Here is a 57,671-nt window from a genome sequence, read left to right as displayed (position 1 = left end):
ATTAACCTAATAAAGGAATATATCGCTTTCCTTGGCTCAGAAGAAAAATTGATGAAAGAAATAAAAAATAATTTACAAGAAATAAGGAACAGATTTGCCGTACCACGAAAAACTGCAATAGAAGAATCAGATACAGACATTGAAGCTGAAGATCTAATTCCGCAAGAAGATATGGTAGTAACCGTAACTATGAATGGTTATATTAAGCGTGTAAAACTTTCTCATTACAGAACTCAGCGTCGTGGTGGAAAGGGGAAACTAGGACAGGGGTTAAAAGAAGAGGATGTAATTACAAAATTATTTGTTGGAAATACCCACACTAGTCTTTTATTCTTTTCTAGTATTGGTCGAGTTTATAGATTGAAAGTTTATAAGCTACCCCTTGCAGAACCAACTGCGCGTGGAAGAGCACTTGTTAATATATTTCCGCTTAGTGATGGTGAAACAATTACTAATATAATGCCATTGCCAAGTGAAAATGATAACAATCAGAACATAGTTTTTGCTACCGCTCATGGAAACATAAGACGTAATTCCTTAGCGGATTTTCACTATATTCCGAGTAATGGAAAAATAGCAATAAAGCTTGATGAAGGAGACAAGTTAATATCGGTTAAAGTATGCAATGAAACTGATCACGTTTTACTTTCAACAATGTTTGGAAAAAGCATCAGATTTGTTGTAAGCGATGTTCGTCAATTTAAAAGCCGTAATTCAGATGGCGTAAGAGGTATCAAACTTGCAAAAAATGACAGCGTGATATCCATGACTATGTTAAATGGTATAGGTATTGCAACAGAAAAAAAAGAACTTTACTTAAAGGTTCCACTCGCAAAAAGACTGGAAGCTGCTACTAATAACACCATTGATTCTAAGTTAGAAAAGACTTTGAATGATTTGGGAATAGATGGTGGATTATTCTTAAAACTCGCAATGAACGAGGAGTTTATATTAACTATTACCGATAATGGCTTTGGTAAAAGAACTTCTGCATATGAGTACAGGGTAACCAATAGAGGTGGTGTTGGTATTACCAATATTCTTACTACCAGCAGAAACGGCAATGTTGTTGCTAGTTTTCCAGTTGAACAGGGCGACAATATAATGCTCATTACAGATAAAGGAAAATTGATTCGCATCTCGGTCGACGGAATCAGAATTGCAGGGCGTAGCACTCAAGGAGTCACCCTATTTAAAACGGAAAGTGGAGAAAAGGTGGTATCGGTAGCAAAAATTGAAGATCCTGGTTCTACTGAAGATAGCATTTCTGAAGTTGAAGACCCTATTTCTTCTTAACTATATAGTAATGTAACAAGTGCAGCTAAAAGCAAAAAATACAAGTTTTTGTTGATTAATCTACAGTATTTAAATTAAAATATATACTTGTAGCTAAGTAAAGATCGATGGGCAAAAAACTAAATAAAGAATCGCTGATAAGCAAGAAGGCTAAAGAAACACCTTGTGTTAGAAGCCTTACTGAAAATAAGAGTAGAAGAGATTTTATAACATTAACTACATGCGCTATGGCAGGCATAGGGGCTGCAAGTGGGCTTTGGCCACTGATTAAGTCTATGAACCCTTCCGCTGAAGTCTTAGCGATGTCCACAGTCGAAGTTAATTTATCTGATATTCAAGAGGGGCAAGAAAAAAAGGTAAAATGGCAAGGTAAGCCAGTATTTATTCGAAGACGTACAAAGCAGGAAATTGAAGCTGCAAGGGCTGTGAGTGTAGAAAGCTTAAGAGACCCTGAGTCAGACGAGCAAAGAGTATGCAAAGGAAAGGATGAGTGGTTAATTATGATTGGAATATGTACCCATCTTGGATGTGTGCCAGTTGATCACGCCACAAAAGATGGCAATGGTTGGTTTTGCCCTTGTCACGGTTCATATTATGATACATCAGGTCGAGTAATTGGTGGGCCTGCACCAAAAAATATGACTATACCTGATTATTTTTTTCCAAGTGAAAATGTTGTGGTAATTGGTAAGAAAGCTTAGTTAATACATTAACAACTCTCTAGTTTCAAATAACCTGCATATCTCAACTATATCTATAGCTGATAGCTGTGTTTTTACGCATATCGTCCAGTAGCAAGTTACTTTGTATCATAATTTTTTGTTGATATATCTCCCGTTTAATTGCTTCTATATCTGCTGCATTGCTTTTGATATCGCATAACATCATCAACCTTGCGGTGCTATTTTCTCTAAATTCTACTATTTCATTTATACCTATTTTACTAAATAAAGCCTGTAAATCGGGATTTAAATTCCGCATTTTTATTTCGAGTTCTTTTGCATTTGGCAGCTTGAGATTATCTGCCAATTTGTCAAAATTTGAGCAGGTGACTTTTTGTTTCTTGAAGTTGTCTAGTAAGCCTTCTGAGTCTTTAACCACAATCTGTTTTAATTTTAAAGTACTTTCCAGTAGTGTATGATCAAGTTGTACTTTATCTATTACTTTTATAATAGAGTAACCTTCGCTAAAGCTGACTGGACCTACTATACTGCCAGTTTCTGATCTTTCTAAAATGCCCTTAAGGTTACCTTTTAGTTGACTTAAATTAACAGTTACTTTGCGCGCCTTTATTGGAGATTCTGGAATGAAGTCATTATTACTATTGCGCAGTTTTTTCAATAGATCTTCAGCCATACTATAAGCATTCTTATCTTCCTGATCGAGAATTATGAACTCTTGGAATGTAATAAGATAATATGACTTTTCTATTTGCTCTTTTGCATAGGTTACTTCCTTGTCGCTTATGCTAATAAATGGTACGATTCTTGTTTCAATAATTTTATTCCATAACAGTTGACATTTTATTTGTTTTTTTAAAATGCCAAGATCTATGTTGTGTTTTTGTATGTGTTGATCAACTTCATCATTTTTAATTTTAAAACTTTGAGTTAAAAATAATGTGACAGCATTATTCAACTCTTCATCGTTTGATTTTATATTTAACCTTTTTGCTTCGTTGATGATGATAATTTCATCTATTAACTGCCTGAGAATTTGAAACTTCAGTTCCTTCCCATTTTGGGGACCGAACAATGAATTTATCAGGTTAATACGTTTCTCGATATCTAAGTTTGAAATTGGTTCGCCATTTACATCTGCAATGATTTCAACCCCGACTGCAAACAACTTAATTGGCAATATTATCAACAGTAAAATCAGTATTTTATGCATAAGCAAGATTATTTAGTTAATAACCAATTTTATAATAAATATTGAGCTGATACTAGTAATAGGTAACCTTCAAGGGTTTTTTGTAGGAAGGATATTTTGAGTTTATTAATATAACAGTATCATTTTAATAAAGTAAATAAAGATTTTTAGTATCTTCAAATTGGATATTTTGGTTCCTTAAGTATAATATTGCTAAGAAATAAACTATTTTATATATGACAAGCATGGATAAGACTGTTTTCGCTCTATCAACAGTATTTGGTAAATCAGGAGTTGCAGTAATCAGGATTTCAGGCAATCATGCACTTAAAACTTTGAATTGCTTTCATGTTAAAAAGCATATTAAGCCAAGGTTTGCTACTTTAATTGATCTGTATGATGGTTTAGGTCAATTAATTGACAATGGAATAATCATTTATTTTCCTGCACCAAACAGCTTTACCGGCGAGGACGTTATAGAGTTACAGGTGCATGGAAGTAAAGCGGTTATAAAAATCATCTTAGAGGAGTTATCAAAAATCTTTGTTATGGCTGAACCTGGAGAATTTTCGCTTAGGGCTTTTCTGAATGGCAAGTTTGACTTAACACAGATAGAAGGGATTGCAGATTTAATTGATGCTGAGACAAAAATGCAGGCTAGACAAGCGATTAGGCAGATGTCAGGAGAATTAGAAAAGCTGTACAGTAGTTGGAGGCAGAAACTAATAACGATGCAATCCAAAATCGAAGCATATATAGACTTTCCAGAGGATATTGCAACAGAAAGAAATGAACTAGAGAAAGTCAATGGTAAAGTACAAGCTCTTGTGCAGTCAATACAAGAGCATTTGAATGATAATAGACGGGGTGAAAGGTTACGTGAGGGTTTACATATTGTAATAACTGGTGAGCCAAATGTCGGTAAATCAACACTATTTAATTTCCTTGCCAAACGTGATATTGCTATCGTTTCTGAATATGCTGGCACAACAAGGGATGTGCTTGAAGCCCATATCGATATTGGTGGATATCCAATCATTCTTTCTGATACTGCTGGAATTCGTGAAAGTTTGGATCCAATAGAATCGGAAGGCATAAGTCGAGCGAAGAAGAGGTCTTGTGAAGCTGATTTAAGAATAGAATTGTTTCCCTTTGAACAGCATTGTGACATTAATTGCAACACTGTGAATAGCGATACCATCTACGTATTGAGCAAGGCAGACACTGTTATTGATGATTATGATATAAAAATTAGCGGTATGAATTTTTTACCTATTTCTATTTTAAAAGAAGTAGGTACGGGAAGACTAATTTCGGTAATTAAGGAAAAGATAGAGGAAAAATTTGGTTACAATAACAATGCCCCTGTGATTACTCGGCAAAGACATAGAAATTACATGCAGAAAGCTATAGAACATTTACAACGTTTTAGTATAGATAACTCAATTGAATTAATGTCTGAAGATTTAAGGCTTGCTGCGTCTGAACTTGGTGTGATAACAGGAATTATTAGTGTGGAAGAAATATTGGACAGTATATTTAGCAGCTTTTGTGTAGGCAAATGAAATTTTTATAGATTGCTTGAGATCGAATGTTGTGGTAAAAAAGAGATGGACGGATGGCCGAGTGGTTTAAGGCACCAGTCTTGAAAACTGACGTACGTGATAAGCGTACCATGGGTTCGAATCCCATTCCGTCCGTATCTATTTTGGATACCCATATAAGTTAAGACTTTATTTTAAAGAAACTAAGTCCTTGAAATAATAACCTTATCGGAGATTTCACTATACACTTGATTGTCATTTTTAGTTTCGACTTCAGTAATAACATTGCACCTATCAGGTTCTTTTAGTGCTATTTCTTGAAATCCTTTTCGAACTTTATTGTAAAAATTAATGTCCATCTCTTCGTATTTATTTTTATATCTTGCTCTGCTTAGCCCAACTTGAACATCAATATCTAGGATAAATGTGATATCTGGACGTCTAATTTTTACTAACTTATGAAGGTCCCCTATTAGCCCTAAGTCGACTCCAAGCCCATATCCTTGGTATGCAATAGTTGAATCAATAAATCGATCGCAAATCACTATCTTTCCTTCTTTTAGAGCTGGCAGTATTAATTTTTTTACATGTTCATATCTCATTGAGGTGAGCAGCAAAAGTTCAGAGATGGGATCAATATTGTCTTTAAGCAATACCCTTCTTACCTTCTCTGCAAAGTCAGTACCACCTGGCTCTCGGGTCAATATCACATTATTCTTACCACGAATCTGCTTAAAATGACTTGCAAGTAACTCAGATTGAGTTGTTTTACCGGAGCCGTCTATTCCTTCGAAGGTTATGAACATAATGTCAACAAAGAATATGCAAACAGTATACACAAGAACCGTTTGACATTTAAGTAATAATATTATAGGCTGTGCCTGGTACACAATCTCTGTAAGCTATGGTTGCACTGAATACTCCTAAGGTAGATTTTGGCTTTACCGCAAAAGATTTCAATCTTTTAGGGGTGGATAACAAACACTATACATTAAGTAACTGTCGTGGAAAAAATGGTCTTATTGTAATGTTTATATGCAATCACTGTCCTTACGTTCGATCAATTATTAGCAATCTGGTGAGCGATGTTGATTTGTTAAAAAAAGATTATCAGGTAAATACTGTTGCAATAATGCCAAATAATGTAAACGAATATCCAGAAGACTCCTTTGAAAATATGATTAATTTTGCCAAGGAAAATAGGTTTAAATTTCCATATCTGATTGACAGTACGCAAGAAGTAGCTAAAGAGTATGGTGCTGTTTGTACTCCTGACTTTTTTGGTTTTAATGCTAATTTAAAACTCCGTTATCGTGGACGTTTTAACGATGCAAGAAAGGAAAAGGTTCAAAACTATAAAACAGGAAGTAGTGATTTATTTCAAGCTATGAAATTCATTGCAGAAACTAGTAATCCTCCAGTTGACCAAAAGTCAAGCATTGGTTGCTCAATTAAATGGTCTGATCCTACAGGTTGAATATCATGCACAGTAGCTCTCAGTATTTGTTTGATATTATAATTTTACTTTCCGCTGCTGTGTTTATAGTCATAGCGTTTTGGAAAATGAATATCAGCCCAGTGCTCGGTTACTTCGTTGCAGGCGCGTTGATTGGTTCTCATGGATTCAATCTGATACATTCAGCTAATGCAATGGATAATTTTGCAGAATTCGGTGTAGTTTTTCTGTTATTCATTATAGGTCTTGAATTGACCTTTGAACGCCTTATCGCTATGCGTATCCATGTATTTGGATTTGGTTCCCTTCAAGTTATAGTTACCATGGTAGCGATATGGTGCATTGCTCTTGCTTTTGGAGTGAACACTAACATGGCAGCAGTTATTGGCGGTGGGCTTGCATTGTCCTCAACGGCAATAGTGTTACAGGTTCTACAGGAAAAAGGTTCTCAAGCAAGTCAAGTTGGTAGGTTGTCGATAGCAGTGCTACTAATGCAAGACTTTGCAGTGGTACCACTAATAGTATTAGTACCCTTACTTACTGGTGATTCTACAAATAGCCTGATAAGCTCACTTGCAGGTTCATTAGTGCAAGCAGCTATTGCGTTAGTACTGATATTTATAACTGGTAGGTTGTTACTTAGGCCCTTATTTTCGGTTATTGCTAAAATGGAAAGCAACGAGGTCTTTATATCAACAACATTACTGATAATACTGGGAGCAGCATTTATTACTGAACAATTTCGTTTATCAATGGCACTGGGCGCATTCGTTGCTGGGTTATTAGTTGCAGAAACAGAACATAGACACTCGGTGGAACACGCGGTATTGCCATTTAAAGATTTGTTTCTTGGCTTATTTTTCATGACTGTCGGTATGTCTATCGATATTGACCTTTTGCTCAATAAGTTGCCCCTAATTACTTTATTGTCGATCATCCTTATCGTTTTAAAAACATCTATCATATACGTATTGTGTAGATTTTTTGGGTTTAAGAGTGCGCCTGCTATACAAGCTGGATTATTGCTTGCACAGGGTGGTGAATTTGCATTTATCCTGTTTCGCTTAGCAGATGAGTTAGATGTACTGCCAAGTGAAATTGCTCAAGTGCTTATGATGGTAACTACGGTAACTATGGCTTTTACTCCTCTTCTATCGGGTCTTGGAGAGTGGATAGCAAATTCATTTAGCACTGAGAAAGTGATACTGGACGATGAGGCAATTGAAACGGATACACAAGATCTTTACAACCATGTAATAGTTGTTGGATTTGGCAGAGTAGGGTATATGGTAACAAAAATGCTTACTGCAGAGCATCTCAGTTACGTTATTGTGGATATTCAATCAAGGATAGTTAAAGAAGGGAAAAGTGATAGTTTTCCTATATATCTTGGAGATGCTACGAGATATGAAATTTTAAAATCAGTAGGAATAGAAAGAGCCCAAGCTCTCGTAATTTCAATAAAGAACGAAGTTACTATAAAGAAGATTGTTTCTCTAGTTGCAACAAATTTTCCACATGTAAATATTATAATACGTCTACCAGATCTGAGTAATGTAGAAGCCTATAAAGATCTAGGGGCTAGTAAAATTATTCCGGAGACATCTGAGATTGGGTTGCAGCTTGGTGGAGCAGCACTGAGCCTAAGTGGAATTAGCGAAAGCGGAGTTGAGTCCTTAAAAAGTAGATTTAGGAAAGGCAATTATAGCATGATAAAGGATATTAGCAGTGATATAGATGAATGATTATTTCTTCGATTCTCCTCTCAGCTTGTACTGGATGAATCTTGATATTAGCTGTACGAGACACTGTAATATGTAGTAGTGCGTCTAAGGTTGTAAAAATTCCTGACAGATTTCAGCAACATTAAGTTGACGCCATTGTCCATTTAGCGAGATAACAAAATAGAGTGACACCATTGGAGCTGCTTGAAGACGGGAAGAGAAAGCGACAAAAAATTCTTCTAGTGGTAACGTTTATTGAAGCACGATTACATCTTGAAAAAATTAATTTTTAATGCTATCAAGTAATTTTATCTTTGTGGTAGCTTTATGGACGTTAAAAGTGAGAAAAGACACAATACTAAAGTAAAATTACCGATATTTCTTGATTATCAATCCACTACTAAAGTAGATCCTCGCATTCTAGAGGTAATGCTGCCTTATTTTGGCGAATTTTCTAATCCTCACTCTCGCAGTCACTCGTTTGGTTGGGCTGCTGAAGAAGCAGTGGAAAAAGCAAGAAAGTACATTGCTAATTTAGTAAACGCAGATAGTAAGGAAATTGTTTTTACCTCAGGTGCAACCGAGTCAAATAACATGGCAATCAAAGGTGTTGCTCACTTTTATAAAAATAAAGGAGACCATATAATAACTGTTTGTACAGAGCATAAGTGTGTTCTAGATTCTTGTCGACATCTGGAAAATGAAGGCTTCAAAGTTACATATTTACCTGTTAAGCAAAACGGAATGATAGATTTGTCAAAACTTGAGGAAGCAATAACCGATAAAACAATTCTGGTTTCAGTGATGATGGTAAATAATGAAATTGGAGTAATTCAACCTGTTAAAGAAATTGGTGCAATATGTAGGAAACATAATATATTTTTCCACACAGATGCTGCTCAAAGCTTTGGAAAAGTGCCGATCAATGTTAACGAAATGAACATTGATCTCATGAGTCTTTCTAGCCACAAGATTTATGGACCTATGGGAATAGGTGCATTGTATGTCCGCAGAAAAAATCCTCGTGTCAGATTGACACCACTCATTAGTGGTGGTGGGCAAGAGAGGGGTATGCGCTCTGGTACAGTTCCAACTCCCCTTGCAGTTGGTTTTGGTGAAGCGGCTCGTATTGCTAAAGAAGAAATGGAAACAGAAGCAACCAGATTGGAAGGACTAAGAGATATTTTGTACAGCAGGGTAAAAGAAGCATTTCCTGATGTTGTTTTAAATGGTGATTGTGAAAATAGAATTCCTGGCAACCTAAACTTAAGTTTTCCCTATGTTGAGGGTGAGTCTCTCATTATGGCGATCAAGGACTTAGCAGTAAGTTCTGGTTCTGCATGCACATCTGCATCTCTTGAACCTTCTTATGTCATACGATCACTAAATAATGGTCATGACCTTGAGCACTCATCAATTAGATTTGGTCTTGGCAGATTTACAACTAAAGACGAAATTTTATATGCAGCAGATCTTATTGCTAAAAATGTCGGACGGTTAAGGGAAATGAGCCCACTTTGGGAAATGGTGCAAGAGGGAATAGATTTAAACACTGTCAAATGGGACTCTCACTAAATTCTGTTTAGTGAAGTTGCAAGATAAAAGTAAATATCCATTTAGGCAATGGCGTCAACTTAAGAGCCTCCATTAGCAAACTCTCCTAAAGACGTGATAGTGTTTGAACTTATCTAACCTTATCGCGACTATAGAGAGAACACAAGCAATGATGCTCTTCCTTAAGCTGGCTACCTCTTCTCTTGTAAACGGTTACAGAAATTAGAACACTGACTCTTCCAAGAGCTGCTCACTCTCTTCTTCTATCGTAATAGGATTACCGAGATTTTTAAATAAATCTCTGATTTTGGTTTCTATTTCGTTGGCAACTTCCTTGTTTGTCTTGAGGTAATTCTTTACATTTTCCCTTCCTTGCCCAAGACGTATGTTGTTATATGAATAATAAGCACCAGCCTTTTCAAGCACACCGAGCTTTGCTCCTATATCTATTATTTCTCCGAGTTTTGATATACCTTCATTGTACATTATATCAAATTTTGCTTCTCTAAATGGGGGAGCAACTTTATTTTTTACAACTTTAACTCTTGTTTCATTACCTGCAATATTTTCCTTATCTTTTATTGCACCAATTTTTCTTATATCAAGCCTTATAGAAGTATAAAACTTCAATGCGTTTCCACCCGTAGTAGTTTCAGGATTTCCATACACTACTCCTATTTTCATACGAATTTGATTAATAAATATTAGTATGCAGTTTGCTTTTGAGACTGCGGAGGTAAGCTTCCTGAGCCCATGACTTAGAAGTCTCGCTTGCAGCCCCATATGTTGATCACCCATATCTCCTTCAATTTCAGCTCTTGGAGTTAATGCTGCAACAGAGTCAACAACGATCACATCAACTGCACCAGAACATACTAAATACTCAACGATATGTAATGCTTGTTCCCCAGTATCTGGTTGTGAAATTACTAAATCATCAGTGTTCACTCCAAGTTTACGAGCATATATAACATCCAATGCATGCTCTGCATCGATAAATGCACATGATCCTCCTTTTTTCTGTGCTTCAGCAATTACATGCAAAGCAAGAGTGGTTTTACCAGAACTCTCAGGACCAAATATTTCAATTATACGTCCCTTTGGTAATCCTCCAACACCAAGAGCTGAATCAAGTGCGATCGATCCTGTTGATACCGTATCTATTTTCTCTACAGGGTTTTGCTTCAGCTTCATTATTGCACCTTTGCCGAATGCTTTTTCAATCTGGCTTATTGCATTATCTAATGCTTTTTGCTTATCATTACTTCTTTCTTCTGGATTGCTTGCCATAGGTCATTTATTAATTTGTATAACTTCTATGATAATCAAACGTGAATAATCTGCCAAGGATTTTTTAATAGTTCGGGGTGTTATCATAGAAAAATTAGCTACCTAAATTATATTTAAGATAGAAAATTAGATAGACTTTGTAGTGCGATACAAAATAACGATAGAATATAATGGTAGCAGTTTTTCTGGTTGGCAGAAGCAGCAACACTCCACTAACTCAATCCAGGAAACTATAGAAAATGCCATATTTAATTTCAGTGGTGAAAAAGTCACTTTATACTGCGGTGGCAGAACTGATGCGGGAGTTCACGCTTTAGGACAAGTTGCTCATTTTGATATGGCAAGGGAATTTGAACTTTACAGGATAAGAAATGCTATAAATTATCACTTAAAATCAATTCCCATAGCCGTGCTCAGTGCAGAAGTGGTAGATAATGTATTCCACGCACGATTTTCAGCAAAAAAAAGACATTATGAATATAGAATAACTAATCGTTATGCCCCTGCAGCTTTAGAAGCTGGCTATGTATGGCAAGTGTTTAACCCACTCGATGTAAATATCATGCGTGAAGCAGCTAAATATTTACTTGGAAAACATAACCTTTCAAGTTTCCGTTCAAAAGACTGTCAAGCTGCAAATCCGGTAAGAACAATTGATAATATCGAGATAGCACAAAATGAGAGTCATATATACATCAAAATATCTGCTATTTCCTTTTTACATAACCAAGTGAGGATCATTGTCGGTACTTTGGTTGAATTTGGAAAAAATAGAACTAACCCACAGGAAATGCTAAATATATTAAGACAATGCAAAAGAAATGCTGCTGGAGTTACTGCGCCGCCTTGCGGTTTGTATTTGGTAAAGATAGATTACTAACTTAAGTTCTCATTGGCATTATTATATATAATGCGTTTGGGTCATCTTCATCAGTAATAACTATAGCACTACTACCATCTAATAGACTAAATTTACATTTGTTTTTTATGCAAGACAAAGCATCAAGCAAATAACGCGAATTAAATCCTATTTCCATAGGAGCTCCATCATAATCCACTTCTATAGATTCAGTTGCATCACTGCACTCCTGAGAATTTGAGTGTAGAGTTAATAATTTTTCTTGTAATGAAAACCTAATGGATTTTATTTTATCAGATACAACAACGGAAACCCGATCTATAACGCTAGCGAGCTTACCACTTTCAACAACCATTTGTTTATCTTGGGGTGCTGGGATGACGATCTTGTAATCTGGAAAGGTCCCATCTATTAATTTTGATATTAAAATGTAGTCACCACACGTAAATTTGATTTTCCTATCTGAAAGCTTTATATTAATCTCATTACAACCGTCCAATACTTTCAGCAACTCTGTGACAGTTTTACGTGGGATAATTACACCAAATTCGTCATTGACGCCTTCAGGTTTTGGCCTTTTTATACATGACAAACGATGGCCATCAGTTGCAACACAGTACAGAAATTGCTCATCTGTATGCAAATATATCCCATTTAAATTGTATCTTGTATCATCTAGTGATACAGCAAACTTTGTTTTAGTTAACAAATCTATCAAATCTGTATTCAGTAGCGTAAAATCATGTTTATGATCGCCTTCTTCAAGGACAGGAAAGTTATTTGAAACTACATTCGGTAAAGAAAAGTTTGCATTTCCACAGGATATCAGCAATTTCCCTTGGTCATTCATTTCGAAATTAACATCCAAATCAGGTGGTAACTTCTTGACTATATCATGCAAAGTATGTGCTGAAATTTTTACTTCTCCTTCTGTGGACACATTTGCGGAAAGTGAGGCAAATATTGAAATATCAAGATCAGTGGCTTTTAATTTTATGCTGCCGTGTTGTGCTTTGATATTTATACATGCTAAAACATCTATCGTATTGCGCCTTTCAACCACTCCACTTACTCTGGATAATGTATTTAAAAGGCTTGCGCGGCTCACGCTAAAACGTATTTGTTCACTCTGCGCTTTGATTTCTACATCTATATCTGCAACCTCTGACATACCAGTCCTCGAAAATATATTCCAAATGATATCCACATTTTACGTAAAGTAAAGCGCTATTTATAAGACTAAGCTAGCAAACAAAAATTCTGCTACTCGTGGTATAGTCATATTTAAGTACTTCATACAACCGTATAAACAGACTTCGTACATAGTTTTTAGTGTCGTGCTGAAAAATCACTTGACATCCCCCACAAGTCCACTTGTCATATCAGATGGACTTTCTGGCTTAAACATAGCATTTATTTCATTAAATGATGCATATGGATAGCGGATTATGTATCTCTTTGTGCAAGCTCGGCAAAAAACCGATAAGAAACATACCCTCTATCACAGATCATTGGATTTTACACTATCAAGCATATCAATAGCTAGAGCAACTTCATAGCTATTACCCCTACCAAATACTGATTTTATTGCAATATTATTCAATACATCGTAACATACTTCAAAAATTGCACGCGTGTAATCTCCAAACTCTTTTTTGCTCCAATTTCTTATTGGTCTTGAGCCAAATTCATTTATTACCTCACTACTTTTTGGCAGGATGAGTATAGAAGCATCAAATGCAAGCATTCTGAAACCATGATAGGTTTTAAGTTCCTTATCTTTGGTAGTATAGAGAAACTATATCATCATTTAGCCTGAAAACGCAGTATGCTTTAGTTTTTTCCTTGCTTGAGTAAATGCACTTGCCGTGATTGTATGATCTTTGTATGCAGAACAAACTCATTAAGCATTACTTGTAGTGACTTTACACTCTTTCTCAAAATTAGAATAAATACATCAATGAAAGGCAGCTTTCTTTTGCGTGAGAAATCTTTCGAAGACTCTTTAAATGGGCATTTATAAAGTTTAAACTCGTCAATTTATTTTTTATGAATTTAATTATTCTTTTTTTTACTTATATCGTTATTCCTTTTAACTTATCGATCTTGCTCGATTTTTTAATATAGTCCATCACTTTTTCCTTAACTTAATGCCAGTGATAATGTCACCCGAGTAGCGGACACTGGGATCCATTCTTTTTTCTACTGGATTCCAGCGTCACGCGTTGGAATGACACCCTTCGATGAACATAAGAAATTTCTTATTTTCGATTCTGTATAAAAATGAAAATAAGGCTTATCTATTTGCGTGGATAAAAAAATAAGAGACCTCTTATTTTCGATTTTGTGTAAAAGTGAAAATAAGGCTGGGTTCCAGTGTCAAGCACTGGAATGACACCATTTGATGAAAATAAGAAACCTCTTATTTTCGATTCTGTATAAAAATGAAAATAAGGCTTACCTTATTTGCGTGGATGAACATAAGAAACCTCTTATTTTCGATTTTGCGTAAAAATGAAAATAAAGCTTAGTAGCTAACACTGGGATCTAGTCTTTTTTTTTACTGGATTCCAGCGTTACGCGCTGGAATGACACCCTTCGATGAACATAAGAAACCTCTTATTTTCGATTCTATATAAAAATGAAAATAAGGCTTACCTTATTTGCGTGGATGAACATAAGAAATCTCTTATTTTCGATTTTGCGTAAAAGTGAAAATAAGGCTGGATTCCAGCGTCACGCGCTGGAATGACAGAGTTTAAGAAATTTACCAAATGAGAGAAAAAGGCAAAAAAAGCCCCGTTGGTGGCTAATTATTTATATTAACTTTATAAACTGGCGTTTTTTTATTCCAAACGTCTAATCTCGCTGCTTTTAAACCGCAACTGATCTAAATTTAAACGTTAAGAAATTTACCAAGCAGAAAAAAGGCAAAAGAAACCCTGTTAGCTAGTTATTCACTATCTATCTTTTAATCGGCGTTTTTTACTGTTTTAAACGCTTTAACAAGCGCATTTTAGCTTATATAGGTAAAAACCTTGAAAGTTTATTAAAGACATAAGTGCACATAGTGCAAAAAATTAAACATGAGACGCCAAATACATTGAGTTTTTTGTCATTTTATCTGCACAGACTGAAGATAAATAAATAGCTTCAGCCACATGATAAGCAGACTTTTTGAAACTGTCAAGTGCATTTATTAAAATTGCTAAAGTGTGCGTTTAATAGCACTGTCTATAAGAGAGATCGTATTATCTATCCCATAAAGCTTTATGAAAGATCCCATTCTTGGACCGGTTTCTTGGCCAAGTAGTGTTTCATATAGCAACTGAAACCAATCACGTAAGTTGCTGTAATTATGGGTTTTTCCGATGGAGAAAACCTGAGATTGAATCTCTTCAGCAGTGGTCGTAATAGGTAGGGAATGCAGGGTGTTTTTTAAATCTAGCAACGCTTCTTTCTCTCCCTCATTCGGAGCTTTATATGATTTTGTTGGTTTGATAAAGTCGTGATAATACCTAACTGCGAAATCTGAAAGCCTATCAAGCATTTTGTTATTTTCTGGTGTAACATCTGGTGCATAAGTGGATATAAACCCCCAAAGAATCTCTTTATTTTCAGCGTTACAAGCTGCTGCTAAGTTTAAAAGCAGTGAAAAGTTTATACCTGAAGTTTCAATTTGAGGAACGCTACCTTGGTGAATGTGCCATACAGGACTGTTTACATCCTTTTCTTCACTCTCATTGTAACGCTTAATAAACTCCAAATATTCATCAGTTGATTTTGGTATAACATCAAAATATAAACGTTTAGCCTTTTTTGGGCTCTGAAAAATATATAACGCCAAGCTCTCTGTTGGTGCGTAAGTAAGCCACTCTTCAATTGAAATACCATTTCCTTTTGATTTTGATATCTTCTTTCCTTCTTTATCAAGAAAAAACTCGTAGCAAAACAGAAGCGGCGGCTTTTCTCCAAGTATTTTACATATTTGGCTTGAAAGTATGGCAGATGGAGTCAAATCTTTCCCATGAGCTTCGTAATTGACTCCAAATGCGGCCCATCTCATTCCCCAATCTGGTTTCCATTGCAATTTGCATCTGCCTTTTGTTACTGGAACTTCTACTTTTTCTCCGTTTGTGTCTTCGTATGTAATTGTTCCTTTATCTATACTCCTTTCAATTACTGGCACTTGAAGAACTTGGAAAGTCTTTGGACATATTGGCAGGAATGGACTATAGGTCTGCTGTCTTTCTTCTCGGAATGATGGAAGCATTACATCCATTACTTTGTCGTAATTTTCCAGCAGGAGTAAAAGTTTTTCATCGTAAATACCAGATTTGTAACACTCTGTAGCACTTCTAAATTCATATTCAAACTCGAATAGGTCGAGAAACTTACACAACAGTGAATTCATATGATGACCATAACTTTCATGAGTGCCAAAGGGATCTGGTATCATGGTTAAAGGCTTGTTCAAATGCTCTCTTAGCATTTCCCGATTTGGCACATTATCTGGTATTTTTCGCAAGCCATCCATATCGTCAGAAACTGCAATAATTTTAGTTTTTATATTAGGAGCGATTTTCTTTAGTGCATTTGCAACAACTGTAGTACGAAAAACCTCTCCGAAAGTACCAATATGTGGCAGACCTGAAGGTCCATAGCCAGTTTCAAATATTATCTCTTTTTTGTTAGGAAATTCTTGTAATATTTTTTCTGCTTCTTGAAACGGCCAGCTTGTCATAATTAAATTTAAATTAGTTATCTTACCTAAAGTGCTACTCATTTCAATGGATTTTTAATTAATGATATAGTATTAGTGTTAGGGCTATTAATTAGAAGGTTAAAAAATATGTCTACAGGTAGCATACAAACAGATCAATTATTTAAAGGTCTTACAAGACCTGCGATGCTTTTTGGTGTGAGTTATATGTTTGCGATATTAAACGTTCTCATTTGTATGCTAATTTTTATTAATACAAATGATCTGAGAACTTTCTTGATGCTATTTGGAATACACGGACTTGGTTATATAGCTTCTGCAAAAGAACCATTGTTTATTGAATTATTTATGGTAAAACTAGGAAAGTGCTCTAAATGTTTAAATCGTTTTTATCATGGAGCTAATTCTTATGACATTACTTAATGCTATGCAATGCTGAGATTTAGACCTATTCAATCCAAGAATAAATCTATTCTAAGCAGGGAAGTTCACGCTGCTGAATTCATTCCTTATTCTTGCTATTGGAATAGTACAACTTTGGTAACAAAACAAAATTGGTTAGTTAAGTTTATAAAATTAAATGGCTTTGCGTTTGAAACAGCCGATGATGAAGATCTGGTAATACAAAACAACATCAGAAATCAGATGCTGAGAAGCATTTCATCCCCGGCATTTAGTTTATATTTCCACACCATTAGGCGTAAGAAAAACATTTTTTCTGATGAATTCGCAAGTCAAAGATTGCCAAACTTTTTTGCTAATCATGTAAATTTAAAATGGAGAGAAAAACACGCAGCAAGGCAATCATTCATTAATGATCTATACATTACAATTATTCGCAGAGCAGATACAAAAGGAGTAGAATTTCTATCACATCTACTAAAAAAATTCGGACATGTAACTTCAAAACATGCTTGGGAAAGCGATATGCGTGCCACTTATGAAGATTTGGAGGAAACAACAAATCGTGTAGTAACAAACCTTAGAAATTATTCGCCTAAAATTCTTGGGGTAAAAGAAACTCCCAATGGTCTGTTTTGTGAAATCATGGAGTTTTTATCTAGAATTGTAAATTGTGGCTTTGTGACAAACACACTTTTTCCTCTGACAACCGGGATATCGAGATACTTACCAGTACATAGATTGTTTTTTGGCCGTAAGACGGTACAGGTCGTAACTCATAATGAGAGTAAATACGCTGGAATAATTAGTATCAAAGAGTATGGAAATAATACTTCTGCAGGAATGCTCGATACATTTTTACAGCTCGACCATGAATTTATTATTACGCAGTCTTTCCAATTTACAAATAGGCAAATGGCTATTGCGAAAATGCAGATACAGCAAAATCGGATGATACAATCCGCAGATAAAGCCATTTCTCAAATAGCAGAAATCTCCCATGCGCTTGATGGTGCAATGAGTGGTAAGATAGCATTCGGTGAACATCATTTAACCATATTATGTATGGAAAAAAGTCCTAAATCATTGGATAATGCTCTGTCGTTAGCGGAATCAGAGCTTTCTAATTGCGGCGTTTACCCTGTTCGTGAGAGGGTTAACCTTGAACCGGCATTTTGGGCACAAATTCCCGGTAATTTTGACTATATAGTAAGAAAGGGTACGATAAGTAGTCTTAATTTGGCTGGCTTTGCGTCTCAACATAATTATCCTACTGGTAATAAGTTCAATAACCACTGGGGAGATGCTGTGACAGTTTTTGACACGACATCTGGCACTCCATTTTTCTTCAATTTCCATATAAGAGATGTTGGACATACTATGATAATTGGACCAACTGGTGCTGGTAAAACTGTTTTGATGAATTTCTTATGTGCTCAAGCAATGAAATTTTCTCCAAGGATATTCTTTTTTGATAAAGATCGTGGTGCGGAAATTTTCTTAAGGGCACTTGGTGGTATTTATACTTTGATAGAACCAAGAACTAAAACAAATTTTAATCCTCTGCAACTTGATGATACTCCTGATAATAGAACATTTTTAATGGAGTGGATAAAATCTTTGATCTCGGTATACAACGATAAATTCACTTCAGAAGATATTGCTCGAATTAATGATTCAATTGAAGGAAATTTTAAATTGAGGAAAGAAGATAGATTTCTAAGAAATCTTGTACCGTTTTTAGGACTTGCGGGTCCTGATACTCTCGCTGGAGCAATATCTATGTGGCATGGTGATGGCTCTCATGCTGCAATATTTGACAATAAAGAGGATTTGTTAGATTTTTCAAAAGCTAGGGTGTTTGGCTTTGAAATGGCTAGCTTGCTTAAGGATCCCGTTGCTCTTGGACCGGTCTTGATTTATTTGTTTCATAGGATTAGTATATCTCTTGATGGTACCCCATCTATTATTGTGCTTGATGAGGCATGGGCATTAATAGATAATCCAGTTTTTGCACCTAAGATAAAGGACTGGTTAAAGGTGCTAAGGAAGTTAAATGCTTTTGTGATTTTTGCGACCCAGAGTGTTGAAGATGCAAGTAAGAGTGCTATTAGTGATACACTTGTACAGCAAACAGCAACACAGATTTTTTTGCCAAATCTAAAAGCTACCAGTGTCTACCGGGATGTTTTTATGTTGAGTGAACGTGAGTACATACTGATCAAGCACACGGATCCAAGTACTAGATTTTTTTTGGTAAAACAAGGAGTGAATGCTGTGGTAGCCAGAATAGACTTAAAAGACTTAGATAATATAATCAACGTGTTATCTGGACGTGCGGAAAGTGTTCTATTGTTACATGATATCTTAAAAGAAGTCGGAGATGACCCGAAAGTATGGTTACCTATATTCTATCAGAAGGTAAAAAATGTTTAAGACTAAACTGTCACTGCTACTAATTGCAATATTTTTGTTAAATATAGATTTTTTACTATCGTACCCAGCACTTGCAGAGGAAGTAGGTAGTGCTGGTAAGACGGAATTTGTCAGTAGGTTTAATTCCACTGGCAGCTTTAGCCGTGCTTCTAATCCTGACTGTGGAGCATTTAAAACGGCTGCAGCACTTGCTGGAATAGCGATTGCTGTTGGTGCAATATTTACTGGTATTGTTTTAATCGTCTCTTCTCTTGGTTTGTTTACTGCTCTTGTTATTGTTGGAGTGATAGCCGCGATTGTTGGAGTTTGGAAGGCAATAGGAGGACTTGTTGTTTGTGAACATAGTTTCGTTAGGCATCCAGTTGCACGGGATCATGATGGAAAATACAAAGATTTTGGATTCTCGAAACCAGAAAACTCAAAATATTCAAAGTGCACTGATAAGAATTACCAAAAAGAAGAAGATTACTTTCAATGCTTCGATGAAATAAATAAGTCAACAGAAGAAGGTAAAAAAATAGGAAGGGGTATTTTGGGTTCCATATTTGATAAAGATGCAGATAGTTATTACTGGCCCAAAAATAGTGTACAATACAGTGAATATATAGAAGTATGTCATCGAAACCCTTTAACGTTCGGTAATCTTTTTAAGACGAATGACTTTAATTTCAGAGGGGAATCCGGATACATAGATTTTGATGTTAGAGAAAAAGACACTGGATATGTAGATGGGTCATGGTCACCAAAAGTTGATGGCAACCTAGAATGTAAAGTTCTTAAAGCAGGACAAAGAGAAACCATACATAGTTCGTCATTCAAAGCAGTAAGAAAAATGGGTAGGTTGTGTGTGGAGTTAGAAAGTGTTAGCGTACTTGGCATTTCAATGACTCCTTGGCCACAGGGAGTTAATATAGGTTGTACAGAATTGCCACCTGACCCAATGGCTCCTATGTGTGATGAGTCTAAGATGAAATTTAAAACTGAGTATGGTGGAGATGTTGTAGACAATGACACTCTGAAAGTTCTTCTTAACAAGAAAGGAAATGAAGGTAAAGATTACAAAACTCTGATAAGGGAAAGGGAAGAAGAAGGGAAAATTTTCGTAGGTTACGACAATAAAGGCTGTTTTAGCTCATATGTTTCTGAAGCTTGCTACAATCAAGCGGGAAGTAAATCATTAGCTCCTGTTCCTGTGACTTCTATGATAGTGCAATGCATTAAGGAGTCGCTGGACAATTTAGTGGCAGGTATTGATTCAAGTGGCAACCAACTTAAGGACGAAGGTGGACATAGCAAGGGTAGTTTCCTGTCTGTGGCACAAAAGAGGCTGAAAAACACCATAACTGCTGTTTTGGTTTTAGCTTTGATACTGTTCTCTATAAAAGCCATGTCTGGTGGAGTGCGTAGTCCACAAGAAATGTACATATTAATCATTAAATTTGCTTTAGTGGTTTACTTCACAACAGGTAATGCCATGTCTTATTATTATGGAGAATTAACGAAACTTTCAAATGGCTTGTCGGAAATAGTATTGAAAGCATCATCTGAAAGTAGAGGTATATGTGACTATAAAGCAGAGAAATACGGAAAATACAGCTACCTTGCACCTTGGGATAGGCTTGATTGTAGGCTTTTATTTTATTTGGGTGCCCCTTTGGACGGAATTGCTGGCAAAATTGGTACTGGGAGTGTAGGAGTATTGGCTGTTTTACTTGGTGCTGCTCCTATTTTGTTAGTAGCAGGTTCGATAATCGGTATCATTTTCGCTGGTGGACAGATTTTAGTAGCTCTTGTCTGTATATTCATGGCTGTCATGATGATGATGGTTGTTTTGTGGATGTGCTATGTGTTTATCTTATCTCTAGTTGCTCTCAGTGTAATTATCATCTTATCGCCTCTGTTTATTCCTATGGTTTTATTCCAACATACCAAGGGGTACTTTGATGGGTGGCTAAAGGAATTGATCACCTATAGCTTATACCCGGTTATGGTTTTTGCATTTCTATCTTTTATGTTTATAGCATGCGATAAAATCTTTTATAGAGGTCTGCATTTTGAGGAAGAGCCAGTTACAGTATTAGGCAAAAAAACATATTGGTTTAAGTTGAAAGAAGGAGAATGCGCTAGCAACCCAAATACTTTAGCATGCATGCTGCAAAACTATAAATGGGAGAAGAGCGTGCTACTTGGTCTGATTGACTTTGCATATGTTAAGTTTAGTGATTCTGTGCTTGGAGAATTACTAAAGTTAGCTTTAATATTATTCCTATTTTATCACTTCTTGGATATTCTTCCTAGTATGGCTGCAGAGCTTGCTGGTAATCCAAGAGGGGCACTCGGCTCTGGTGCTACACCTAAAAACATGATGTCCAAGGCTTTCTCTGCAGCTAAGGCTATTGCTGGAGCGATTGGCAAAGCTCAATCTGGAGATGCTGCTGGAGCTGCTAAAGATGCTGAGGAAGCTAAGAGAAACATGAATATTAATGAAGAGCCTAATAAGTCATCCTCTGACAGTGGTAGTTCTGAAGATGTTAAATCTGCTGAAGAAACTCCTGGAGGTGGTAACTCTGGAAATACTGGTGGTATTGGAAACACGTAAAGGTTAGTAATGGATGTTAAATGTTTAAGTAATCAAAGCTTAGGTAGGACATGCGTAAGCTTTTATTAATAGTAACATTCTTTTTGTTGTCCGGCTGCGAGGAGCGCTGTATCAAGCCAGAGAGTCTATCAAACTTGCGCGAAAAATTGGACGTAGTTTCAACACAACAGAAGTGGGTCGATTCTGGTGTTCAAATTTCAGATGTAGTAAAAGTAACAGAAATTAGTATAGTACCTAGCAAAGTTAATTTTTGCCCTGGGCAGCATGCAGATTTTGCAATTCGATCTGGAGAGGACCCTATTGTTGTTAAATTGCCATTTGCACTTAAAGCTGGTGACTCAATAAACTTTAGTGTTATTGGAAGTAAAGTGTGTAAAGATAAGGAAAACGAGAAAATCAGGTATGTAAGTATTGATGACAAATGCAGCGACAAAGAAAAAGAGTATTTTGCACATGTTTTAAATCAAAATGAATGTCAGGTGTTGGGAGATGGAGAAAGTCAGTACACAATATGTCCTAACAAGTGTATTGTAGGAACAGTACAGTTGTTGCATGGAAAAGAGTATTGGAGTCAGGATTTTTCAAAATCAGATCAAGATGAAAAGGGAACTGAAATTACAAATATTATCAACTCTATAAAGCAAAGAGAAAATATAGACTGCAGCAAGCTTTCAAGCAATCAGAAAAATAAGATAGATACATATATTCTAAATCTTGCGTGTAAAAACATGTGTTATGACCGTAGTCAAAATTGTGTTCAGATAGAGTCTAATACTATAGATGATGGTGACTTAGCTAACAGACTAGGTGAAGCTTGCCCTAAACAAGGGTGCCTTATTGATGGTTTAACTGTTGTTAACGACAAGGCAAGCGAAATTATTAAAGAGATTATGGAAAAAAAGATAAAAACTTATATTCCTTCTTTAAAGGTGTCAGTGGAAGAAGTGGAAGGAGAAGATCTTGAACATGTGAGAAATGATGGCATACGCACTAACTATGATCATGAACTGCAAAACAACTACGGTGAAGGCATGAAATTAGCATTTGAATTGAGGAATGGTGGCAAGGGCGGCTACAACATAAGAGTAACAAGAGTTTTTAGCCTAAAAAACAGCTCACACACCAGCATTTCTGATGAATCCCCTAAGGATGACCTAAAAAAGAGTTTATACATACGCGTTTCTGATAAACTTCCCGAGCATGACCCTGATGAAAGCCAGGGGGATATACCTGTGGACATAAGCAGAGTTCACGATACTAAGTACATGGAAGGCTTAAAAGAAAAGTTAAAGGACAAAAATGGTACCATATATTATGGGGTAAGAAATTATGGCTGTAACTATAAGGACAACGAAGGTCAGTTTAGCATTAACCTAACGACCAGAAAGCCACCTATAAAAACTTTTAGTGCGATATATAGTTTCTTTGATGAAAAAGTAAAAACCGCATTTTTTGGCTCTAGCTACAAAGACACTGACGCGATTCACTCTGATACTAGTCCTGTAAAGTCTCTCTACGAAAGTTTTATAAAATCAAACAGAACAAACACTATTAGATCTACAATAGTATCATTGCTAGTGTTATATATAGTTTTGTATACACTTTATTACTTTTTTGGTTTAACTCATGTTTCTATATATGAGTTTTTAATTGTATGCGTGAAAATAGGAGTCATTGTCCAACTATTGCAGGATAACAGCTGGGATTTCTTTTATAACAATGCATTTTCTATTTTTGTCAACACTACGAAACAGCTTATAGAAATATCAAACTTCAGAGGCACAACATCAAATGTTTTTGAGTTTCTTGATTTGCCGTTAAATAGATTTTTATCACCAAATTCGGTATTGTTAATAGTATCTTTGATATTTTCTGGTCCTTTAGGCTTTGTATCCTTTTGCTTGGTGATTTGGGGTTTAATAACAGTAGTCCTGTCCATTTGTAATGTTCTATTTTCTTTTATTACATCCATAGCAATAGTTGCGTTATTGCTTTCTTTAGCTCCTATTTTTATCATTTGCCTTTTGTTTGCATATACTAGGCAGATGTTTCATAGCTGGGTCAAAAATTTGGCAAGGTTTGCAATCCATCCAGTAGTGCTTCTAATTTTTATATCGCTGATAAGTCAAGCTATGGATTATATCGTATATTCAGTGTTTGATTTTGAAGTCTGTTCTACGTGCATACTTAGTATCAATCTAAAAATCTTTAACCCTTGTATCATTTATGGGTATGCTTCCAAGCATGCGCCTAATATTACTGCTATAATGGCTTTTGTTATCTTGGTTCACGCTATGAAAGCTTTAGTTGAGGCTTCCTCGCGAATATCTGATAACTTGTTTGGTACTTATGTGCAAAGCGAACCTGGACAACAATATCAACAAAGCTTAATGGGAACAGTAGGATTGGATCAGGACAGCACTCAAAGACGAGCAGTAGGTGCTCCTCAACAATCGGGTACGACAAGACAAGGACCTCAAGTACCTCAAAGGTCAACACCTCAGGTACCACAGCCAGGTACGCGACAATGAATAAAAGATCACTGTTATTAATAATATATCTCACAATCACTGGTTGTAACATGGATTGTGTTGAGCCTGGGTTGCAAAGCAGGAATACTAGCATTAACGTAGACGTTCCAGTTCGTAAAGATAAAGAGGCTAAGATCTATTGGGTTGATTCTGGCCAGGTAATTAGTAAAGAGGAGGAAATCAAATTCACCCTCGGTGGATCAGTAAATTTTTGCCCCCTTAAGGAAGGTAAAAATCCAAGGAAAGTGCTTGTACCTGCTGTATTTTGCGCTGATGGTTCAATTCCAAATTATAGTAAAGCTGCAAATATTAACAATGTGTCTAATAATTACGGTATTGACGAAAAAGACATAAGTGGAGACGAACTGTGCGGTGGTAGAGGATTTGGGAGCGAAGAAGCCTATAGTAGGAGACGTTATATCGATACTGGAATTAAAGTGGATCCCGGTGATAAGTTAAGCTTCAGCTTGGTTCCCAGAGAAATGATAATTGATTATGATAACCTAACAGATAAAATCAGCTTTGATGACAATTGTTACAGAACTGAAAAAGGAGATGAAAAAGTGCCAGTAAGCGAAATACTGAGTATTAGCGAAAAGGAAGGGAAAGAATTTTTTTGTGATGGTCAGGATGGAAAGAGAAATAAAGTAAAATTTTTACCTCTTGATAAGGCAAAGAAAAGCATGGTGCTAGTCGGTAACGGCTACACTCCTTATGATAATAAGGTGCATTTTAATAAAGGTTATGTTAAAGATGAAAGTCCATGGATGAATGGTTCATTATTAGATTTGCGGCAAGCTAAAATAGGATTGGATCGACTATGCGAAGAAAAACATTGTGATCTTAACGAAATAAGGAAGTACAGCTCTTATGAGCTTAACTGTTACTATCAAAATATATGCTATACCAATAGGGGTATTTGGAACTATAAGTCAGATCAAGCAGGAGAGCGGAACTGTGTTTCTTCTGTAAGATACAAAAAATATGATAATGAAAACGGCAAATGTGACATGTATTCTCACCTTAAAGAGATTAGTAAGAAGATTGAGGGGGTTAGAGAGGATTCTGGATCAATTGACGTTGTTATACCAAATACTAAAGATATCTCATGGGCTGAAGCTCTTGTCGCGAAAATAAGCGATCCAGGTGATACAAATATTTCTGAAAGCGAGCGTGAAGATATGAAAGATACTGCTGAAGGTACTCAGTGTCTTCCAGAAAAAGGAAAAAGGAAAGGTAATGCATGTTCGAAAATTAGTGGTAATTCCAAGGATTTTTCCGATTTTTCTCTGGAATTGAATAGTAATTATGAAGTAAAAAATGTAGCGTCTGGTAGCAGTGTGATGCTTGCTATTGCAGACTATGGTTATTATTACCGTAATAGAGGTGGGTATCATGTTAAAGTAACTAGATCGTGTGAGTATACTAAGGGTGAAAAGCTTTATATGTATCTAGGTGATAGCTTGCCAGAAGATAAACTCACTGATTTCAAGAAGGTATCGGAATTAACTTCAGTAATAGAGGATAATATAAAATATTATAAAATAGATGGAAGTCATTTGGAAAATGATAAACCTAAAAAGATATATTTTGGTGTCGATGTAAGTAATGTAGAGAAAGAAGATATTACAGATAAAGAAGGTAAATATTATGAAAATAATAAGTATATTGTGACTTTATTTGTAAAAAGAAAAATTAACGATTTTATTTCATCAAATGTAGAGATGGTCTTTGATTTTATAAGAAAAGAAATCATTGGGAACAGCATTGAAGAGTCGTACAAAGGGTATGCAAAAGGTCTTCTTCAAGGAGTAAGAGCTTTACTTACTCTATATATTATATTTACTGTTGTTGGCTATATGCTTGGAACATTACAGCTAAGTAAATTTGACTTTATTGTACGGGTGATGAAGATAGCATTTATAGCTTTTGTCTTTAGTGATAAAAGCTGGGAACTCTTTGGTGTAACTTTATCCAAGTTTTTTGTGGATGGCAGCACTTATTTGGTTGATAGTTTTTCTGGCTATGTGGGAGAAAAAGGTAGAAAATTTGCGTTCTTGGACTTAACAGCGGGAGTATTGTTTACAGGAGAAACATGGCTGAAGTTTTTATCATTAATGTTCGCTGGCCCTTTCGGTTTTATCGCTTTTTTGATAATACTTCATGCTAGTTTTATGTTCTTAAAATGCATTATTAGCGCTACGTTTAGATATGTTATATCTACCATTCTAGTGGCGTTTTTGTTATCGTTAACGCCTTTATTTATTGTATTTATTTTATTTCAACAGACTAAATCCCTGTTTGAGAACTGGATAAAAACGTTGGCCCATGTTGCAATACAACCAGTCATTTTACTATCATCTTTATCTATTTTAAATCAGTTAATGTATTCAGTTTTATATAACCTCACAAACTTTTCTGCATGCTATCAATGTTTGATTAGTATAAATTTCTTATCATATGATTTTTGCCTTATGAAATCGATATTACCTCTTGGATACAATCCTGGCACCAGCGTTGATGTTGCACTTAGTACCGGAGAAAAGGCTGGCGGGTACTTTGCAGCATTACCTATAGACCTAATTCAAGCGTTTATATATCTCATTATTGCTGGTGCAATGGAAGCTTTTATTGATGTATCAGGAACTATGGCACAAGCAATATTCGGTGCTGGTTGGGGAATTATGTATGGCGTTAGAGATGCTGCTGGTAGTGCATCGCAATCTATACTATCAGCTGTTGGACTTGATAACAAAACTCAAGGCATGATATCGCATGTCAAGAGCATGATAAGCAAAGATCGAACAGAACTTGAGGTTAAATCTAAGCAATCTGTAGGCAAGGATAAACAATCAAGCCCACCAAACGAAAAGAAAAAAGGCGCACTACAAAAAAAAGAAGTGTTAAAAAATATAAGGACAAGGATAGATGATGCTAAAGATAAGAAAGAAGATTAAGAAGGAGAAGTATGGTTGTTATGTAGTAACTAATTAAAAAGATATTTTAAGTAAAGTTTTATTCTATATTCGGAAAAGATTTAGATATGCAGTTACACTTAGGCAAATTTTGGTTTAGGTTACTACTTCTTGCAGCTTACGTGCTGATAACAGGTTGTGACAAGAATGATATGCCTTTTCCAAGGTGTATATCTGCTGACTATTTCGGTCCTGAACCTGTTGCAGTAAGTGCTCATTTTCCAGACAATCATGATGCTTTTATCCCAGAAGATGGGGAAATTATTGACCCTGAAACTGGAGAATTTAATAATGGTTTTCACTCTAACCAAGTAGTGAAGTGGAAAGATACCGGACTCGAAACTAATGGAGATGACTTGAAAGTGCGAGTCAATGGTGCATGGACATCTTGGAGTAGTAATAATAGGAGAGGATCTAAAAGCAGTTACAGCTTGCAAGATTTGGAGCAACTGAAATATGCAATCAAATTTGAAGGCAAGCAAGGTGATAATAGTTTGCCTGACTTTCACTTAGTTTGCAATGATTATAAATCTAGTATACAAAAACTTTCAAGTAACTTCAGCACAAGTTGCACCGTGAGTTGCGAGTACGTTGATGAGGACAGTGGTGAGAGTGCAGTGTCACGTGGCACTCCATGTTGGTTTACCAACGGTCATGGTGCTTACTTTCTGTTTAAAAGGCCGGGTGATAACAACCCTAACGAAAGTCTGAAATCTATGCGTAATCCTCAATCTCCTACTATACACCTAGGTTACGATTCCATAGCAGAAGATGGAAGTGGTCTTTTTACTCTAGAAAAAAATAACAATAAATTAAAAGACAGAAACTGTAAGACGGTAAAATTAGACAAGGGATGGAAAATATATGTAAAAATATTAGACAGATATTACTTAGATAACGCAGGCGGTTATTCCTTTGAGTTCCTAGGAGGGGTGCAGGAGCCAGGCAGACTTGAAATTTTCAATTATATTTATCACTACCTAAAATGTGTGTTGTTGATTAATGAAAACTGCAAAGAGCATTTTGATAGTAACGATCCTGCAGCTGCTCAAGCTATGTTTCAAAACATAGCTGAAAAGAGCACGAGTTTTCACAACTTTGTTCTTTCTTTGCTTGTTTTATTTATGATGATTTCATCGCTTCTTTATCTTTTTGGTATGGTACGAGAGACTAAGCATGACATGCTCATCAGGATGATGAAAATCACTTTAGTAATAATGCTTATATCTCCTGGAAGTTTCAGATTTTTCTATGATCATTTTCTTGTTTTGTTTGTTAAAGGCCTTGAACAGTTGATAAATATAATTACTAATTTTGCTCCCAACATGAACACCGGAAGCACTGTTCAGGGAGATGAAGCTCGTGTAAAATTGTTTAGCTTCATAGGGGACATGTTCAATAAGTTTTTTGCTTATTCTGTCTGGAAAAAGTTTGCAGCGTTTTTGCATTACCAAATGTGGGCAAGCCTACTTATGATACCAGCAATTTTTATAGGGATCGTTTTATATTTCCTGCTATGTTTATATGCTTACATAATATTCCTTTCTGGTTTTGTAGGTATAGCTTTTCTTATAGCTATAATGCCACTTTTTCTAATTTCCATCCTATTTTCACCGCTGAAAAGTTTGTTTGACGGTTGGATAAAATTCTGTATTAGTTTCTGTTTGCAATCGATTATGATATTTGCCCTGCTGTCATTATTGGCTGCAATGATAATGAATACCTTTTATAGGCAGCTAGGTTTCACTGTATGCTACAATAAATGGCTTGAGATAAGGCTCTGTGCTCCAGAATGGATGTTTGGTGGTTTTTGTATCGTTGATCATCCGTACTTTGGTTGGACTCCAGGGCAAATTTTTGTGCCTTACACTATTGGAAAAGCTTCTCCGCTGAATATAGATAAAGATATAGAAGGTATAGAAAAACTAAGTAGAGAAGGTGGTACAATAAAATTTACTGGTGGTGCTGGGTATATCCCCCTTCCACCAGATTACAATGAAAAGGGTTTTCGTTATATAGATTATCCTTTCTTTAATCCAATGCCTGGCACTAAAGATAATCCAGCAGATCATTATATAGCAGAAAGTGATATAGTGGTTAGTAGTGGTTGTAGTAAAAGTGAGAAAGATCTAGTACGCTTGGCAAACAGTTTATTGCATGCATCAGAAAAGGCTGATATCTTGGTATTGATTAACAGTATAGAAAAAAAGATAGGTGGCGATAGTATTAGTAAAATAGTAAAAAAACGCTGTCAAGATATAGATAGATGCAACAGCTATAGAGAAGTAATAAATGACATAAAGTCTTTGGTGAAGACGGTAGTAGAACAACAAAATTGTGAAGTACGGAAACTTCATAACTTATATAGGGATCCCAACAGTGGGTATTGTCAAACATGTAAAGGTAAGGATTGCGAGGATTGCAAAAATTATCAAGAAAATAGCGACTATCAAAGAGTGCAAGACATACAGAGAGGTTATTTAATTAATGCAGGAGAAATTTTTGTATTGTTCTTGCTTTCATTCTTAATGTTCTCCTTACGTGAGTTTGTACAACGAATGGGCCCAAATATCGTAGGTAAAGGCTATAGTGTTTACAGCATATCTAGTATGTATGCAGCATCTCCTTTAGCTGGTATAGTAGGGGAGTTAAAGCATAAGTTACAGGATAATTTTGGTGGGAAATTAGATGCTATTGGTAACTTTGCTACTGGGCTCCCTAATCGACTGGCTGGAGGTACAGCTAATTTACTAAGTAAGATACCAAGAGTTGGTGGTGTGCTGAAACATGCTATTGACGTGCCACGCAAGCTTGTAGGTGCTACCATAGAAGCAACAAAATTTGCGACATCACCTGAAAATGATGTCGATAAGCTTGAGGAAAAAATTTACAAGGCATTTGGAGTTGACAAAGAAGATATTACGCACAGAAGAATTGGTAGATATTTAGATTATTATAAAGGATATGTGGGATCACATTTAGGCTATACAATAGAAGATGCCATGAAGTTTACTTGGGAACATGGTGTTGATTCTATAGGGAAGCATAGTTACAACCATAATTTACTCTATAGAGCGAAATCGCATAGGCGAGAATTCTTAGAGAAGCTTCATGATCACACTATAGGGCGCAAAAGAAAACCTGAGAGGTATAGTGATGAAGATGATCAATAATCAATCAAATGTGCTAGATTTACACCAAGGTGAGAACTGTCTGGGTGCATCGATAAAAAGAAATGAGGATGGGAAGAATAATGAAAGCTAGTAAAAGAAACTTCAAAGGTTTTGGTTATTATAAACTGCGCCAGGATAAAGAGGGTAACATAAAGTTAAATGACTATGATGACGTTTTAAGTGCGCGTAGAGCAAGGGTAGATTTATTGTTGGATAACACTAAGCAGGATGATATTAATCTTTTAAAACTCAACAAAGCCCTTAGTGAGAAACTTGCAGATAATGGAGAACTATTATCTGAGTTTGACAAGGAGGATCGGGAAATTGCTCAGGAAGAACTCAAGATGTTTAGCATTTTAGATAATCTTGATAACCTTGCAAACATGAAAAGTGAAGATTTACTCGAGGTGAGTTTATTATTATCGGATCTTAGCTTCATAGAGAGAAATGTGGTACTAAATACCGACCGGAGTTCTGATCTAGCAGAGTTTAAGAACCTGTTTATTGAAAAAAAAGCATCCGGTGAAGAATATAGCGATGAAGAATGTAAAAGCTTTCTTGATAGCATAGATAAAATCAATACTATAATTAAGCTAGAGTTAGAAAGTAGGATTGGAGGATTAAATCATGATGAAACCAATGACCATGATGACTTACAAGATGAGATTGGCCATGCAATAGATACAGCAAATAAATCAAAGAAAGTTGATTAGACTTTTGCAGCAGGTTTAATGTTGTTTTTCCAACTTTAAACCTTTTGGCTACAAACTCTTCTCTCCCCTTCATCCAATGCTTGCATTGCCTCTTTCTTTAAATCGCAACTTATATGCTGCTGGCATTCACATCTCCTTTCTACTTTTTCCATTATGTTTCTACTATTAGAAAAAGAGCATATTGACTAGGGTTTCTTTTGCCTTTTCTCCTTGCTTAGTAAATTTTTTAACGCTTATATCTAAAGGTTGACCGCAGTTCCTTAATTTGCGATATGGCAACCAGCCCAATCAATGCACAGAAAATCATGTAAAAGCTTGCTGAGGTTTCTTGCCCCGTAACCTTGATGATTGTTGTACATATGAATGGTGCAAGGCCACCAAAAAATCCAGCAGCTATATTTCTTGATAAACCGAACCCGCTGTACCGCACCTTTGTTGGAAATAATTCACACATAAATGCACTGACAGGACCAAGCGATGCAGCTATCGGGATTATAAAAAGAATGTGTGCCACTATAGTTAGCAGGTTATCACCACTTAGTATTATTAAAAAAACTGGATAGCTCACTACTATAAAAGCCACGAATGCAAATTTCATTACTTTTTCCCTTCCTACCTTATCAGAGAGTATTGCAAACAATATAGTCAATCCCCCGAGCGCAATTTGACTCAATATTTCCACTGTGTGGTTAAAATGAGTATTTACTTTTGATGTAAGAACATTGAAAAATACTAGATATATATAAAGAGATGAATTTTCAACTATGTCGATTCCTACTGATATCAAAAAAGGTTTTTTATAGCTTTTCAGTAACTCTTTTAATGGTAATTGAGGTGGATCTTCCTGTTTTTTATACTCTGGGCTCTCATCAAGTATATATCTTGTATATATGCTGATTAATCCCATTGCTAAGCTAAAAATAAAGGGTAAACGCCACCCCCAAGATTCAAAATCAGATACTTTCTTGCATATAAGTACTGCTGTAAGACTCAATATTGAACCAAGAATTGCACTTAATACTTCAATGCTGCCAAAAAATCCTCTTTTGTTTTCAGGAGCGTGCTCTATTAAAAATGGTGCATTTCCTGCCTCTCCCCCAAGAGATATACCTTGTAATAACCTTAAACATACCACCAGTATTGATGCTAGTATTCCGATTTTTTGATATCCAGGAACAAAAGCGATTAAGACAGTAGATAGAGTCATTAATACAATAGAGAGCAATAGAGCAACCCTTCTTCCATGTTTATCACCAATATGGCCAAATATGGCAGCGCCGATGGGTCTCATTAAGAAACTCACTGCAAATACTCCAAAAGCCTTCAGTATGCTAACCAATTGATCATCTGAGGGGAAAAATACACCGCCGATTATGCTTATCAGGTGACCAAAGAGCATGTGATCATACCACAGTAAAGTGTTACAAATTAAGCTCGAGAGTATTACCTTTGTTATTTGTTGCATCACCTTTCTGCAGTTTGTTTGGTATTATAATAATTTACTTTATTTTCGCAAATATAAATATTATATTAATAATGATATCCCATTAAATCTTAATATTTTTATATCGTTGACTATATCAAGTATTCTCATATCATATATTTACTATGTTTTAGTGAGGAAGCTATCTTCATCTTTGTACAAAAGATCCTTCGATAGGGTGCTATGATGCATATTCCAGTTTTGTTAAAAGAAATGTTATCACAACTTTCACCACAAAATGGTGGTGTATATGTGGATGCTACATTTGGAGCTGGGGGATACAGTAAAGCAATATTGGAATCAGCTGATTGCAAAGTGTATGCAATTGACAGAGATGTAACGGTTGTTAAATTTTATGACAGTTTAAGTATCAGACACCCCGGCAAAATAAAGTTATTTGTTGATAAATTTAGCAATATTAAAAGTATACTAGATAATAATAGATTCGAGCACTTTGCAGAACCCTTTCTCATCTCACAGTCCTCTTCCATTATCTCGACTGGGGTCCGAAAAAAAAATGTATGGACATGCACTGGAATGACACCAGACAATACTGTAGATGGAGTTGTATTTGACATAGGGGTCTCGTCCATGCAACTTGATGACGGAGATAGAGGATTTTCATTTTTACATGATGGTCCGCTTGATATGCGCATGGATAACTCTTCCCACATCAATGCTTCAACATTTGTTAACGCTTTGCGCGAAGAAGAAATCGCAAATACTATATATAACTATGGAGGTGAGCGTCATTCTCGCAAAATTGCAAAGGCAATAGTAAATGCACGGAAGAAAAAAACTATCAAAACTACATTTGAACTTGCGGGTATTGTACGTTCAGTGGTATTTCGTGGAAAAAGCAAAATTGATCCTGCAACTAGGACATTTCAAGCAATAAGAATATGGGTAAACGATGAGCTTGGAGAACTTGAAAAAGCTATTAAGGCTGCATCTGAAATTTTAAATAAGAATGGTAAACTAATTGTCATCACTTTTCATTCTTTAGAAGATCGTATAGTTAAAACCTTTTTTAGAGGTTTATGTGAACCAGAATCTGCTGATTATAGAACATTTTCTCTCTTAAATAAAAAAGTAATCAAAGCAAGTGCGGAAGAAATGAGTGCAAATCCACGTGCGCGCTCAGCAAAACTAAGAGCTATACAAAGGTTATCATGAGAGCTTTCTGTATCATCTCAATAGTAATATTTTTTTTCAGCATCACAGGACTATTTAAAGTAAAACTACATGTCCAGTCATTAAACGAAGAGCTGGTAAAGATAAAACGTGAAATTAATTTAGTGCAAAGTGATATAAAAGTTTTACAAGCAGAATGGAGTTATTTAAGTAATCCAAAAAGGCTCACGAACCTTATGGAAAGATACCTAAAAAGCAACTCTTTGATACTAACCAGCCAAGTTAAAAATCTTGACTCTCTAAATGGCCGTAGTGTGCTAGCACAACTTAAAAATCGGGATTGATGACTAATTACAAAGCTATACTTAAATATAGAGCAAGTTTTCCAGCATGGCCTTAGTTTTTCTATATCTTTTACTTCTTTTTTTGTATTTGATTATAGGTTTGAAAATAAAAGGCAATCCTAGAATTGTCAAGCTCAAAGCCAAGGTTGAAAATATGCAAGAAGCTTTACATTTGCTGTGTAGATCTTTCAGGTAAAGTATCAAAAACCTACAAAATTTCTTGTAGTTTTCGTTGCTGCCGTTAGCTTTGTTGATAAACATGTCTATTGCAGTGTAACCATCTTTGCATTTTATGCTAAGGTCTGCTCCTTTTTCTATTAACAGTTGGGCTATATCAAGATAATCTTTTTGAACAGCAAGATGCAGGGGCGTATAACTCTGGTGTTCGCAAATATTCATGTTGGCTTTAGCTTCCAGTAACATTTTCACAATTTTTATATGACCTCTTTTAACTGCCAGCAGCAAAGGAGTCCTGTTGCATTTAGTAACAGCATTAATGTTAACCTTAAGTTTCAATAAGAGCTTAACTGCTCTAGCGTCGCCATTGTAACTAGCTTTATGCAACCGGGCATTACCATTGAAATCCTGATCATTTGCATCTATTCCCTTTGAAATAAGAAATGTTACCATTTTCCTATTGTTATGCTCAATAGCACAATCCAATGCATCAAAGCCATGAGTATTTTTTGTACAGATAAATTCTTTAAAGTTGGCTTTTGCTTGTTGTTTTTTTACAATAAGCTTCACTATTTGCATTTTATTATTATATGCTGCTAGGAAAAGTGTAGTATTATTTTCTGCGTCTTTTGCTTCTATGTTTGCACCTCTCTTTATCAGATATTCTATAATTTCTGCTCTGCTTTCGTAATGTGTAGTACATTGATAAGTGGTCAAAAATAAAGGGGTATGCAAATTATCGTCTTTACATTCAAGATCGGCTCCACCATCAACTAAAGCTTGGACACTCTTTTTGGAGCCGTATAGTGAAGCTATGTGAAGAGGAGTGTAACCTTCTTTAGCATCTTTTTCATTAATTTTTGCACCTTTTGCTATCAGAAAACCTATTAGTTCCGTATCATCTTGTAGCGCAGCAAGGTGTAGCGGAGTAAACCTGTTTTTATCCTTGGAGTTAACTGTCAGTTCGTTGACAAGAAGTTTAGCAATTTTTTTTTGTCCATGCATAACAGCGTAATGCAGTGGATTTCTATTTTCGTTGTCTACAACATTAAAATCTGCTGCATGCTCTAGCAACGATTTTACTCTGGCTGCATCGCCCTCTTTTGTAAACTTATGCAAAAGAGTGACCCCATTTGCATCCTTTGAGTTAATATCAAAACCACTTTCTACTAATTGGTTTATATCTTCCTCATGCGTCATACCATCTGAATTAAACCCCTTTCGCATCAATAATACTTCTACTTAATTAAGTTTGAGTGAATCTGTGAGAAATATATCATGGCTTACAATGCAATAATTCTCCGAAGTCAATTATGTTTGCAAAGTAGTCACTATCCATAACGTCGTCACTTACACCATTAATGTGAATGAGGACTGGACGGCATGAAAAGCCTTTTGGACGCTTTAGTGTATCTATCTTTTTTTGCACTTCTTGTATTATCGAATGACTGATTTTATTTTTTGAAAATTTGATTTCACAAATGTAGAGAGTGTTAAATTTAGTTTGAATCATATAATCAATTTGACAACTAGCACCTGTCTTTCTTTGGAAAAATGGATTTTCGCTTATTATGCTATCAATTCCCAAGATATTATGTATGCTTTTTCTATTGTTAAGCACCAAATTTTCAAACTGAAGTCCGATGATTGTATGCCACTCTGGTAGAGATGCGAGCAATCCCATGGAGTAGGCATCGCGATTAATTTTTCCTAGATTTTTTTCAATATATTTCAAATAAAATCTTAAATAATTATCTTTGAGTCTGTACCTCCTTAGTCGCGAATCAGTACCCATTTGTATATTCCAAGTGTGATCTCTAGCAACAAAACCAGCAAGCTCAAGCTCATGTAGATACTCAGAAATGCGTCCGTGTCTTGCAATATCTAAAGCAGCACAAATTTCTTCTTGTTCTTTAGCTCCAGTAGAAAGAGCCCTAACTATCTGTTTATAAAAAGCTGTTTTTCGCATGAATAGATCTGAGAATATTTGATCAAATTCCTCAACTAAGAAGCCACCTTTTGTAAAACAAAGCTTTTTAATATTTTCTTCAGCACTTTGTTTAGAATTTACCTCTTCTAAATACTTTGGAATTCCTCCAGTTACTGCGAGTACCTTAAATTTTTCATATGCTGAAATATTTTTGGGCCAAAATCTATTGCAATCAGAAAGTGATAACTCTCCAAGTGTTAGAGTCAACGATACCCTTCCTACAAAACCAGTACTACTAAGTATATTTTTTTCGATCCAAGATGAAGCAGATCCACATACGACAAAAATTAACTTTTTGTTATTTTTTAGCTGCGTGTCCCAAAAATTCTTTATTTTGCCTAAAAAAGTTGGATCTTTTGAACCCATCCAAGAGATTTCATCAAATAGCAGTAATATTTTCCCTGATAATAGACGTTCACCAACTGCCCATAGTAAGTCACTCCAGTCATCATACCTAGCAAAAGATGTATTAAATTGCCTAGCAATTTGCCTGGAAAATTCATTAAGCTGATGAGATGTTGTAGTATGCTTTTCTGGTGGCAAACCTATGAATGAGTAATACTGCTCGAAATTCTTACCAAACTCTTGAATTAAACGACTTTTTCCTATACGACGCCTTCCTTTAACTACCACAAAAGATGCAGTATTTTTTTTTGTAAGCTCTAGCAGTTGCTTTAATTCAGCTTGCCTGCCAATAAATGCTGGAGACATAAAACATGAAATGTAAATCTTTGTCTCCATTATGAGCTATAAAATTGGAGACGTAAACAAATAAATTTAAATCTTTGTCTCCGAAGTGCTAAGCTGTTGACATTATTACTCTTTTTTGTCACATTAGACTTCTTGCGTAACAAATTTTCAGCGTTGTGCTGAAAATTTGTTACGCAAGAAGTCTGAAGTGTCTCCTTATTTAAAAAGGCTCTTAAGTTGATGCCGTTAGGCATTCAGTTTCATCTGCTCTTGTAAGGTATTTTAGCTCTAATACCTCACTTTACGAAGATAGCGTTATAAGAGCAAGTTCTCTTGCTGTTTGGCATGAATTAGCTCACATTCGTCATTTTTAATTAATGCGTATAGTTCATTGCTAACTTCGTGATGAGGTTTTGTAGTTGGATGGAAGTAATCGAAAAAGAAATGATCCTTTAGTGTTTCTTCGCTACACCCAGGATTATAATGAGTGCCAAGTTTTCCTTTAAATATCAGCTCTAGGAGTATTTTTGTGTTTCCTTTAAATTCTCCAAGTTGGTCTGCAACATCCGATATGCACGCGTTTTGATAATTTAAACCTTTGTTCTTATATTCGCTGAGCATGGTTTTCATTTTAGAATTAAGATCAAATATCTTTATTTCAAGATCTGTGCTTTTCTTAGTATCATCTAAGCCACTGGCTAATTTTGCGTTGAAATTCTCTGCGCGCTTTGTAGCTAGCACTTTTGCTTTTTCATTTTTGTTAAAAGCTGGTATTAAACCAATGTCAGGTGCATTTGCAACAACTACATACTTAACACCATGTTTATCGAGAACCTTAAGTGCGCTGCATATTTCGCTAACTGCTCGTTCCAATACTGCTTCCGCTTTAACATCATCATAAGCAGTTGTGATCATGATATCATTGCCGCCAATCATGATAAAAAATAAATCTTCTTTACCTATATTTGGATGATGCTTAACTACCGCGTCTAGTTGGTTAGCTAAACGGAATTTGTTAAAAAAATAAGAATAAATGGGCTCAGAAATTTCAGACGCTGATGCATATGAAACTGCATAGTTTTGACCTCGCTGTTCGTGATGTCTACCAAAAAGCGAATAACTCCATCCAGGTTTAAATTCTTCCAAATCCAAATATTTTGCTAGATATTCAACGGCAACAGGGCCATTGCTGAAAGATCTGTTTTGATAAAAAGGGTCATCAAATTTTACGCTTCTCGCAAAGGACAGTGCTTCTAAGATTCCACAGAGCGCGCCACTATCAGACAAGCTATCGCCTAGAACATAAAAATTTCTATACCTTGGATTAAAATTGTTATTTTTATTTGCCATGACGTTTTCTGTAGGTTAATGTATGATCGTGTTGTTTAACATGAAATTCATAAAAAAAAGCAAAAGGTGGTGTTTATAGTTTTTTCTTACGTAAAGCTTGCTTTACATAACTAAAGCGCCTACATTTCCAGTTTGAGGTATAGCTAATGCTGCAGAGAAATTTCTTAATATGGTTATTAGTATCTCTGTTTTATGCATATCAATACATACTACGTGTCATTCCAAATATTATAGTTCCTGAGTTGGTAACAAAGTTTAACATAGGAACAACAGAAATAGGGCAATTTTGTGGGCTATATTATGTAGGTTATGTGTTAGCACATATTCCTGTAGGTATTCTTTTAGATAGGTTTGGCTCTAAAATTGTTATATCAACCTGTATTGCCTTAACGTCTTTAGGTGCATTACCTTTAGTGAGTTCTAACAATTGGAGTTATTCTGTTATTGGGAGAATAATTACTGGTGTTGGATCATCAGCTTCGATATTGGGACTTTTTAAAATAATCAGTCTCTATTATCGTAGAGAAAAGTTTGCCATAATGTTCAGCATATCAGTTATTATTGGTATTTCTGGTGGTGTATTTGCTACTAAACCATTACATGTTTTATTTGATAAGTTTGGGTGGGATTATGTATTCACTGTATGTGTAATATTTGGACTATTACTTGCTTTGACCGCCTTTGTATCCATACCTAGCAGTGCTACTACAGACAAGAGATTAAGTATAAAAAGTTTAAGCAAGATTATGCTTAATAAAGATATTCTATTGATGGGTTTATTTGGTGGTTTTCTGGTTGGACCATTAGAAGGGTTTGCGGATGCATGGGCTGCAACGTTTTTGCATGAGATGTACTCCATGGATATAAATGTTGCATACGGTATCTCGAAATGGGTATTAATAGGCTTTGGTTTTGGACATGTATTATTTCCTTACATATTAGCGAAAAATCCAAATAAGCACTATGAGATAATAATTTCTTGTGCTGTTGCCATGATAGTTGTGTTCTTATTGCTTTTCATATTCAACATCAGTGCACTCTTGGCATGTGTATTGTTATTTGTTATTGGCCTTGCTTCTGCATACCAACTTGCCTTAACTGCTAAAGTTGTAAGCTATGTGAAAAACGATGCGGTAGCAAGTGCGGGATCTGTAAATAACTCCATTGTTATGAGTTTTGGCTACTTTTTTCACGTTGTGATTGCAACCATAATGAATTTTTATTGGGATGGTAGAATTGTTGATGGCAAGCCATTTTATGGAGCTGATGTAATGGTCAAATCTATGTTGATAATACCTATATGTCTACTAATAGGAATGATAGGTTTTTGGTCACTTAAGGTCAGGACGTACTACAAACGCTAGAATAATAAGCTGTTGATATTCTTGTATTTTAAAATTCTAATCCATAACTGACATTTCTAATTAATTTTGTAATATTGGACCATCAATAGCTGCATACCCGCCTATTTTTAAAAGCTCCTCATTAACTGTAACAACAATACGACTTTTTTTGCCTATACAATCACCTTGTTCTATGATAACATCAGAAAGTTTTGCTGTTTCATCAGAGTAGACAGAAGCAAGTGCTGCTGCAGCTACTCCTGTTGCTGCATCTTCATCGTTACCCGAGTTTGGATTAAAACTACGAGCATGAAAATGTGAGCCTGTATCAACAGTATCAGAAGTATAAGCATATATACCGTTGACATCATTTTTAATACTCCAATCAGTAATACCTAAAAAATCAGGCTTAATTGTAAGTAAAGTTTGTCTCGAAATTATAGGCACTAATAACTTTGGGCTGCCGATTGAAGCAACACAATAAGGATTATCTGATTTAATAAGCAAAGAACTTGGTAATCCAAGAAGACCACGTATTTCTTTATCGTCTATATTTATATCTAATCTTTGAGCCCTTGTTGATGTGAACTGTAGTAATCCGTCGTGTCTTTTTTCAATTTTTACTATTTTATTTTCCAAGGTTTCAATAACTAGCTTGCCTTCAGTTTTATCTCTAAATAAATAGCTAGCTGCTGCTAATATTCCATGTCCGCACATTGATAATTCTGTTGCTGGAGCAAAAAATCGAAGCTGCGCTACCACTTTATTGGATTTAGACGGCAATATAAATACAGTGGCAGGGAAATTTAACTTTTTAGCAAGTAATTGCATCTGCTGACTATTTCCGGAGAATTCTATAACAACAGCAGCGGGGTTACCTGTAAATGTAGATCGTGTGAAAACATTAACCTTTATGATTGTCACATTTACTCTATAGTTTGATTTTATTAACATAAACACGAATCCTAGTTATTTAAAAGTGAAAAACAGCTAGCTTATTATTTTTTTATTGCTGCTATGAAAAAGAATTTCACTCTGTTGATAAACTCTTCTTAATAATAGCTTGAATAATTCTAGATTGAAGGAGAAGGGAAAAACAATTTCGTTTAGTTAGTTTAAACTGGTCTCTATTCTTTATCTTTTGAAGAAAAGCATTCATTAACTTTTTCAACTATTGGGTCCACAACGTAACTTGTTACAAAAGCTCCTGCAATAAATGCTAGAGCCCCTATCACTGCACCTGTTAAAGCGGCAGATCCAGCTCCAATTGTTACACCTGGAAAAATAGTGGCTGCAGTTGTGGTAAGACCAGCTCCAATTACAATGCTTGCAAGTGCTATAGTACCAAGACAAATGGGGGAAATTTTAAGATCTTCGTTCTCAATAGGATCTTTCATGAAAACAAGAAAAAATACGAGCAGTGCTGGAGCTATGGAGCCTAAAATTCCTCCTATTATTAACGGTGATAGAGCTGTAAAACTCAATACTAAACCTGTAAGTGCTCCTATTACTGACGCTATACCACAGAATATTAAAAATGGTTTAGTATTTTCGCTCATATAACTTCTGCAATTTGACTGGTAATAATAACCTTTCTGAGGATTAAAACTTTCCCTATTATTATATAGTATAAGTTAATTAGATAATCAAGTCATACTGAGTTGTACAGTCTTGGAATGTAAAAAACAAGACCCAACCTGACAAGTCAGTTATAATAATCTCCATGAATCGAACACTTTTTTAACTTGCGCAAAAAATTTTCAAACAGATTACGTTTTATAACCTAAAAAAGTATCAATAAGGGACCTAGATATAGAGGGCATCAAAGGTAGATCAGGTAGGTTATCTTTAGAAAACCAACGGGCGTCTTCTAATTCATTGTAATCAATTGTAATTTTTTTATCATCACACTCTGCTGTGAAAGCAATCATAAAACTTGCAGGAAATGGCCAAGTTTGAATGCCGAAATATTGCAAATTATATATATCCAACCCTACTTCTTCTTTTACCTCCCGGATTGCTGCTTCCTCTGCAGACTCACCAACCCCTACAAATCCGGCAAGGGCGCTATACACTCCTGGAGTGAAATGAGGAGATCTAGCAAGCAGTAATTCATCTCTGCAATAAACTAAAATCATAACGGCTAGATATGTGTGTGGAAAAAACAGTCTGTGACACAGTGAACATTTTTTCTCTATTGCCTTTTCAATTGCACTGAGAATGCCACCACATATTGAACAATATTTAGTTTGTGAATCCCAAGAAACTAAATGGATAGCTTTTAAAAGATGCCCCTGTTCTGTACCTGTAACTTGCCTTAGACAAGATTTAGGATTAGCTATAGTGAATGGAGCCTTAGGTAATAATACACCTTGTACAATGATTAAGTAATCATTTTTTATTATATTCTCCGCATTGAAATATTTCATAGCTTGCCCAAAATTAATGAAAGGCGTACCAGTACTCTTGTCGAGTAGGAGACCATCTTTACAGAAAAATAAGGCTTTTTGATATGTCATTTCACAGAACTTTTTCATTTTGGGACTAATCCACTTTCAACCTCAAATTATCATAAAAAACGTAAATAAGCCAGAGATTGAAAATTTTAAAGCGGATAATTAGACACAGAAGGTCATATTTAAAGCTGGTTAAAATAGGCTATTTTGGCAAGCTTTAAATTACACTAAATTAGTATAGAGAAAGGTTTAAACAAACAAAATGGTGGAGGCAAGCGGGATCGAACCGCTGACCTTCTGCGTGCAAAACAGATGCTCTACCAGCTGAGCTATGCCCCCAATTGCTTGTGAAGACAAACTAATCTAGGCTAGAATACAGGAAGTGTTAAGCTATTGTCAAGAAGCTATATGATGCATAAATTCTATACATATGAAAATTTTAGTTTGATTAAAACGGATAAAAGATATATTAATGCTTAGTGTAGCTAAAAAATGAAACGATCCCGTAGCTCAGCCGGTAGAGCAACTGACTTTTAATCAGTGGGTCGCGCGTTCGATTCGCGCCGGGATCACTTGGAATCTCAAAGGACCATGTTGAAGGCACAGAACAAAATATTCACGAACTTAGATGGTAAAGAAACTCCACTACTTGAAGGTGCGAAAAAGCGTGGTAATTGGCAGAAAACAAAGGAGTTGCTAGATTTAGGGTCAGAAAAAATTATTGATGAAGTGAAAAAATCTGGCTTGCGAGGTCGAGGAGGTGCGGGATTTTCTACTGGCCTTAAGTGGAGCTTTATGCCCAAAAATCCTTCAAAAGAACAACCGGTATATTTAGTAGTCAATGCAGATGAGTCAGAACCTGGTACATGCAAAGACAGGGATATATTAAGATATGAGCCACATAAGTTGCTTGAAGGGATTCTCCTAGCTGGCAAAGCGATTAGTGCGTCAGCTGCATATATTTACATCAGAGGTGAATTTTACAATGAGTATTTAATTCTAAAGGCAGCGCTTGAAGAAGCTTATCAAAAAGGGTTGATTGGACAAAATGCCTGCAAATCAGGTTATAACCTTGATGTGTTTATTCATAGGGGCGCAGGAGCTTACATATGTGGGGAAGAAACGGCTCAGCTTGAATCTATCGAGGGGAAAAAGGGTTTCCCCCGTATGAAGCCTCCATTTCCTGCAGGTGTTGGACTTTTTGGTTGCCCAACCACAATAAACAACGTTGAAACCATAGCTGTGGTTCCAGATATTCTGCGTCGTGGAGGAGAGTGGTTTGCTTCTCTTGGCAAACCTAATAATACTGGTACTAAAGTCTTTTGTATTTCAGGGCACGTGAATAACCCATGTAATGTTGAAGAAGAGCTTGGAATTTCACTGCGTGAATTAATTGAAAAATATGCAGGTGGAGTGCGAGGAGGTTGGGATAATTTACTTGCTGTGATACCTGGCGGGTCTTCAGTGCCATTAATTCCAAAGTCTATATGCGATACTATTGAGATGGATTTTGATTCATTAAGAGCTGTGCAGTCAGGACTTGGTACTGCTGCTGTAATAGTGATGGATAAGTCAACTGACATAATAGCTGCAATAGAGAGGTTATCGCACTTTTATATGCATGAATCGTGTGGACAATGTACACCATGTCGTGAGGGTACTGGATGGATGTGGAGAATTATGAAAAGGATGGTAACGGGAGAAATTAAACCCGATGAAATAGATAAGCTACTTGATCTTACAACTCAAATAGAGGGGCATACAATTTGTGCACTCGGTGATGCTGCAGCTTGGCCAATTCAAGGATTAATAAGACATTTTCGCCATTTGATTGAGGAGAGAGCACAATTAAGTAGAAGTTGTGCACAAACGGTGTAGCTGTTATTATTTGGCGTCTCGTGTTTAGTTTTTTGCACTATATGCATCTCATGTTTTTAAAAACTTCTGATTTTTTACCTATACAAACTGAAACGTGCTTATAAGTTGTTTAAGACATAAAAAAAACGCCAAAATTATAAGATAGATAGTGAATAACTAGCTGCCATGGGGTTCCTTTGCCTTCTTTTTGTTTGGTAAGTTCCTTAAATATTTATGATTAAATAAAATCAAGAAGTGACTTTTTACTCGAACAATGATTATAATATAGGTACCTACTAAAACTTTAAAGTTATTTAATATTGACGCTATATACTTAAGTGTTAAAATAAAATGAGAAGTTTTTAGGAGTTCATATGGCAGCAGGCGGAAAGGCAAAAACAGCTAGTAAGAATAACCCCACTCAGCGTAAGAAAGCTGAACAGAAAATGTATAAAGATAGGCCAGTAAAACCAGTTAGATATATAGATCGTGATTCACGTATGAACTATATGTCTGCTCAGTATGATAATGGTGATTTGGTTGAAGATGAAGTAAGTGGTAACCCTATAAAGTGGGAAGCTGTGTAGTGGGTTTAAATTTGTGGTTAAGGTTAACATTAACTCTAAGGAATATGAAGTAGGGCCTGGGCTTACTATAATCCAAGCCTGTGAGGCCGTAGGCGTTGAAATTCCACGCTTTTGTTATCATGAGCGCTTAGCAATTGCTGGTAATTGTAGGATGTGTTTAGTTGAAGTAGAAGGTGGGCCTCCAAAACCAGTAGCATCTTGTGCAATACCAGTTGCAGAAGGTATGATTATCCATACTGATACTCCAAAAGTTAAAAAGGCACGAGAAGGAGTACTTGAGTTTTTGTTAATCAACCATCCGCTTGACTGTCCAATTTGTGACCAAGGCGGTGAGTGCGATCTGCAAGATATAACAATGGCCTATGGAAAAGGAACAAGTAGGCTCGATGAACATAAAAGGGCTGTGCCAAAAAAACGTTTTGGGCCAATTATTGAAACTGCGATGAATCGATGTATCCATTGCACTCGATGCGTTAGATTCTTATCTGATGTTGCAGGTACAAACGAACTTGGAGGGATTGGAAGAGGAGAAAATGTAGAGATCAGTACTTACATAAAAAGGCATATTAGTTCTGAACTATCTGGAAATATCATAGACCTTTGTCCTGTGGGGGCTTTAACTTCAAAACCTTACTCGTTTAAGGCACGTCCATGGGAGTTATCACATTGTGAAACTATAGATGTTCTGGATGCTGTGGGAAGTGCAATCAGAGTGGACTACCGTGGCATGGAAGTTATGCGGATACTGCCAAGGCTCAATGAAGAGATTAACGAGGAGTGGATATCAGATAAAACTCGCTTTGCTTACGATGGACTCAGAGTGCAACGTCTTGATCAACCTTACATAAAGAAAGACGGTAAATTAGTGCCAGCTAATTGGAATGAAGCATTAACTGTTGCTGCAAAAAAATTAAAGAGCACAAAACCAAACAGAATAGCTGCCATTGCAGGTGATCTAGCAGATTGTGAATCTATGCTTTTACTGAAAGAAATGATGCAAAAGCTTGGCTCAGCGAATATAGATTGTAGGCAGGATAGAGCAACACTTATACCAAATAATCGTGGATCATATGTGTTCAATACTACCATTGAGGGTATAGAGAATGCAGATTTATGTTTGCTTATAAACACAAATCCTAAAACAGAGGCACCAATTATTAATGCACGAATAAGAAAAAGATACTTACAAGGAAATTTCCCTATTGCAACTGTTGGTCCTGACATTGAGTATTTATATCATGTTGAAAAACTAGGCAACAATCCTAACGTTTTAAATGAAATAGCAAGAGGGAATCATAAATTTTGCAAATTGCTAAGCGCTGCTCAAAACCCTATGCTTATAATTGGTCAAGATACATTAACAAGGGACGATTCCGAATCAATTTTAACCTTAGTTAGTACAATTGCAGAAAAGTTTAACATGATTAGAGATGACTGGAATGGTTTTAACGTGCTGCATAAAGCCGCGGCGAGAGTTGGAGGGCTGGATATTGGATTTGTTCCTCAAAAAGGCGGAAAGGACATTAACCAAATACTAGAGCAAGCAGAAAGTGGCGAGATAGAAATTGTCTATCTTCTTGGTGCAGATGAAATTGACACATCAAAGTTAGGAAATACCTTTGTGATTTATCAGGGTCACCATGGTGATAGAGGAGCGCACGTAGCAGATATCGTTTTACCTGGAGCTGCATACACAGAGAAATATGCAACCTACGTGAATACCGAAGGTCGAGCTCAAAGAACAAATTTAGCTGTACTTCCCCCTGGTGAGGCAAAGGAAGATTGGTTAATTGTCAAGAATTTATCTCAATATTTGGGCCTTTCCTTACCGTATGATAGTTTATTTGATGTGAGAAAAAAATTAGATGCTATTGGTCCACAGTTTAAAAATGTAGATCAAGTGGTAAAAAACAAGTGGGTGTCAATCAGTAGTGGTGAAGTAGGCTTAAGCGACAAATCTTTTACTTTAAAGGGGTGTAGTTTTTATATGACAGACCCAATAAGTCGAGCTTCAAAAATAATGGCAGACTGTACTAAAGCTTTTTATGAATGTGCTAGTTAATATCTTATTTATTTTGGTGCCACTGCTGCTTTCAGTTGCGTATTTGGTGTACTTTGAGCGCAAAGTTATTGGTGCAATTCAACTGAGACATGGTCCAAGTGTTGTTGGACCCTTTGGGCTATTACAGCCATTTGCGGATGCTATCAAGTTACTAATTAAGGAGCCAATAATACCGTTCAGAGCAAACACCATATTATTCATCATGGCTCCAATGCTTACCTTTATTTTAGCATTAATTGCATGGGCAGTGATACCATTTAGTGCTGAAGTAATAATAGAAAATGGTCAACAGATAGTAATCCCTAAGGTAATGGCGAACATCAATGTTGGGGTACTTTATGTACTGGCTGTATCTTCTCTAGGAATATATGGAATTATTATTGCAGGCTGGTCCAGCAATTCTAACTATGCATTTCTGGGCAGCATAAGGTCAGCTGCTCAGATGATCTCATACGAAGTTTCAATAGGTCTGATAGTTGCTACAATTGTTATTACAACTGGCACGCTAAATCTTGGGGAGATGGTAGTGATAAAGCATAATATGCCATTTTGGGTTGATATACTACTAATGCCTATGGCAGTAGTGTTTTTTATCTCTCTTCTTGCCGAAACTAATCGCCACCCGTTTGATTTACCAGAAGCTGAAGCAGAGCTTGTCTCTGGGTACAACGTTGAGTATTCATCAATGCCTTTTGCTCTTTTCTTTCTTGGAGAATATGCAAACATGATTTTAGCAAGCGCTATGCTGACAATATTCTTCCTGGGAGGATGGTATCCTCCTATAGAGCTTAATTTACTGTACAAAATTCCGGGCTTGATTTGGTTTGTTTTGAAGATGGTTTTACTATTATTCGTATTTGTTTGGGTTAGAGCAACGATACCTCGTTATCGATATGACCAACTAATGCGTCTTGGTTGGAAAGTGTTCCTACCAATATCAGTGCTCTGGGTAATACTCATTTCAGGAGTGTTACTATTTACTGGAAATTTACCAGGTTTAGAGTTGTAAATATATTTAGATATTAAGAAATCTACTTGTAAAACCTAGATGTAGCTGCTTGAACAATACTTTCTGGTGAATAAGTATCTTGCAAACCTAGGTTGCTTTGCTTGCTTTAGCCATGTATTTATATAAAATTGAAGAAAATCAGAGCCACAAATGTTAACAAGATTTGCCCCAAGCCCAACTGGCTATCTCCATGTGGGAAATATCCGTACTGCACTTATTTGCTGGATGTACACACGTAGCAAAAACGGAAAGTTTTTACTTCGTTTCGACGATACTGACCTTCAACGCTCAGACGCCAAATATGTAAATAGCATCATGCAAGACTTGAGATGGGTTAGTATAGATTGGGATTCAAACTTTAAGCAATCAGAGCGCTTTAAGCGCTATAACGAGGTATTTTTACAGTTAGTGAAAGAAGGGTATATTTATGCATGCTATGAAACAAGAGAGGAGTTAGACATTAAACGCAAATTGCAGCTAAAACAAGGACTTCCGCCTGTTTATGATAGAGGTGCATTACTTCTAACTGGACAGGAGAAAGCTCACTATGAGCAAGAAGGACGAAAACCACATTTTAGATTTAAGTTGAATAGAAAAGAAATCGTTAAGTGGAACGATGAAGTTAAAGGTGAAGTAAATATTGCAACCAATCACATCAGTGACCCTGTGGTGAGGAGGGAAGATGGACTTTATACATACATGTTACCTTCTGTTATTGATGACATTGACTTTAATATTACCCATATTGTACGCGGAGAAGATCACTTGACCAACACTGTGGCACAGGTACAAATGATTCAAGCATTGAAGGCAAAAGTTCCTATATTTGCTCACCTTTCTTTGTTGCATTTTGATGATGGTAAGATATCAAAACGAAAAGGTGGACTGGATATTAGATCCATAAAAGAAGATGATATTGAACCAATGACGCTTACTAGCTACTTAGCGAAACTGGGAACATCAGACCCTATTGAAGCTCATATTGACATGAAATCTTTGGTTGACTCATTTGACATTAAAAAATTTAGCTCGGCTTCCACGCAATTTAGCTTGAGTGAAGTATATAAGCTAAATAGCAAAGTTCTGCAACAGATGCCATTTGAAGTGATGAATGGGCGTTTAAGTCAAATTGGAGTAAATTCTTCGGAGTTTTGGTATTTTATAAGAAGCAATATAGAAAGGTTTTCTGAAGTTGCTAAGTGGTGGCAGATATGTAAATCCGATATAGAACCTGCGACTCTTGATAAGGAATTTATAAAAATTGCACTGAGTGCGTTGCCGCAAGGTGAATGTAATGAGAATACGCTGTCGGAGTGGGTTAAAGTCATTCGACAAACATTGGATATAAAAGCAAAAGACTTATTCATGCAGCTACGTTTAGCCTTAACAGGCACAAAAACAGGCCCGGAACTTGCTAAGTTGTTAGTTTTTATCGGCAGAGAAAATATCGTTGCGAGATTAAAAAAGTGAGGGATGATCAGGGGCAAAAATTATAGGAAAAGAGTACACAAACCTTTTGAAGCAGCTAAAGGATTGTATCGCAACAAGCCGCTATAAAACAGCACTTGCAGTAAATAACAAGCTTATTTTCCTCTACCATTATATTGGCACAGAGATCTTAAAACGCAAAAAAGAACATGGCTGGGACGCAAAAATTATTGATCAATTAAGCAAAGATTTGCGAGATACTTTTCCTGATATGAAGGGGTTTAGCACAAGAAATCTGAAGTATATGCGTAAATTTGCCGAACTGACGTTGAATCTGTGCAACAGGTTGCTGCACAATTGCCTTGGTACCACAATGTTACTCTTTTAGAAAAAATAGAAAATCGCGAGATAGGATTATTTTACATCAAGAGAGCTATAGAGCTAATAAAACCTATTTCTGTCATCCTATGGCTTGACCATAGGATCCAGTCCAAAAAAATCTGGATTCCAGTGTCACGCGCTGGAATGACAGGGCTGTGGATGTCATCCCTGTAGCCTCTACAATGCATCCAAGTAGTCTAATGATGTCATTCAAGTAGCTCCTCTTCTTGTCATCCCAGTACTTGATACTGGGATCCATTCTTTTTTTCACTGGATTCCAGCGTCACGCGCTGGAATGACACTCTTCAATGAACATAAGGAATCTCTTATTTTCGATTCTATATAAAAATGAAAATAAGGCTGGATTCCAGCGTCACGTGCTGGAATGGCAGCTTAGCTATAAAAGCTGAGTTATCCAAAATCCCAGATAAGGACAAATAATTCTACTAAAATCATTCTTGTAAATACACAGTTTTGCCAGACACAACAGTGCGTACTACTTGACCTTTTATCTTGCGTCCATCAAAAGGAGAATTTTTTGATTTACTAGCAAAGGTGTCAATTTTAATTTCCCATTCATGATCCAGATCAGCTAGGATTAGGTCTGCAGCAAGGTTTTTCTGTATACGACCACGCGGCACATGTATTATATCCGCAGGCTTGTATGTGAGTTTTGCTAGTACATCAAACAAACTCATCTGTCCACTATGGTAAAGTTCAAGTGAAAGAGGTAGCATTGTTTCAAGACCCACAATGCCAAATGCAGCGTTCTCTAGTGGTAGACCTTTAGAATTACGATCATGTGGTGCGTGATCGGTTGCAATGCAATCAATCACACCCATTTTTAAACCTTCAACCATAGCCAAACGATCTTCTTCAGTGCGAAGTGGCGGGTTCATTTTTGCAATTGCTCCGTGTTGTTTTACTATATCCTCAGTCAAGGTAAAATGATGAGGAGTTACTTCGCATGTAACGTTTAATCCTAAATCCTTTGCATATTTGATAGCATCAAGCGAATCTTTTGCAGAGACATGTAAAATGTGATAGTGTACATTTTCGATATCTTTCATGAGCAGTATGTCGCGACTTACCATGACCGATTCTGACGCACTTAAGATTCCCTTTACTCCTAATTCCTCAGAAATCTTACCCTCGTTGATTGCACCGCCTGCTGATAAATTTAGGTCTTCGGCATGTTGAGCAATAGGAACATTTAGCATACTTGAATAAAGTAGTGCCTGCCTCATAATCATTGGATTCATAACTGGCATACCATCATCAGTAAACCCAACTGCACCGGCTTCCTTTAAAAGAGCCATTTCGGTCAACTTTCCTTCTGCAGTGGTGATTTTAGCGTAAAACTCAACGTTTACATGTGAAGTCTCAAGTGCTCTATATTTTAAATACTTGGCCAAAATAACACTATCTATTGCTGGAACAGTGTTAGGCTGACAAACTACAGTTGTAACGCCTCCTGCAGCAGCAGATTTGCTACCTGTGTGTATAGTTTCCTTATGCTCCTGGCCTGGTTCACGAAAATGTACGTGAATGTCAACAAGGCCTGGCATGAGAACAAGTCCTTTACAGTCTATTGTCTTGTCAATCCCACTTGAAACTCCATTTGAAAATAACGACTCACCAAAATCGATAATTTTATTTCCTTCAGTTAACAGTGAGCCTTTTATATCGAGTTTAGTTTCTGGGTCAATAATACGAGCATTTATGTATGCTATCTTATAATTTTCCTTCTGCCCTGTTTGCAATAAATCCCAAGTCTGAGCCATGAAATTGTAGTATTGATTATGAAATAAATCTAAAGTTTTTTTTAATAAAATACAACCAAATTAAAATAGACTTTTTGTATAACAAACTTTTATCGGGAAAAAGCTGCTTGGCACATTCTGCCGTTCTTCTTATCATGGTGTGCACACCGATATTACAAAAAATAATATCTTAGAATTCAGCAGGGTTGTTCCTAGAGGATTACTTACTTACAAAAGATCAAGTTGTAATAACCCATATGAACTATACAGCTTCTGAATTATTTGTATTAAATCTTTACCGTTACACTCTCTGGGAACATGCATCTAGATAGAAAATCTATTGACCATCTAAACAATTATGGTTACTTAAAACTGTATTGTATTTTAATTCATGGCATTATGGAGCCTATTATAAACTTAGTGTTTGCATTTATTGGTGGTGTAATACTTAACTTTATGCCCTGTGTTCTCCCTGTTCTTTCTTTAAAAGTAGTAGCGATGATTAATGATGCTAGTAACTCATTTAAGCTGAGATTAAATGGCATAACCTATACTCTTGGAGTGTTGACTACCATGTTAATACTATCCATAGCACTATTAACATTACGTAATATGGGATGTGCGGTAGGTTGGGGTTTTCATATGCAATCTCCTGTTTTTATATTGGTGCTAGTATATGTGATGTTTGCAGTAGGCTTATGTTTTTGTGGCTTATATGAAATTCCTTTTATATTTTCTTACTCAGGTAAAGCTAACAGCAGTTTTTTCACTGGAGTGCTTACAACATTGGTTGCCACTCCTTGCGTTACACCTTTCATGGCGTCAGCCATATGTTTTGCACTTACCCAGTCATCAATATTTATTTTTATCAGCATTTTCTTGTTTCTTGGTCTTGGCATTTCATTTCCGTACTTAATTATATCATTTTTTCCTAACAAACTTAAATTCTTGCCAAAACCTGGTAAGTGGATGGAAACATTTAAGCATTTTTTATCTTTTCCTATATTTTTATCCACTATTTGGCTGTTTTGGGTGCTGATAAAGGAATCAAACATGGAAATGGTATTGCCTGTACTAGTCGGACTCCTAAGTTTTACATTTAGCATATGGATATGGAGTTTTACCAGTTATGTAAAATTATTAACTAAATCTATTCTTTTTATATTATTGCTTTTGTTGAATCTATTGCCATTTGTATTATCTGAATCAGTACAAAGGGTCATTTTTCAAGAAAATTTGCAAGCTGAGAGGATTAATTTTTCTCAAGAAAGGCTCACCAGCCTGATCGATGATGGCCAATCAGTTTTAGTAACAATTAGTGCTGACTGGTGTCTGTACTGTAAGTTTCTCAATCAGGTAGTATTGAAATCGGATCCTGTACAGCAACTTTTGAAAGCTCATAACGTGGTATGTATGGAAGGCGATTGGACTAACAGGGATCCATATATAGCTAACTATATGAGGAAATTTAAAGGAGATGGCCTTTTAGGTGTTCCTTTTTTTGGTTTGCATACTCCAAATAATAGGGAAGGGAAATTTTTTCGAGATATTAGTAAGGAAATATTAGAGTCAATGCTTAATACTAATTAATAAATGTTTCCATTTATGTTACTACTTTTTAGCTTAATGGTAGTGTCAAGCGCATAACTGTACGAACATTGCAATCAGCAGGTAATTTGCGGGTGTCATCCCAGTGCCCCGACACTGGGATCCAGGTTCCATAATAATTAATGTTGTGTTTTAAATTAAGATTAGCTACTTTCTATGCTCACCAGATCAGTTTGCTTGCTCACAAGCAAACTTTTCTAGATTCCAGTGTCAAGCACTGGAATGACACCTGTAGAAAATGGACCAGCGTCACACGCTGGAATGACAGGGTTGTGGATGTCATTCCTGTAGCCTCTACGATGCATCCAAGTAGTCTAATGATGTCATCCGAGTAGCGGACACTGGGATCCATTCTTTTTTTTACTGAATTCCAGCGTCACGCGCTGGAATGACGCCCTTTGATGAAAATAAAAAAAACCTCTTATTTTCGATTTTGTATAAAAATGAAAATAAGCCTTTACCTTATTTGCATAGATGAAAATAACACCTCTTATTTTCGATTTTGCGTAAAAATGAAAAAAAGGCTTATCTTAATGGTGATAGACTTCTTGCATTATGGTCATGGTTGTACGAACATTACAATTAGCAGGTAAGAGGTTGTCCACCGTAAACGCGGCGGTAAAAAAGTTGATAATTTTATTCCGCTGTGTATAATTTCAATAAACTCCGCGGAATAAATATATGAATGAGCCAATAATTGGTAGGAAAAAAGAAATAGCTATTCTACAAGACAAGCTTCTTTCTCAATCAGCTGAATTTATTGCTGTTTATGGTCGGCGTCGCGTGGGTAAGACATATCTAATAAAACAATTTTTCAGTAAACGTGCCGATGTTTTGTTTGAACAGACTGGCCTTAATGATGGTACTATGCAAGAACAGCTTAAAATCTTTACACATTCGTTATCAAATGCTTTTTACAAAGGTGCAAGAATGGCTTTGCCTGAAGATTGGATGGATGCATTGCAGCAACTAACACTCGCTATTGATAACACACATGAAAATGAACAAATTGTTTTATTTTTTGATGAATTACCGTGGCTAGCTACAAAAAAATCTGGTTTTTTAAAAGCATTAGAATATTTTTGGAATACACGCTGGACATACCGAAAGAAACTTATTTTGGTTGTATGTGGTTCAGCGGCTTCTTGGATGTTGGAAAATATAATCTATACCAAAGGGGGATTGCATAACCGCATCACCGCAAGGATTTCTCTACAACCTTTCAACCTACGTGAGACTGAAGCATATCTAAAATATCGAGGGGTTAATCTTAATCGCCAGCAAATATTGCAGCTCTATATGGCCATGGGAGGTGTACCGCATTATCTTAAAGCAGTGCAGAAAGGGTTATCAGCAGCACAAAACATTGGTTTGATTTGTTTTCAAAAAAATGGATTACTTTTTGATGAGTTTAATATGCTGTTTCACTCTTTGTATGAGGAACCAGAAGTATACTTGAATATTATTCGCGCGATTGCAAAGAAGTCAAGAATAAGCAGGAGAGAACTGGTTGATGCTACTAAAATAAGCGAAGGTGGTTATTTAACTGCTAGGCTCAGAAGTTTAGAGGAAGCCGGGTTTATTAGCAGTTTTTTACCTGATAACCACAAAAGGAAAGGAATACATTATAAGGTGATTGATGAGTACACATTGTTTTATTTTTCATGGATTGAAGAGTTTCGGAAGACTACGCGAGGGGTAGTGACAGATGGTAGTCGTTACTGGGAATCAGTAATGAACAAGCCGACTTGGTTTGCATGGGTAGGAAAGGCTTTTGAGGAAGTTTGCTTCAAACATGCTAGTGCAATAAAAAGGAAGTTGGAAATTGAGTATATACTAACTAAGTGTTACGATTGGCAGTATCAACCAGGAAAATATAGTAAAGAGTCTGGTGCTCAAATAGATCTGGTTTTAGATAGAGAAGATGGATGTACAATGTGTTATGAAATAAAGTATAGCGATAAACCTTATATAGTGACGAAGAAGTTTGTTGAAAAGTTAAAGAGAAAAGAAGCAGTTTATAGAGAAAAGACGAAATCAAAGAAGCAGATATTCTGGGTATTGATTGCTGCAAATGGAGTTTCTGAAAACAGATATCTGAAAGATACAATACATCATGTGATTACACTAGAAGACTTATTTTGAGATATGTACAACAACCTACATGACTTCATCTCTGCTTTAGAAGAAAAAAAGGATCTAATTAGGATTAAGGAGGAGGTTTCAACAGTTCTTGAAATGACAGAAATTCACCGCAGAGTTCTGTCAAGCAAAGGACCAGCAATCATTTTTGAAAATGTTGTCACAGAAAACGGCAAAAATTCGATTCCAGTTTTGGTGAATTTATTTGGCACTATTGAGAGAATTGCATTGGGACTGGGTATAAATCCTGGTGAACTGAGGGATCTGGGTAAACTTCTAGCGTTTTTGCAATCTCCTGAGCCACCAAAAAACCTCAAGGATGCTATGAAGATGTTTCCTCTGCTAAAAGTTGTGTTATCGATGCGCAGTAAAGTCGTAAGCAAAGCTCCATGTCAAGAAGTGGTGCTAACTGGGGATGAAGTAGACCTCAGTTTACTACCTATTCAAACGTGTTGGCCAAATGAACCTGCACCGCTTATTACCTGGCCGATTGTGGTAACAAAAGGACCCACGAAGGACAAGCAAGATAACTTCAATCTTGGAATATATCGTATGCAGGTTATAGATAAAAAAACGACTCTAATGCGCTGGCTTGCACATCGTGGGGGAGCAGGTCACCATAAACGGTGGAAGGAAAAGGGGCAAAGCATGAAGTTTCCTGCTGCCGCTGTGATCGGTAGCGATCCCGCAACGCTTATCGCTGCAGTAACTCCAGTGCCAGAAACATTGTCAGAATACCAATTTGCTGGACTGCTGCGCAAAAAACCTCTTGAACTTGTAAATTGCAAGACTATACCACTTCAAGTGCCAGCTCATGCGGAGATTGTTCTGGAGGGCTATGTAAGTTTGGATAGCTATCGAGATGAAGGGCCATACGGAGACCACACTGGCTACTATAATTCTGTTGAGCAATTTCCTGAGTTTAACATTACTGCAATTACAATGCGCAAAAACCCAATTTATCTCAGCACTTTTACTGGTAAGCCGCCAGATGAACCATCAATTCTTGGTGAAGCACTCAATGAAATCTTTGTACCAATTCTTATCAATCAATTTCCAGAGATAGTGGACTTTTATCTGCCACCGGAGGGTTGTTCCTATAGAATAGCAGTAGTGTCGATCAAAAAATCTTATCCCGGACATGCGAAAAGAGTTGTTATGGGCATACTTTCCTTCCTCAAGCAGTTTTTATACACAAAATTTATTATAGTTGTTGATGATGATATAAATGTACGTGATTGGAAGGAAGTGATGTGGGCAATATCAACGAGAATGGACCCTGTACGTGATACAATCATGATAGAGAATGCCCCAATTGATTATTTAGATTTTGCCTCTCCTGAAAGTGGACTTGGAGGTAAAATGGGATTTGATGCGACAAATAAAATCCCGCCTGAAACCAAACGAGAGTGGGGAAGAAAAATTGAAATGAGCGAAGAAATAGTAAAAAAAGTTACAGAGAAGTGGAAGGGGTATGGATTGACAGATGATTAAACTATGATGTAGTCTACTACCATATATTCAGGTGTGAATTGTGAGGCTTCTATACCTTTTATTTTTGTTGGCATGTTTTTCTTTGTATTACTATGCCGGTTCTATATTTTCATCTTGCCCAAAAGCTACAGTTTGCTTTTCGCCTGAAGAAGATTGCGTTGTCCCGATAATCAGTGAGATAGACCGGTCTAAGGAATCCATTTTAGTACAAGAATATACATTTACCCTTGAAGCAGTTGCAAAGGCTTTGATTAATGCTAAGAAGCGTGGTATTGATGTTGAAGTTATCTTGGATAAATCGCAACTTCATTCAAAATATAGTGTTATAAATGAATTGTTTGCAAGTGGAATACCAGTTTGGATTGATAATAAGCCAAAGATCGCCCATAATAAGGTAATAATTGTCGATAATCAAAAAGTCATCACAGGGTCGTTTAACCTGAGTAAGACAGCTGAAAAAGGGAATGCTGAAAACTTATTAATTATTAAAGACTATCCTGAATTAGTCCAGCAGTATGTGAATAACTGGGAGATACGAAAGTTGCAATCTTACAAGTATATGAAGGCCAAGTAATGAGTTGACAGAAATGCGCAGAGGCATGTTGAAGCAAAAGTGGTGTCATGTAAGATATATGAAACAAATGCCCATACAGATGTGTATCAACTGCTTGGGTGACATTTGCTTTGTCTATAATAAACTATACACGTAATTAGCCAAATCACGGAAAGTGCAAACCAAGTTATTGCATATTCCAAGTGTTTCATCGGCTGTACAGTTAGTTTATTGCTGAAACCTTCCTGCCACAACATACACTTCTCTAGCTCAATACCAAGTTCATTGGAGATTTCTTCTGCACTCAGAGTAAACCACGTGTTCAAAGTAGTATCATTTTTGATCAACCAACTTTTACTTTTGCTGCTATCACAATATAAAACTCCACTTGCAGCTACTCTTTCAATTTTTGCTTTTTCTTCCTTTTTTTCTCCGACTATTCCTTTGTGTACTAGCATGTAGTGTCCAGTAGTAAGCAACATAGGAGAGAGTATGTAATAGCCACGTTGTCCCGCAAAAACATATAGTTCTATGTCACTTAGAATCCCATCAATCTTGACATGCCTATAGTTAAACTTTGTAAGGTCATCATCGGGCAATAGATGAACAACTGGAAGACTCATGCTTTTTATAATACTATTCTTCCAGCTCAGCCTAAACAGTTGCCATAACC

The 57,671-nt window shown here is 36.2% G+C and carries 43 protein-coding genes, 3 tRNA genes and 1 pseudogene (2 of these 47 running past the window's edge); 29 read left to right on the top strand and 18 right to left on the bottom strand.

The genetic code is table 11. The features are described 5' to 3' along the window. Positions 1-1,296 carry the 3' end of a DNA topoisomerase (ATP-hydrolyzing) subunit A gene (gene gyrA, locus HF196_RS01335; RefSeq protein WP_168455482.1) on the top strand. Its footprint begins 1,407 nt before the window's first position, so 1,296 of the gene's 2,703 nt are visible here — the last part of the coding sequence; its start codon lies beyond the left edge, outside the window; it ends in the stop codon at positions 1,294-1,296. A 107-nt stretch (positions 1,297-1,403) separates the two neighbouring features. Then, positions 1,404-1,997, top strand: a complete 594-nt coding sequence (gene petA, locus HF196_RS01330; RefSeq protein ID WP_168455481.1) for a ubiquinol-cytochrome c reductase iron-sulfur subunit — start codon at positions 1,404-1,406, stop codon at positions 1,995-1,997. 43 nt (positions 1,998-2,040) lie between these two features. Here the strand turns inward: petA and HF196_RS01325 are convergent, their stop codons facing one another. Continuing rightward, complete coding sequence (locus HF196_RS01325; RefSeq protein ID WP_168455480.1) at positions 2,041-3,189, bottom strand: SurA N-terminal domain-containing protein; 1,149 nt, start codon at positions 3,187-3,189, stop codon at positions 2,041-2,043. Between the two features lie 215 nt (positions 3,190-3,404). On the opposite strand from HF196_RS01325, the gene mnmE reads away from it, so the two are divergent. Both mnmE and HF196_RS01315 read left to right on the top strand, forming a co-directional pair. Further along, positions 3,405-4,733, top strand: a complete 1,329-nt coding sequence (mnmE, locus tag HF196_RS01320; RefSeq protein ID WP_168455479.1) for a tRNA uridine-5-carboxymethylaminomethyl(34) synthesis GTPase MnmE — start codon at positions 3,405-3,407, stop codon at positions 4,731-4,733. 47 nt (positions 4,734-4,780) lie between these two features. Then, a tRNA-Ser gene (locus tag HF196_RS01315) sits at positions 4,781-4,868 on the top strand. A gap of 47 nt (positions 4,869-4,915) precedes the next feature. Here the strand turns inward: HF196_RS01315 and tmk are convergent. Further along, the gene (gene tmk / locus HF196_RS01310) at positions 4,916-5,518 is read right to left on the bottom strand and encodes a dTMP kinase (protein ID WP_168455478.1); all 603 of its coding nucleotides are present in this window, start codon (positions 5,516-5,518) and stop codon (positions 4,916-4,918) included. Positions 5,519-5,616: 98 nt separating this feature from the next. Here tmk and HF196_RS01305 point away from each other — a divergent pair, with 98 nt between their 5' ends. The 3 genes from HF196_RS01305 (at position 5,617) to HF196_RS01295 (ending at position 9,467) form a co-directional block, all read left to right on the top strand. Further along, positions 5,617-6,189 carry a thioredoxin family protein gene (locus HF196_RS01305; protein WP_168455477.1) on the top strand — a complete coding sequence of 191 codons (573 nt, stop codon included), beginning with the start codon at positions 5,617-5,619 and terminating at the stop codon, positions 6,187-6,189. Between the two features lie 5 nt (positions 6,190-6,194). After that, positions 6,195-7,913 carry a monovalent cation:proton antiporter-2 (CPA2) family protein gene (locus HF196_RS01300; protein WP_168455476.1) on the top strand — a complete coding sequence of 573 codons (1,719 nt, stop codon included), beginning with the start codon at positions 6,195-6,197 and terminating at the stop codon, positions 7,911-7,913. 306 nt (positions 7,914-8,219) lie between these two features. Next, positions 8,220-9,467, top strand: a complete 1,248-nt coding sequence (locus tag HF196_RS01295) for an IscS subfamily cysteine desulfurase (protein ID WP_168455475.1) — start codon at positions 8,220-8,222, stop codon at positions 9,465-9,467. 201 nt (positions 9,468-9,668) lie between these two features. Here the strand turns inward: HF196_RS01295 and recA are convergent, their stop codons facing one another. Next, on the bottom strand, positions 9,669-10,736 hold the full coding sequence (gene recA, locus HF196_RS01290; protein ID WP_168455474.1) for a recombinase RecA: 1,068 nt from the start codon (positions 10,734-10,736) through the stop codon (positions 9,669-9,671). A gap of 142 nt (positions 10,737-10,878) precedes the next feature. On the opposite strand from recA, the gene truA reads away from it, so the two are divergent. Then, positions 10,879-11,616 (top strand): tRNA pseudouridine(38-40) synthase TruA, encoded by a 738-nt coding sequence (truA, locus tag HF196_RS01285; RefSeq protein ID WP_168455473.1) that lies wholly within the window; start codon positions 10,879-10,881, stop codon positions 11,614-11,616. A 1-nt stretch (position 11,617) separates the two neighbouring features. Here truA and dnaN read toward each other — a convergent pair whose 3' ends face one another. From dnaN to HF196_RS01270, 3 genes and pseudogenes are all read right to left on the bottom strand, one after another. Further along, positions 11,618-12,766, bottom strand: a complete 1,149-nt coding sequence (dnaN, locus tag HF196_RS01280; protein ID WP_168455472.1) for a DNA polymerase III subunit beta — start codon at positions 12,764-12,766, stop codon at positions 11,618-11,620. A gap of 207 nt (positions 12,767-12,973) precedes the next feature. After that, positions 12,974-13,655 (bottom strand): annotated as a pseudogene (locus HF196_RS01275) (transposase); the annotation flags it as partial. 1,148 nt (positions 13,656-14,803) lie between these two features. Further along, on the bottom strand, positions 14,804-16,381 hold the full coding sequence (locus HF196_RS01270) for a lysine--tRNA ligase (RefSeq protein WP_168455471.1): 1,578 nt from the start codon (positions 16,379-16,381) through the stop codon (positions 14,804-14,806). Positions 16,382-16,447: 66 nt separating this feature from the next. On the opposite strand from HF196_RS01270, the gene HF196_RS01265 reads away from it, so the two are divergent. The 7 genes from HF196_RS01265 (at position 16,448) to HF196_RS01235 (ending at position 31,147) form a co-directional block, all read left to right on the top strand. Then, complete coding sequence (locus HF196_RS01265; RefSeq protein ID WP_168455470.1) at positions 16,448-16,741, top strand: type IV secretion system protein VirB3; 294 nt, start codon at positions 16,448-16,450, stop codon at positions 16,739-16,741. Positions 16,742-16,750: 9 nt separating this feature from the next. Next, on the top strand, positions 16,751-19,156 hold the full coding sequence (locus tag HF196_RS01260; RefSeq protein WP_168455469.1) for a VirB4 family type IV secretion/conjugal transfer ATPase: 2,406 nt from the start codon (positions 16,751-16,753) through the stop codon (positions 19,154-19,156). Further along, positions 19,149-21,755 carry a TrbL/VirB6 family protein gene (locus HF196_RS01255; protein WP_168455468.1) on the top strand — a complete coding sequence of 869 codons (2,607 nt, stop codon included), beginning with the start codon at positions 19,149-19,151 and terminating at the stop codon, positions 21,753-21,755. The genes HF196_RS01260 and HF196_RS01255 overlap by 8 nt, the downstream gene beginning before the upstream one ends. 50 nt (positions 21,756-21,805) lie before the next feature. Beyond that, positions 21,806-24,286: a TrbL/VirB6 family protein gene (locus tag HF196_RS01250; RefSeq protein ID WP_168455467.1), complete on the top strand. Its 2,481-nt coding sequence runs from the start codon at positions 21,806-21,808 to the stop codon at positions 24,284-24,286. Then, positions 24,283-27,243, top strand: a complete 2,961-nt coding sequence (locus HF196_RS01245) for a TrbL/VirB6 family protein (RefSeq protein WP_168455466.1) — start codon at positions 24,283-24,285, stop codon at positions 27,241-27,243. Before HF196_RS01250 ends, HF196_RS01245 begins: the two co-directional genes overlap by 4 nt. 86 nt (positions 27,244-27,329) lie before the next feature. Then, the gene (locus HF196_RS01240) at positions 27,330-30,434 is read left to right on the top strand and encodes a TrbL/VirB6 family protein (RefSeq protein WP_168455465.1); all 3,105 of its coding nucleotides are present in this window, start codon (positions 27,330-27,332) and stop codon (positions 30,432-30,434) included. Positions 30,435-30,514: 80 nt separating this feature from the next. Then, positions 30,515-31,147, top strand: coding sequence for a WD_0853 family protein (locus HF196_RS01235; RefSeq protein ID WP_174855503.1), 633 nt, complete (start codon positions 30,515-30,517; stop codon positions 31,145-31,147). Between the two features lie 226 nt (positions 31,148-31,373). Here HF196_RS01235 and HF196_RS01230 read toward each other — a convergent pair whose 3' ends face one another. Next, positions 31,374-32,612: an MFS transporter gene (locus tag HF196_RS01230; RefSeq protein WP_168455464.1), complete on the bottom strand. Its 1,239-nt coding sequence runs from the start codon at positions 32,610-32,612 to the stop codon at positions 31,374-31,376. A 201-nt stretch (positions 32,613-32,813) separates the two neighbouring features. Here HF196_RS01230 and rsmH point away from each other — a divergent pair, with 201 nt between their 5' ends. Continuing rightward, on the top strand, positions 32,814-33,806 hold the full coding sequence (rsmH, locus tag HF196_RS01225; RefSeq protein WP_168455463.1) for a 16S rRNA (cytosine(1402)-N(4))-methyltransferase RsmH: 993 nt from the start codon (positions 32,814-32,816) through the stop codon (positions 33,804-33,806). After that, complete coding sequence (gene ftsL / locus HF196_RS01220) at positions 33,803-34,108, top strand: cell division protein FtsL (protein WP_168455462.1); 306 nt, start codon at positions 33,803-33,805, stop codon at positions 34,106-34,108. The genes rsmH and ftsL overlap by 4 nt, the downstream gene beginning before the upstream one ends. Before the next feature lie 21 nt (positions 34,109-34,129). Here the strand turns inward: ftsL and HF196_RS01215 are convergent, their stop codons facing one another. The 3 genes from HF196_RS01215 to HF196_RS01205 form a co-directional block, all read right to left on the bottom strand. After that, a complete protein-coding gene (locus HF196_RS01215; protein ID WP_168456244.1) occupies positions 34,130-35,485 on the bottom strand; it encodes an ankyrin repeat domain-containing protein in 1,356 nt (451 codons plus the stop codon). Positions 35,486-35,561: 76 nt separating this feature from the next. Further along, positions 35,562-37,016, bottom strand: coding sequence for an AAA family ATPase (locus tag HF196_RS01210; RefSeq protein ID WP_246198576.1), 1,455 nt, complete (start codon positions 37,014-37,016; stop codon positions 35,562-35,564). Between the two features lie 264 nt (positions 37,017-37,280). Then, positions 37,281-38,315: an SGNH/GDSL hydrolase family protein gene (locus tag HF196_RS01205; RefSeq protein WP_168455461.1), complete on the bottom strand. Its 1,035-nt coding sequence runs from the start codon at positions 38,313-38,315 to the stop codon at positions 37,281-37,283. A 149-nt stretch (positions 38,316-38,464) separates the two neighbouring features. Here HF196_RS01205 and HF196_RS01200 point away from each other — a divergent pair, with 149 nt between their 5' ends. Continuing rightward, on the top strand, positions 38,465-39,679 hold the full coding sequence (locus HF196_RS01200) for an MFS transporter (RefSeq protein WP_168456242.1): 1,215 nt from the start codon (positions 38,465-38,467) through the stop codon (positions 39,677-39,679). 60 nt (positions 39,680-39,739) lie between these two features. Here HF196_RS01200 and HF196_RS01195 read toward each other — a convergent pair whose 3' ends face one another. The 4 genes from HF196_RS01195 to HF196_RS01180 all read right to left on the bottom strand — a co-directional run bounded on the left by HF196_RS01195 (position 39,740) and on the right by HF196_RS01180 (position 42,453). Next, positions 39,740-40,582, bottom strand: coding sequence for a PhzF family phenazine biosynthesis protein (locus tag HF196_RS01195; protein ID WP_168455460.1), 843 nt, complete (start codon positions 40,580-40,582; stop codon positions 39,740-39,742). Between the two features lie 203 nt (positions 40,583-40,785). Next, complete coding sequence (locus HF196_RS01190) at positions 40,786-41,217, bottom strand: hypothetical protein (RefSeq protein ID WP_168455459.1); 432 nt, start codon at positions 41,215-41,217, stop codon at positions 40,786-40,788. Positions 41,218-41,427: 210 nt separating this feature from the next. Next, positions 41,428-42,195: an NAD(+) diphosphatase gene (gene nudC / locus HF196_RS01185; protein WP_168455458.1), complete on the bottom strand. Its 768-nt coding sequence runs from the start codon at positions 42,193-42,195 to the stop codon at positions 41,428-41,430. Positions 42,196-42,377: 182 nt separating this feature from the next. Beyond that, a tRNA-Ala gene (locus tag HF196_RS01180) sits at positions 42,378-42,453 on the bottom strand. Between the two features lie 160 nt (positions 42,454-42,613). Here HF196_RS01180 and HF196_RS01175 point away from each other — a divergent pair. The 7 genes from HF196_RS01175 to HF196_RS05865 all read left to right on the top strand — a co-directional run bounded on the left by HF196_RS01175 (position 42,614) and on the right by HF196_RS05865 (position 49,445). Beyond that, positions 42,614-42,686 (top strand) — tRNA-Lys (locus tag HF196_RS01175). 19 nt (positions 42,687-42,705) lie between these two features. Then, complete coding sequence (gene nuoF / locus HF196_RS01170) at positions 42,706-43,992, top strand: NADH-quinone oxidoreductase subunit NuoF (RefSeq protein ID WP_168455457.1); 1,287 nt, start codon at positions 42,706-42,708, stop codon at positions 43,990-43,992. 353 nt (positions 43,993-44,345) lie between these two features. Beyond that, complete coding sequence (locus HF196_RS01165; RefSeq protein ID WP_168455456.1) at positions 44,346-44,558, top strand: hypothetical protein; 213 nt, start codon at positions 44,346-44,348, stop codon at positions 44,556-44,558. 13 nt (positions 44,559-44,571) lie between these two features. Then, positions 44,572-46,620, top strand: a complete 2,049-nt coding sequence (gene nuoG / locus HF196_RS01160) for an NADH-quinone oxidoreductase subunit NuoG (RefSeq protein WP_168455455.1) — start codon at positions 44,572-44,574, stop codon at positions 46,618-46,620. After that, positions 46,604-47,629, top strand: coding sequence for an NADH-quinone oxidoreductase subunit NuoH (nuoH, locus tag HF196_RS01155; protein WP_168455454.1), 1,026 nt, complete (start codon positions 46,604-46,606; stop codon positions 47,627-47,629). Before nuoG ends, nuoH begins: the two co-directional genes overlap by 17 nt. A 150-nt stretch (positions 47,630-47,779) precedes the next feature. Then, entirely contained in the window at positions 47,780-49,099 is a 1,320-nt protein-coding gene (gltX, locus tag HF196_RS01150) for a glutamate--tRNA ligase (protein ID WP_168455453.1), read from the top strand. A gap of 46 nt (positions 49,100-49,145) precedes the next feature. Further along, positions 49,146-49,445, top strand: coding sequence for a DUF1016 N-terminal domain-containing protein (locus HF196_RS05865; protein WP_246198574.1), 300 nt, complete (start codon positions 49,146-49,148; stop codon positions 49,443-49,445). Positions 49,446-49,517: 72 nt separating this feature from the next. On the opposite strand, the gene HF196_RS06135 is transcribed toward HF196_RS05865, so the two are convergent. Next, positions 49,518-49,709 carry a hypothetical protein gene (locus HF196_RS06135; protein WP_168455259.1) on the bottom strand — a complete coding sequence of 64 codons (192 nt, stop codon included), beginning with the start codon at positions 49,707-49,709 and terminating at the stop codon, positions 49,518-49,520. Positions 49,710-49,890: 181 nt separating this feature from the next. Further along, on the bottom strand, positions 49,891-51,222 hold the full coding sequence (locus tag HF196_RS01135; RefSeq protein ID WP_168455452.1) for a dihydroorotase: 1,332 nt from the start codon (positions 51,220-51,222) through the stop codon (positions 49,891-49,893). Positions 51,223-51,600: 378 nt separating this feature from the next. Here HF196_RS01135 and HF196_RS01130 point away from each other — a divergent pair, with 378 nt between their 5' ends. Then, positions 51,601-52,791, top strand: coding sequence for a protein-disulfide reductase DsbD family protein (locus tag HF196_RS01130; protein ID WP_168455451.1), 1,191 nt, complete (start codon positions 51,601-51,603; stop codon positions 52,789-52,791). 199 nt (positions 52,792-52,990) lie between these two features. Here the strand turns inward: HF196_RS01130 and HF196_RS06130 are convergent, their stop codons facing one another. Then, entirely contained in the window at positions 52,991-53,161 is a 171-nt protein-coding gene (locus HF196_RS06130) for a hypothetical protein (protein ID WP_168455450.1), read from the bottom strand. A 329-nt stretch (positions 53,162-53,490) separates the two neighbouring features. Here HF196_RS06130 and HF196_RS01120 point away from each other — a divergent pair, with 329 nt between their 5' ends. Genes HF196_RS01120 through HF196_RS01110 form a run of 3 tightly spaced genes read left to right on the top strand, consistent with a single transcriptional unit; the run spans position 53,491 to position 57,019 of the window. After that, positions 53,491-54,954 (top strand): AAA family ATPase, encoded by a 1,464-nt coding sequence (locus tag HF196_RS01120; RefSeq protein ID WP_168455449.1) that lies wholly within the window; start codon positions 53,491-53,493, stop codon positions 54,952-54,954. Between the two features lie 3 nt (positions 54,955-54,957). Further along, positions 54,958-56,445 carry a UbiD family decarboxylase gene (locus HF196_RS01115; protein ID WP_168455448.1) on the top strand — a complete coding sequence of 496 codons (1,488 nt, stop codon included), beginning with the start codon at positions 54,958-54,960 and terminating at the stop codon, positions 56,443-56,445. A gap of 40 nt (positions 56,446-56,485) precedes the next feature. Next, the gene (locus HF196_RS01110; RefSeq protein WP_168455447.1) at positions 56,486-57,019 is read left to right on the top strand and encodes a phospholipase D family nuclease; all 534 of its coding nucleotides are present in this window, start codon (positions 56,486-56,488) and stop codon (positions 57,017-57,019) included. 86 nt (positions 57,020-57,105) lie between these two features. Here the strand turns inward: HF196_RS01110 and HF196_RS01105 are convergent, their stop codons facing one another. Next, a protein-coding gene (locus tag HF196_RS01105; protein WP_168455446.1) for an SURF1 family protein crosses the window boundary here: on the bottom strand, positions 57,106-57,671 show its 3' portion. Its footprint extends 58 nt past the window's final position; only the last 566 of its 624 coding nucleotides appear in the window; its start codon lies off the right edge, out of view — the gene reads right to left on this strand; its stop codon occupies positions 57,106-57,108.

This window comes from Wolbachia endosymbiont of Ctenocephalides felis wCfeJ (assembly GCF_012277315.1).
Classification (GTDB): Bacteria; Pseudomonadota; Alphaproteobacteria; order Rickettsiales; family Anaplasmataceae; genus Wolbachia.
The sequence above is the reverse complement of the archived record's forward strand: the minus strand, read 5'-3'. Positions and strand labels throughout refer to the sequence as shown.

Excerpts from the sequence above, each read along its gene's own strand:
- petA (WP_168455481.1), top strand. The coding sequence starts at position 1,404 with ATGGGCAAAAAACTAAATAAAGAATCGCTGATAAGCAAGAAGGCTAAA.
- HF196_RS01325 (WP_168455480.1), bottom strand. The coding sequence starts at position 3,189 with ATGCATAAAATACTGATTTTACTGTTGATAATATTGCCAATTAAGTTG.
- mnmE (WP_168455479.1), top strand. The coding sequence starts at position 3,405 with ATGACAAGCATGGATAAGACTGTTTTCGCTCTATCAACAGTATTTGGT.
- tmk (WP_168455478.1), bottom strand. The coding sequence starts at position 5,518 with ATGTTCATAACCTTCGAAGGAATAGACGGCTCCGGTAAAACAACTCAA.
- HF196_RS01305 (WP_168455477.1), top strand. The coding sequence starts at position 5,617 with ATGGTTGCACTGAATACTCCTAAGGTAGATTTTGGCTTTACCGCAAAA.
- HF196_RS01300 (WP_168455476.1), top strand. The coding sequence starts at position 6,195 with ATGCACAGTAGCTCTCAGTATTTGTTTGATATTATAATTTTACTTTCC.
- HF196_RS01295 (WP_168455475.1), top strand. The coding sequence starts at position 8,220 with ATGGACGTTAAAAGTGAGAAAAGACACAATACTAAAGTAAAATTACCG.
- recA (WP_168455474.1), bottom strand. The coding sequence starts at position 10,736 with ATGGCAAGCAATCCAGAAGAAAGAAGTAATGATAAGCAAAAAGCATTA.
- dnaN (WP_168455472.1), bottom strand. The coding sequence starts at position 12,766 with ATGTCAGAGGTTGCAGATATAGATGTAGAAATCAAAGCGCAGAGTGAA.
- HF196_RS01270 (WP_168455471.1), bottom strand. The coding sequence starts at position 16,381 with ATGAGTAGCACTTTAGGTAAGATAACTAATTTAAATTTAATTATGACA.
- HF196_RS01265 (WP_168455470.1), top strand. The coding sequence starts at position 16,448 with ATGTCTACAGGTAGCATACAAACAGATCAATTATTTAAAGGTCTTACA.
- HF196_RS01260 (WP_168455469.1), top strand. The coding sequence starts at position 16,751 with ATGCTGAGATTTAGACCTATTCAATCCAAGAATAAATCTATTCTAAGC.
- HF196_RS01255 (WP_168455468.1), top strand. The coding sequence starts at position 19,149 with ATGTTTAAGACTAAACTGTCACTGCTACTAATTGCAATATTTTTGTTA.
- HF196_RS01250 (WP_168455467.1), top strand. The coding sequence starts at position 21,806 with ATGCGTAAGCTTTTATTAATAGTAACATTCTTTTTGTTGTCCGGCTGC.
- HF196_RS01245 (WP_168455466.1), top strand. The coding sequence starts at position 24,283 with ATGAATAAAAGATCACTGTTATTAATAATATATCTCACAATCACTGGT.
- HF196_RS01240 (WP_168455465.1), top strand. The coding sequence starts at position 27,330 with ATGCAGTTACACTTAGGCAAATTTTGGTTTAGGTTACTACTTCTTGCA.
- HF196_RS01235 (WP_174855503.1), top strand. The coding sequence starts at position 30,515 with ATGAAAGCTAGTAAAAGAAACTTCAAAGGTTTTGGTTATTATAAACTG.
- HF196_RS01230 (WP_168455464.1), bottom strand. The coding sequence starts at position 32,612 with ATGCAACAAATAACAAAGGTAATACTCTCGAGCTTAATTTGTAACACT.
- rsmH (WP_168455463.1), top strand. The coding sequence starts at position 32,814 with ATGATGCATATTCCAGTTTTGTTAAAAGAAATGTTATCACAACTTTCA.
- ftsL (WP_168455462.1), top strand. The coding sequence starts at position 33,803 with ATGAGAGCTTTCTGTATCATCTCAATAGTAATATTTTTTTTCAGCATC.
- HF196_RS01215 (WP_168456244.1), bottom strand. The coding sequence starts at position 35,485 with ATGACGCATGAGGAAGATATAAACCAATTAGTAGAAAGTGGTTTTGAT.
- HF196_RS01210 (WP_246198576.1), bottom strand. The coding sequence starts at position 37,016 with ATGGAGACAAAGATTTACATTTCATGTTTTATGTCTCCAGCATTTATT.
- HF196_RS01205 (WP_168455461.1), bottom strand. The coding sequence starts at position 38,315 with ATGGCAAATAAAAATAACAATTTTAATCCAAGGTATAGAAATTTTTAT.
- HF196_RS01190 (WP_168455459.1), bottom strand. The coding sequence starts at position 41,217 with ATGAGCGAAAATACTAAACCATTTTTAATATTCTGTGGTATAGCGTCA.
- nudC (WP_168455458.1), bottom strand. The coding sequence starts at position 42,195 with ATGAAAAAGTTCTGTGAAATGACATATCAAAAAGCCTTATTTTTCTGT.
- nuoF (WP_168455457.1), top strand. The coding sequence starts at position 42,706 with ATGTTGAAGGCACAGAACAAAATATTCACGAACTTAGATGGTAAAGAA.
- HF196_RS01165 (WP_168455456.1), top strand. The coding sequence starts at position 44,346 with ATGGCAGCAGGCGGAAAGGCAAAAACAGCTAGTAAGAATAACCCCACT.
- nuoH (WP_168455454.1), top strand. The coding sequence starts at position 46,604 with ATGAATGTGCTAGTTAATATCTTATTTATTTTGGTGCCACTGCTGCTT.
- gltX (WP_168455453.1), top strand. The coding sequence starts at position 47,780 with ATGTTAACAAGATTTGCCCCAAGCCCAACTGGCTATCTCCATGTGGGA.
- HF196_RS01135 (WP_168455452.1), bottom strand. The coding sequence starts at position 51,222 with ATGGCTCAGACTTGGGATTTATTGCAAACAGGGCAGAAGGAAAATTAT.
- HF196_RS01130 (WP_168455451.1), top strand. The coding sequence starts at position 51,601 with ATGGAGCCTATTATAAACTTAGTGTTTGCATTTATTGGTGGTGTAATA.
- HF196_RS06130 (WP_168455450.1), bottom strand. The coding sequence starts at position 53,161 with ATGGATCCCAGTGTCCGCTACTCGGATGACATCATTAGACTACTTGGA.
- HF196_RS01120 (WP_168455449.1), top strand. The coding sequence starts at position 53,491 with ATGAATGAGCCAATAATTGGTAGGAAAAAAGAAATAGCTATTCTACAA.
- HF196_RS01115 (WP_168455448.1), top strand. The coding sequence starts at position 54,958 with ATGTACAACAACCTACATGACTTCATCTCTGCTTTAGAAGAAAAAAAG.